Genomic DNA, 57,671 nt, shown 5'->3' with positions numbered 1-57,671 from the left:
TCGTCCCCGCCGCCGTAGCGGATGCCGACATGGCAGTGCGCGTCGACCAGGCCCGGCACGATCCAGCCTGTGCTGCACAGGGTTTCGGCACCGCGCACGGGCTCGAACGTCACGGCGCCGTCGACAACCCAGAGGTCGCGCTCCCGGTCGCCGGGGAGAACCACACCACGCAGATGCACACGAACCTCCAGTCGTCGGCCTGAAACCGAACCTACCTCGCAGGATCGGCGCACGCACACGCTCCGAGGCCCGGCCACCCCGGCAGCACCGGGCGCCGGGTCGGCCGCCGTCGGGCGAACGGTCAGTCGCCCGAAGGATCGCCGTCGAGAAAGACCCGCACAGCGGTGATCCGCGGCCGGTCCGGAGCGAAGTCGACGAAGGCCACACCGCGCGACACACCGACCCGCACGCTCACGCTGACGGTGCGCCCCGCGGCGATCATCTTGTCCCACTCCATGTCTCGCGCACGGTCGGCGAACTCCGCCACCGAGACCGGATGTCCGGCGGGCAGCTCGACCACCGTCCGCTCATCGAGCAGCGCTCGCACGCCCCCTGTGTCGCCCGAGGCGACAGCGGCGAAGAGCCGGCCGACGACGCGTTTGCCGGACCCACCGATGCCACGCAGCGCCCGCATCATGCCCATCGCACCGCCCATGCCGAGCTCGCCCACGAGTTGCGGCCCGAGCTTCGCTCCCGCGAGCAGTCCGGACGGGCCGGTGCGCAGCAGGCGCGCGATCATCACCCCCAGCTCCCAGTGCGCGGCGAGCCGGGCGATCCGCCAGCCGCCGTCGGTGTCGACCAGGTCGTAGCGCAGATGCATCGGCACGGTGACGGTGGCGCCCGTCGACATCGTGGTCTCGATCTGCAGGTCACGCACCACCGTGTAGCCGGCGACGATGTCGCGGTCGACGCGGAAGGCGATGGAGTTCGGCGCGATGAAGACGTTGTAGAAGCGCGAGATCGCGTCCGGGCCGATGTGCTCGCGCGAGCCGTACGGGTCGTGCACCGCGGCTTGCTCGGCGAACAACCCGACCCACGCGGTCTTGTCGTGCGCGGCCACCGCGCGCGGTGACTCCCGCACCGCCGCCAGCAGGTCCTCGGCGGTCCGATCCAACGACATGTAGGTCCTCCATAGTCACGCTCCCCCTCCGCGATCCATGATAGAACGTGTTCTAGTTTTGCGTCGGCGATCGTGCGCGGCGCCTGTTGGACAAGAGGATCTCGATGGACTGGTACACCGGGAACACCACCTACGACACCGTGCTGACCATCGCCTTCGCCTTCGCCGCGTTCGTGATCGTCGGCGGGCTGTTCGCGCAGAGCCCCTACGGCCGCTTCGCGTCGAACAAGGTCGGCTTCAATCTCAACCCCAAGCTGGGCTGGTGGCTGATGGAGCTGCCCGCGACCGTCGTGTTCGCGGTGTTCTACCTCAGCGGCCCCGATCGTTTCGAGCCGGTGCCGCTGGTGCTGGCCGCCATCTGGTTGCTGCACTACGGCAATCGCGGCTGGTTCTTCCCGCTCTCCATCCGGCAGGTGCCGGGTAAGACGAGCAGTTTCAATGTCTCGGTGGTCGCGGCGGGCGTGTTCGTGACAGCCCTGCACGGCTATCTCAACGGCGCGTTCTTCAGCAACGACTACAAGAACCAGTACGGCACCGCCTGGCTCACCGATCCGCGCTTCCTGATCGGACTGGTCGTGTACCTGTGCGGCTTCGGGCTGCTGGTGCGATCCGAGGCGATCGTGCGCAATCTGCGGGACAAGAACAACCCCGGCGCCGCCGAATACCGCATCCCGCACGGCGCGGGCTTCCGCTTCGTCAGCAGCCCGGCATACCTGGGCGAGCTGATCGCCTGGGCCGGGTTCGCCCTGCTCACCTGGTCGCTGGCCGGTGTCGCGATCTTCTTGATCACCGCGGGAAACCTGGTGCCGCGCGCCTTCGCCACCCACCGCTGGTACCGGGAGAAGTTCGCCGACTACCCAGCGAACCGGAAAGCGCTGATCCCCGGCGTGATCTGACACACCGACCACCACCCGCGACCCTGAGGGAGCGGCGGCCACGAAGTGGCCGGTCCGCGGCCCCTCAGGGCCGCGGACACGCGCGCGCCAGCGCGCCGACAACTCAGTTCTTGGGGAACTTCAGCTGGGACAGATCGATGCCGTCCAGGCCGGGCGGCAGCTGATCGAGGCCGGGCGGCATGTTCGACAGATCCATGCCCGGCGGCAGGCCCGGCATCCCGGCGGGCATGCCGGGGAACCCGCCGCGCACCTTCGGCGGCGTGGGCCCACGCCCGCCCTTCTTGCCCTTCTTGCCGCCCTTTTTGTTGTTGCCGCGGCGAGCTCCCGGCATGCCCATCTGCCTGCCCATCATCGCCATCATCTTCTTGGCTTCGAAGAACCGGTCGACGAGCTGGTTGACCTCGGACACCTGCACGCCGGAACCGTTGGCGATGCGCAGGCGGCGCGAGGCGTTGATGATCTTCGGGTTGTCCCGCTCGGCACGGGTCATGCCGCGGATGATCGCCTGCACCCGGTCGAGCTGCTTGTCGTCGACCGCGGCCAGTGCGTCCTTCATCTGGCCCGCACCCGGCAGCATGCCGAGCAGGTTGCCGATCGGGCCCATCTTGCGGATGGCCAGCATCTGGTCGAGGAAGTCCTCGAGGGTGAGCTCGCCGCTGCCGATCTTGCGCGCGGTCTCCTCGGCCTGCTGGGCGTCGTAGACCTGTTCGGCCTGCTCGATGAGGGTGAGCACATCGCCCATGCCGAGGATGCGCGAGGCCATCCGGTCGGGATGGAAGACGTCGAAGTCCTCGAGCTTCTCACCGGTGGAGGCGAACATGATCGGCGCGCCGGTGACGTTGCGCACCGACAGAGCGGCACCACCGCGGGCGTCACCGTCGAGCTTGGTGAGCACGACACCGGTGAACCCGACGCCGTCGCGGAAGGCCTCGGCGGTGCTGACCGCGTCCTGACCGATCATCGCGTCGAGCACGAACAGCGTCTCGTCGGGCTGCACGGCATCGCGGATGCCCGCGGCCTGGCGCATCAGCTCGGCGTCGATACCGAGGCGACCGGCGGTATCGACGATGACCACGTCGTACTGCTTGGCCTTGGCTTCTTCGATACCGGCCGCGGCGACGGCGACCGGGTCGGCCGCGGTGATCCCGAGCGGGTTCTCGCCGCCACCGATGGAGGTGCCGCCGTGCGGGGCGAACACGGGCACACCCGCGCGCTCACCGACGACCTGCAGCTGGGTGACCGCGCCGGGACGCTGGAGGTCACAGGCCACCAGCAACGGCTGGTGCCCCTGACCCTTGAGCCATTTGGCCAGCTTGCCCGCGAGAGTGGTCTTACCCGCACCCTGCAGACCGGCCAGCATGATGACCGTCGGCGGGTTCTTGGCGAGATTGAGGCGACGGGTCTCGCCACCCAGGATCGCGACGAGTTCCTCGTTGACGATCTTGACGACCTGCTGCGCGGGATTGAGCGCGCCGGAGACCTCCGCGCCCTTGGCGCGTTCTTTGACGTTGGCGATGAAGCCGCGCACCACGGGCAGCGCGACGTCGGCCTCGAGAAGTGCGAGGCGGATCTCGCGCGCGGTGGCGTCGATGTCGGCCGGTGACAGACGCCCCTTACCGCGCAGATCCTGCAGTGCACCGGTAAGCCGGTCGGACAGGGATTCGAACACCGATCGCGCTCCTGATCTGAAAGGGTCTCAGGTCGTCTGACCGAAGCCGGACGTCTCTTGCCCTCCCAGGGTAATGGAGGTTATTCGGTATGTTGCACGTGCGGTGGCGCCGTGCGGCGCAACTCGTGGGATTCGATGTCCACCAGATACACCGCTTCTCTGCCGGTGAGGCCGAGTTCCCGCGAGAGCGCCTCGATGCGAAGCCATTCGGAATCGGCACTGTCGGCGTGGTGGGCGGCGGTCGAGGCGATGGTCATCGCGGCCAGCGCCTGCGCACCACTGAGGGTGCGACCCGGCAACCACGAAACCACCCACAGGTCACCACCGACGCACCGCGCGATGTGCGCGGTCGCGTCGCTGGTCATCATCGACGCGGAAACGACTTCGATAGCCACGGATCAGCTCCCCTCGTACGAGTGACAGCCGGACCAGGGGAATGCTATAGGTCCCATATCGACTTATCGGGCCGCGAGGACGCTGTGTAGCAACCTGATAGCAATCAGTGAGTAAACCGTGTCCTTGCGGTATCAGTCGGCGTCGGCTGTTTCGGTCGGCGGCGGGGTGGGCGCGGGCCGCGGAACCACGTCCAGGACGGCCTTTTCGATCCGGTCGCGCAGCGCTGGGCTGTCGGTGTCGCCCAGATCGAGGCAGAAGGCGTCGACCACAGCCGAGCCCATCGTGACCACCTTGGCCCATCGGACATTGGCTCCCGTCGCGGCGAACGCACCGGCCAGCCTGCTCAGCAAACCGATCCGGTCGTCGGCGCGCAGCTCCAGGATCACCTGTCCGGGAGTGCTGCTCGGTGACCAGATCAGGCGCGGCGCGGCGCGCGCGTACCGGCCGGGCCCGGTCCCGACAGCGTCGGTTTCGCGTTTGGCCAGCACCGCGGGTAGGTCGAGCGCGCCGGTGGAGGCCCGGATGAGTTCCTGACGCAGCAGACCCGCGTCCGGCGGATCGCCGAATTTCGGCATCACCACGAAGGTGTTGATCGCCGAGTCCCCCGCGCTGCCCAGTGCGGCCGAGAGCACCCGCAACGAGTGCAGTGCCAGGACACCGGCGGCGTCGGAGAGCAGGCCGGGCTCATCGGGGGCGATCACCGTCACCACGAAGGTGTGCTTGCCGTCACCGGGCGCGAGGGTGACGTGCACGCCGCCTGCCCTGGCCTTGTCCAGGAGCTCCGGGTCGATCGGTTCCGGTTGTGGCAGCGGCTCGCCCGCCATGACGAGCCGGCAGCGGCGCACCAGCTCGCCGATCAGCGAGGCCTTCCAATCGCCCCATACTCCGGGGCCGGTCGCCATCGAGTCGGCCTCGGCGAGCGCGTGCAGCAGTTCGAGCAGGCCGACGTCACCACCGAGCGCGTCGGCGACGTGCTGCACGGTCGCCGGGTCGTCGAGGTCGCGCCGGGTCGCGGTGTCGGGCAGAAGCAGGTGGTGGCGCACGATCGCGCTGAGGGTGCGCACATCCGAAGGCCACATTCCGAGCCTGCGGCCGATATGGGTGGCCAGCTCGGCGCCGACGATGCTGTGGTCGCCCTGCCGCCCCTTGCCGATGTCGTGGAGCAGCGCGCCGAGCGCGAGCAGGTCGGGCCGGGCGACCCTGGTGCTCAGGCTGCTCGCGTAGGCGACCGTCTCCATCAGGTGCCGATCGACGGTCCAGGTGTGCATCGCATCGCGCGGCGGCAGATCGCGGACCGCACCCCATTCGGGAAAGAGCCTGCCCCACAATCCGGTTCGATCGAGCGCCTCGACCGCGTCGATGCTGCCGCGGCCCGCGCCGAGCAGGACGAGCAGATCGTTGAGCGCGTCCTTGGGCCACGGTTCGCGCAGTTCGGGCGCGTCCTCGGACAACCGGTTGAGCGTGGTCGCCGACATCGGCAGCCCGGTCTGCGCCGACGCCGCCGCGACGCGCAGGATCAGCCCGGGATCACGCTGCGGGCGGGCGTCTCTGGCGAGCACGACCTCGCCGGAGTGCTCGACCACCCCCTCATCGAGTGGTCGGCGCACCGGCATGCGGCGCAGTCTGGCCAGGCCGCGCCGCGGTAACGCGTTGGCGGCCGTGCGCAGACCGACGTCGCACGAATAGCTCACCGTACGCGCCGAATCGGTCAATGTCCGGGCGAGATCGAAGCGATCGCCGATGCGCAGCGCGGCGCCGATCTCGTCGGCGTCCTGGGCGCGCAGCTGATCGCGGGCCCGGCCTGCGACGCGGTGCAGTTCGGTGCGCACATCGAGGAGCCTGCGGTGTGCCTGTTTCAGGCCGCCGCCGGGGACCTCGGGGCCCAGTCCCGGCATGGCGTCGGTCAATTGGGCGATCGAGAGCGCGTCGAGCAGCTGGATATCGCGCAGCCCGCCGCGACCGTTCTTGAGATCGGGTTCGGCGCGATGGGCGATCTCGCCGCTGCGCTGCCAGCGCGCGGTGGTCTGGGCGATCAGATCGTCGAAGCGGGACCGGATACCGGTGCGCCATTCCCGGCGCACGCCACCGATGAGCAGATTGCTGAGGTCTTGGTCGCCGACGATGTGGCGCGCCTCCAGCAGGCCGAGCGCGGCGATCATGTCGTCGGCGGCCACCCGCAGCGCCTGCGGCACGGTGCGCACGCTGTGGTCGAGCTTGATGTGGGCGTCCCACAGCGGATACCAGAGTTGATCGGCGACCTCCGAGATCACCTTGGGGTCGACGTCGTCGTGCAGCAGCACGAGGTCGAGATCGGAGTAGGGCAGCATCTCGCGGCGGCCGAGTCCACCCACCGCGACGAGCGAGAGGCCGCTGTCGGCGGTGATGCCGAGTTCGTTGCCCTTACTGGTGAGCCACAGTTCGAACAGGTCGACCAAGGCCTCGCGCAGCGATTCCGGATCGAGCCGCGGATTGCGGGTGCCCGCTCCGTCGAGCAGTTGCGCCCTGGCCTTGACCAGGTCCGCCGCTCCGTTGTTCTGAATACCACCGTTCCGCTGTGCCACAGCCCACACCACCATTTCATGCGGGCGGCCCCGCCCCGACCGGATCAGTCTCACCGGTGGGAGCGGGGCCGCCGCTCGATCGATTTATCGTGCGTGCCCTACCGAATTACAGTGCGTCGCTTCCGCGTTCGCCGGTACGGACGCGGATGATGGTGTCCACCGGGGTCACCCACACCTTGCCGTCACCGATCTTGCCGGTGCGCGAGGCTTCGACGATCACCTCGACGACCTTCTCGACCGACGCATCGTCCACGACGACCTCGACCCGGACCTTGGGCACGAAGTCCACCGAATACTCAGCACCGCGGTAAACCTCGGTGTGGCCCTTCTGCCGGCCGTATCCCTGGACTTCGCTGACGGTCATGCCGAGCACGCCTGCCTGTTCCAGCCCGGACTTCACATCTTCGAGCGTGAACGGTTTGACGATTGCCGTAACCAGTTTCATGTTCGTCATGCCTCCTTGACGAGCGTGCGTGCCGTGCCACCCACAGCAGCGAAATCGTAAGCGGTTTCCGCGTGCTCGGACTCATCCAGGCCCGCAGACTCGGATTCTTCACTGGCGCGCAGGCCGATCGTGAACTTGATCGCGTACGCGATGACGGCCGTGGCGACCAGCGAGTAGGCGAGAACGGCGAAGGCACCGACGGCCTGCAGCTTCAACTGCTCGACCCCACCACCGTAGAACAGTCCATCGACACCCGCGGGAGCTTCGCTGGTAGCGACGAGTCCGACGATCAGCGTGCCGACCAGACCACCGACGAGGTGCACACCGACGACGTCGAGCGAGTCGTCGAAGCCGAAGCGGAACTTCAGGCCGACGGCCAGGGCGCACAGCGCACCGGAGACGACACCGACAGCCAGGGCGCCGACCACGTTGACCGAGGAACAGGCCGGGGTGATCGCGACCAGACCGGCGACGATGCCCGAGGCAGCGCCGAGCGAGGTCGGGTGACCGTCGCGGATCTTCTCCACGAGCAGCCAGGCGATCATGGCGGCGGCGGTGGCGATCGTGGTGGTGAGGAAGGTGGCACCCGCGACACCGTTGGCGCTCAGCGCCGAACCCGCGTTGAAGCCGTACCAGCCGAACCACAGCAGACCGGCGCCGAGCATCACGAACGGCAGGTTGTGCGGGCGGAACGGCGTCTTCGGCCAGCCCTTGCGCTTGCCCAGGATCAGGCAGAGCACCAGACCGGCGGCACCGGCGTTGATGTGGACCGCGGTACCACCGGCGAAGTCGATCGCCTTGAGGTTGTTGGCGATCCAGCCGCCGTTCTCACCGGTGTAGCCGCTGAAGGCGAACACCCAGTGCGCGACGGGGAAGTAGACGACCGTGGCCCAGATTCCGGCAAATACGAGCCACGACCCGAACTTCAAGCGGTCGGCGACCGCGCCCGAGATGAGTGCGACCGTGATGATCGCGAACATGAGCTGGAAGGCGACGAACACCGAGAGCGGGATCGTGCCGAACAGCGGGATGGCGGCGGGGGCCGCGGGGTCGGTAGTCGCTAGATAGTCGCCGCCCAGGACGCCCTTGAGGCCGAAGTACTGGAGCGGGTCACCGACCAGCTTGCCCTTGTCCTCGCCGAACGCCATCGAGAAGCCGTATAGACACCACAGGATGGTGATCAGGCCCATCGCGGAGACGCTCATCATGATCATGTTCAGCACGTTCTTGCCACGGACCATACCGCCGTAGAAGAACGCCAGACCCGGCGTCATCAACAGCACGAGGGCCGCTGACGCCAGCATCCAGGCGGTGTCACCGGCGTCCGGTGCGCCGATCAGTGGAAATGCCACCTTGTGTTCCTCCTCATCTCGGGCCCTGCCGATGACGGCAAAAGGACCTGTACAGAAGGGTCGCCACTCGGTGTTTCATCCGTTGAGCTGTGGTGTTTCACCTGAGTGAACGGATAGCGCTGTTGTGTTGCATCCACGTTTCGCGTGGTTGGCACGAGCCTGTCAGCTCACGGTGAGGTTGGTACGGATGTGCGATTCGCCGCGAGTTCGCGCGGCGATTCCCCACACCACCACTGTCCGGAAACAGTGATGTCAGCCCGGGAAAACAGCGATGCCCGCCCGATCGCTGGATCGGGCGGGCATCGGCGGGACCGTTACGCGGTACCCCCGAGCAGCGCGTCGACGAACGCGCCCGGCTCGAACGGCGCCAGGTCGTCGGCGCCCTCGCCGAGGCCGACGAGCTTCACCGGCACACCCAGTTCGTGCTGCACCTGGAACACGATGCCGCCCTTGGCGGTGCCGTCGAGCTTGGTGAGGACCACGCCGGTGATGTCGACGACGTCGGCGAACACCCGGGCCTGCATCAGGCCGTTCTGGCCGACGGTCGCGTCGAGGACCAGCAGCACCTCGTCGACCTCGCCCTTCTTCTCCACGACCCGCTTGACCTTGCCCAGCTCGTCCATCAGGCCGGTCTTGGTGTGCAGGCGGCCCGCGGTGTCGACGAGGACCGCGTCGACTCCCCGGTCGATGCCCGCGGTGACCGCGTCGAAGGCGACGGCGGCCGGGTCGGCGGCCTCTTTACCGCGCACGGTCTCGGCGCCCACCCGTTCGCCCCAGGTCTGTAGCTGATCGGCGGCGGCGGCGCGGAAGGTGTCGGCGGCGCCGAGCAGCACCCGGCGTCCGTCGGCGACGAGCACGCGGGCCAGTTTGCCGGTGGTGGTGGTCTTACCGGTGCCGTTGACGCCGACCACGAGCAGGATCGCGGGCTTGTCGCCGTGCGGGAGGGCGTGGATGGAACGGTCGAGCTCGGGACGCAGCGCCTCGATGAGCACGTCACGCAGGGCGGCGCGAGCCTGTTCGGGAGTGCGCACGCTGCGCGAAGCCATCTCCTCGCGCAGGCGTTCGACGATCTTGGCGGTGCTCGCGGTGCCGATATCGGCCAGCACCAGGGTGTCTTCGATCTCTTCCCAGGAGTCCTCGTCGAGGTCGCCGCCGCCGAGCAGGCCGAGCAGGCTCTTGCCGACCGCGTTCTGGGAACGGGCTAGGCGACCGCGCAGTCGGACGAGGCGGCCGGTGGTGGGGTCGATCTCGTCGATCGCGGTGGTGGTGGCGTCGACTTCGGCCGGGGCGGTCTCGGCCGGGGCGGGTGCGGTCTCGGTGGCCGGTGCGGCGGGAGCCTCGGTCGAGGATGTATCCGCGGGCTCGACTTCGGTAACAGCCGGGTCGGTCGGCGCGGTCTTCGCGGGGGCCGTGTCCGCGGTCTCGGTGTCAGGCTCGGCAGGTGCGACCGTGTCGAGGGCGGACGCGTCGTCGGGGACGACCACGGGCTCGTCGACGGCGACATCGCCCTCGGGCAGCGGAACATCGGTGATCCCGCGGCGCGGGGCGTCACGCGGGACCGCGGCGTCGTCGCCGACGTGCGGTTGACCATCGGTATCGGTGCGTTCGGGAACGGGTTCGGGCTTCGGCACGGTCGCCGTCGAGCCGCCCTGGCTGAAGCTGAATCCACCGGACGCGGTGTAACCACCGGAGCGGTCCGTCAACTCCTTGTCCGGCTCGGGCGGGGCCAGCGAAATCTGGCGTCGCTTGTACAGGACGAAACCCGCGACGAGCGCCACCAACAGGACGGCGGCGATCGCGGCGATCAGGATCCACGCTTGCGAACTCACCCGGCGAGTCTATTCGGGCGGGGAGTTGCCGCACGTCGGCGGCGTCTGCGCGGCGGGTCGGCGGCCCGATCGCGGGCCTGTAGCCGTATGGCGGAAACACTACAGATTCGTTGTCCTGCGGAACTTCTGGCGGTTGCCCCATAGGATCGGCGGAGTGACCGATCGAAACGTGCTTGGGGGGCCGCTGGAAGAGTGCGGCACCGATCCTCTCACGGGCTTCTACCGGGACGGCTGCTGCAGCACCGGTCCGGAGGATCTCGGCAGCCACACCGTGTGCACCGTCGTGACGGCGGAATTCCTGGAGCATCAGGCCTCCATCGGCAACGACCTCAGCACCCCACGCCCAGAGAACAACTTCCCCGGGCTGCAACCGGGCGACCGCTGGTGTGTGGTGGCGGTCCGCTGGTTGCACGCCCACGAGGACGGCGTAGCCGCACCCGTGGTGCTGGCCGCGACCCATGAGAACGCGCTGGAGGTCATCTCCATGGACATCCTGCGCAAATATGCCGTAGACGTCCCCGACGACGTCAGCGACCTGCTGTAAGGGGCCGCGACCCGTTGCGGAGGCGGTGGGCCTTCTGGCGGCAGGCCGGGGAGCAGTAGCGGGCCGGCCTGCCGGTGGCCGGTTTCCGGACGGGTGCGCCGCAGACGGCGCAGGGTGCGGAAGTTTCGTTACCTTCCGCCTTTTCGTTACGGTTCATTGTCGGATGTTCCGTTACGGGTGACGGGTGAGCGCGCAGGGCGTCGAGGATGAGCGCGACGGCCGGGGCGAGTGGGTCCCGGGCGCGGCGATGTCGTTGGATCGCAACGCATCCGGTGAAGATGTCCAGCACATCGGTGACGACCACGTCGCGCCGGACCGCGCCCTGACGTTGAGCCGAGGCCAGCAGCGCGCCCAGTGCGCGATGGAAGCGGTTGCCCGCTCCGCGCAGCAGGGCACGCGGCCAGCCGTCGTCGGATTGCACCAGGTCACAGAGGTCCTTGTTGCCGGGTGTGGTCACGATGACGTGGGTGCACACGGCGAAGAAGGCCGCGCCCGGATCCGGATCGGTGAGGTGGTCGGCGGCCAGCGCCGCCAGCCGGTCGACGCGCTGTTGCATAACCGCTTCCAGCAGATCGGTTTTCGTGGGGAAATGCCGGTGGACGGTGCCCGCGCCGACACCGGCGCGGCGGGCCACCTCGGCCAGCGAGACGGTGGCGCCGCGTTCGGCGAGCGCACGCTGCGCGGCAGCCAGGATCAGCGCGCGATTGCGGCGCGCGTCGGACCGGATCGCCGGTTCCACGCCGTCCTCATCCGTCATTTCGTTACGCCTTTCCTGCTCCGGACCTGGCCAACCGGGTGCGACCACCCGTACCGTCCGGAATACGGGTCGACCGACCCGATTGTAGGCACACGATCGATCACGAAACGGAGCTCCTCCGCAATGACGTCAGCACTTCCCGTTCTGATCACCGGCGCGACGGGCAAGCAGGGTGGCGCCACCGCCCACAGATTGCTCGCCGAAGGCCACCCGGTTCGCGCGCTGGTGCGCGACCCCGACTCCCCCGCCGCCCGCGCACTGGCCGATGCCGGCGCCGAACTGACGGTCGGCGACTTCGACGACGCGGCGTCCCTGCGGGTGGCGGCGACCGGAACCCGAGCCGTATTTCTCGTTCCCCCAGCCGATTACCGCGTCGAGGGTTGGGGCGAGGACACCGAGGCCCGCCGCGGTATCGCCATGATCGACGCGGCCCGCGCCGCCGGTGCCGAACAGATCGTGTTCACCGGCGTCGCGACGATGGGCGATGCGAAATCATGGGGCCAGCAGGGCAAACGGCAGATCGAAGAGGCTCTCGCCGCGTCCGGTCTGCGCTACACGGTGTTGCGCCCTGTGCGGTTCATGGAGAACTACCTTCTGCACGGCTCCCCTGTCGACGGTATCCGCGACGGCGGCGAACACCCGCACCTGTTCCCCGCCGATCGCCCGCTCCAGATGATCGCGATCGATGACATCGCCGCGTTCGCCGCCCTGGCCTTCGCCGACCCCGCGGGCTGGCACGCCCGTACTCTCGAACTCGCGGGCGATGCCGTCACTCCGGTCGACGCGGCCGCCACTATCGGCTCCGCCATCGGCCGCCCCGTCCACTACCGCGAGGTCACCGAGGAGGAAGCCGACGCGATCGGCCCCCAGCTCGGCAACACCTGGCGGCTGATCCGCGACACCGGCGGCTGGCACGCCGACATCCCCGCCTTGCGCGCCTTGTACCCAGAGCTGACCTCCCTGCGGGATTGGCTCGCCCGCGGCGGCACAGCGCGGATCATCGACCGGATCGACTCCGCGGTCCCGGCGACCCGGTTCGGCTGAGAATCCGTCCGGCCGCGCGAGCGCCGACCTCAGGCAGAGGCCGGGACCGGGTCGGGGTCGGTGACCTCGGCTCGGTTCAGCCGCTGGGAGATGACCTGGGTGATGCCGTCGCCGCGCATGCTCACGCCGTAGAGGGCGTCGGCGATCTCCATGGTCGGCTTCTGGTGGGTGATGACGATCAGCTGGCTCTTCTCCCGCAGCTGCTCGAACAGGCCGATGAGGCGGCGCAGGTTGGTGTCGTCCAGGGCCGCCTCGACCTCGTCCATCACATAGAACGGGGAGGGGCGAGCGCGGAAGATGGCGACCAGCAACGCGACCGCGGTGAGCGACTTCTCGCCACCGGAGAGCAGCGAGAGGCGCTTCACCTTCTTGCCGGGCGGGCGCGCCTCGACCTCGATGCCGGTGGTGAGCATGTCCGACGGGTCGGTGAGCACCAGCCTGCCCTCGCCGCCGGGGAACAGTTTTCCGAAGACGCCGACGAATTCGCGTTCCACATCGGCGTAGGCCTCGGTGAACACCTGGAGGATGCGGGCGTCGACTTCGGCGACCACGTCGAGCAGGTCCTTGCGCGCGTTCTTGACGTCCTCCAGCTGGGTGGCCAGGAAGGTGTAGCGCTCTTCCAGGGCCGCGAACTCTTCCAGCGCAAGGGGATTGACCTTGCCGAGGGTGGTGAGGTCCTTCTCGGCGCGTTTGGCGCGGCGCTCCTGGGTCGGCCGGTCGTAGGGCATCGGCTGCGGCACGCTGACCTGCTCGCCGCGCTCCTTGGCCTCCTCGTACTCGTGCAGCTCCAGCGCCGAGGGCGGCAACGGCACGTCCGGCCCGTATTCGGCGACGAGGTCGGCGAGCGCGATGCCGAACTGTTCGGAGATCGTCGTCTCCAGCTGTTCGATGCGCAGTGCCGCTTGGGCTTTGGCGACTTCGTCGCGGTGCACGGCGTCGGTGAGCTGGGTCAGCTGGGTGTTCAGCGCGCGTGCGCGTTCCTTCACCTGTTCCAGCGCGGCCGCGCATTCGCCACGGCGACGGACCAATTCGTCACGCCGTGCCGCGGCGGCGGCCACGACCTGCTCGAGCTCGTTCTTGATCTCTGTACCCGATTCGGCGACGGCTGCGGCGACAGCGGCAGCCTGGCGCCGAGCGGCCTGCGCGCGTTCGGCGCGAGCTCTGGCCTCCCGCTCCCCACGGGCCGCCCTGCGCAGCGCATCCGCTTTGCCGCGAACAGATTCCGCGCGCTCCTCCGAGGTGCGCACCGACAGTCGGGCCTCGACCTCCATGGTCCGGGCCTCGGCGAGCGCGGCGGCGGCTTCCTCACGGGCATAGCCCGCGGTCTCGGTGCTCGCGGCGCCGTAACTGTCGTCGCTGCCGTCGTGTTCGATCTCGGCGTGCCGCAGCCGGTCCTCGAGTTCGGCGAGCGAGGCGAGCGACTTCTCCCGCGCCGCTTCGGCTTCCGCGCGCTGGGTGGAAAGCCGCTCCCCCTCGGTCTGCGCCGCACGGGCGTTCTGCCCGACCCGGGCGAGCCGGTCGTAGATCGCCAGCAGCGCCTGATCGGATTCGTGCAGCGCCATCAGCGCGTGGTCGGCGGCGTCCTTGCGGTCGGTCTGTTCGGCCAGCGCGCCGGCCAGCGCGGCCTCCAGCTCCTCGGCCCGCCGTTGCGCGGCCGCCAATTCCGCAGTGGCGGTGTCGATATCGGCCTGGACCTCGAGCTGGCTCGGCATCCGTTCCGAACCGCCGACGATCCAGCCCGCACCGGCCAGATCGCCGTCACGGGTGACCACCCGCAGTTCCGGGCGCAGGGCGACGAGCTCGGTGGCGGTCGCCAGATCGTCGACGACCACCACGTCGGCAGTGAGCGCGGCCAGCGCGGGGCGCACCTGCTCGTCGCCTTCGAGCACGTCGGCGAGCCACTGCGCACCGGCGGGCAACGCGGAACGCTCGGCCGATATCGCCGCGTCGGTGGCGAAGACGAACGCCACCCGGCCACCGTCACCGCTGCGCAGTTCCCGCACCGCCGAGTCGGCGGTGGTCGCGGTATCGGCGGTGATGGCATCGGCGAGCGGACCGAGCAGCGCGGCCACCGCGGCCTCGAACCCGGACTGCACGCGCAACAGGCCCGACAGCCGTCCGCCCAGCCCGCTCACCCCGTGTTCGAGCAGCCAGGCCGCGCCGTCCTTGCGGGCCAGGTTCATCCCGAGCGCTTCGATGCGGGCACCGAGCCGGGCGACCAGCTTGCTCGCCTCCCGGTCGAGTTCCCGCAGTTCCCGCACGCGCTCGTCGGCCAGTTCCTGGGCGGCGACGGCGTGTTCGTGCTGGGCGTCCAGACCCTTCTCGCCCGCGTCGAGTTCACCGAGTTCGTCCTGCACCGAGTCGTATTCGACCTGCGCGGTCTCACCGCGGTGCCGGGCGTCGGCGATGGCCACGGACAGCCGCGCGATCTCGGCGTCCACGGACTGGGCGCGGGTGCGCAACGTGTCGACCTGGCCCGACAGCCGGGCCAGCCCTTCGCGCCGGTCGGCGATCGCGCGCACGGCGGCCAGGTGCGCCTGCTCGGCGGCCTTGGCGGCGTGTTCCCGCTCGGCGAGGGCTTCGCGGGCGGCTTCGAGGGTCTCGGTGGCCATCTCGACCGCGTACCGCAGTTCGGCCTCTTCGGCTTCGATCCGGTCGGCCTCGGCTTCGAGCTGGTCCGGGTCGCGTCCGGTGCCGACCGGCGCCTCGGTGTGCAGATGCCGGGCCCGGTCGCTGGCGATGCGGATGGTGGCGTTGACCCGTTCGGTCAGCGCCGAGAGCTGGAACCAGGTCTGCGCGGCGGCCTCGGCGCTGGGGCTCAGCCGCGACAGCTGGAACTCCTGCTGTGCCAGTGCGGCGTTGGCGGCGTCGAGTTCGGTCTGCACGTTGATCTGCTGTTCGCGGGCGTAGGCCTCTTTGCTGAGCTGGGATTCCAGCTCGCCGCGGCGGGTGACCAGGTCGTCGGCGGCCAATCGCAGCCGGGCGTCGCGCAGGTCGGCCTGCACGGTCTGCGCGCGGCGGGCGACCTCGGCCTGGCGGCTGAGCGGCTTGAGCTGGCGGCGCAGTTCGGTGGTGAGATCGGTGAGCCGGGCGAGGTTGGCCTGCATCGCGTCGAGCTTGCGGACCGCCTTCTCCTTGCGCCTGCGGTGCTTGAGCACGCCCGCGGCCTCTTCGACGAACGCGCGCCGATCCTCCGGTCGCGATTCCAGGATCGCCGACAGCCTGCCCTGACCCACGATGACGTGCATCTCGCGCCCGATACCCGAGTCCGACAGCAGTTCCTGCACATCCATCAGCCGGCACGTGCTGCCGTTGATCTCGTACTCGCCCGCGCCGTCGCGGAACATCCGCCGGGTGATCGACACCTCGGCGTAGTCGATGGGCAGCGCGCCGTCGGAGTTGTCGATGGTCAGTGTCACCTCGGCACGCCCGAGCGGAGCCCGCCCGACGGTCCCGGCGAAGATGACGTCCTGCATCTTCCCGCCCCGCAACGCTTTGGCACCCTGCTCGCCCATCACCCACGACAGCGCGTCCACGACATTGGATTTGCCGGACCCGTTCGGCCCGACGACGCAGGTGATGCCCGGTTCGAAGCGCAAAGTGGTCGCAGACGCGAAGGACTTGAAACCCTTCAACGTCAAGCTCTTCAGATGCAAGAGAACTCGTCCGCCTCTCCGCGACTCAGGCCAGACCTAGGTGCGTGCAGGCATCGCACGCGGCCAGCGGTGATGGGGGTGACTCGGGCAGCCGGTTCCCGACGAGTTACCCATGTGCTCGCGAAAGCCTAGCGGACGTAGCGGCAGGTTTGCGGTCAGTGCGGGTTGATGTGCTTCATCTGCTTCTGCAGCTGACGGATATGGGTTGCGGTACCAGGGCTCGCTTCCCAGCCGGTGATCACGCGGAAGACCAGGACCGCGCCCCACGGGCCGATCACCCACATCGGCCAGAAGTAGGTGAGCTCGCCCGCGGTGAGCGAGATCAGACCCCAGATGACCAGCACGATCACGCTGACGCCGAGCCAGCTGCCCGCCTCGATGCGCTGCCAGATCGGGAAGCGCGTGCCGGGCGCGCGTTCGACCGGTGCGTCCGCTTGCTGCTGTTTCGTCAGCGCGGGCAGGTCGGACAGGACGACGGCGAGTTCGTCGCGCGTGGTGGTCGCGTAGACCTTGGCCACGCGCAGATCGTATTCGCCCAGGTCGAGCCTGCCGTCGGCCAGATGCGTGCCCAGCTGGGCGACGATCGCGTTGCGTTCGGCGTCGGACGCGCGCGTACCCGGGGTGATATCCATGCCGACGTCCTCTCGGTCACATCCACGGTGGAGTGCTGGTTCCAGCGTCCACCCTCCACAGTGCGATGTCAACCGCTCACACTCGCTCAGAGAATGGCGAAGGCCACCACGAGACCCAGCGCGAAGTGCGCGGCGGCGACGACGAGAACCTCGGGGGTGTAGGTCTCGGCGTGCAGCGTGCGGCCGATGTCGATGCCGGTGACCTTCTCGATCACCCGGACCGAGATCACCTGCGCGATGATGCCGACCAGGCCGTACACGATGGCCGCGATCAGCCCTTCCGACAGCTTGCCGCTGCCGCCGGTGGCCAGCACCGCGAACACGACGATGAACGCCATGCTGATCATCCCGGCCGCCGAGACGATGATCGCGTTCGGCTTACCCGCCACCACCAGGTCGCGCAGCTTGCCGGGCGTGGTCAGGTCGATGGCGAAGAAGCCGATCAGCATGAGGACGAGGCCGATCAGGCAGTACAGGATGATGGCGCCGACGCCTTCACCGAGCGCACTCCAATAACCCGATTCCAGGGCGAGGGCGGTCATCGTGGTCCTTTCGAACAATGTTGTGAGGTCAGGTGTCAGTCGACGATGCGGTGCGGCACGAACGCGGCGCCGTCATCGGTGATCAGGCCGGCGGTCTCCCGAATGCCGAGCCCCGCCGCGGTGTCACCCACGACCCAGGCGCCGAGCACCGGACGCATCCCGTCGAATTCCGGTAGCGGGTCGAGCAATTGGTAGACGAAACCCTCGGCGCCGTAGACGCCGCCGGTCGCGGTCTCCATACCGGGGCCGACGATGGTCATGTTCGCGCCCTCGCGGCCGAGCTTGGGTTTGCGGATGTATTCGGTGAGCTCGTGCGGGTCGTCGAGGTAGGCGGGCAACAGGTTGGGGTGGCCGGGATACATCTCCCACAGGATCGCCAGGATCGCCTTGTTGCTCAGCAACGTGGTCCACAGCGGTTCGATCCACTCGGTCGCGGGCAGGCTGCCGACCACGCGCTTGCCGAAGTCGTCGTCGAGGATCCACTCCCACGGATACAGCTTGAAGATCGCCTCGATCGGCGCCTCGGCCAGATCGACGAACCGGTTCAGCTCGGTATCGAAACCGACTTCCTCGATCGGCAGCGCGACCGTGTCGAAACCGGCTTCGGCCGCCGTCTCCTGCATGTAGGCGGTGGTGACGTTGTCCTCGCCGGTCGCGTCGGCGCCCGACCAGGTGAAGTGCAGTTCGGTACCGGGCAGCACGCCGCGCAGTTCGGTCCAGCGCTCCACCAGCTTCTCGTGCAGCGAATTCCATTGGTCGCCGCCGGGGTACACCTGCTGCAACCAGTGCCACTGGATGATCGCGGCCTCGAGCAGCGAGGTGGGGGTGTCGGCGTTGTACTCCAGCAGTTTGGCCGGGCGGCGCGCGTCGTAGCGCAGGTCGAAGCGGCCGTACACGTAAGGGTCGCTGCGACGCCATGATTCGGCGATCGGGCCCCACGTCCATTCCGGCAGACCGAAATCGGCGAAGCGCTCGGTGAGGACCACGTGTTCGACGGCGTGCAGGCACATCGATTGCAGCAGTTCCACATCGGCTTCCAGCGCGAGGATCTCGTCCATCGAGAACTCGTAGTGCACCGACTCGTCCCAGTACGGGCGCGGCTGACCGCTGGCATCGCGCCCCGGCGCGCCGTAGACGAGTCCCTGCTTCTCGATGATCTGCTGCCAGTCCCGGCGTAGTGTGCTCTTGTTGCGCCGCATCTACGACCCACTCCCGCCGGTCGACTTGCTGCCGAGTCCGCCGCGCTGCACCGTGGTGCCGCTCTTGGTCGTGATCTGGGCATTGCGCGGCTTCACCGAGGTGCCGCCCGTGGGTGGCTTACCGATCGTCGGTGTGCCGCCGTAGTGGTAGCGATACTGCGGCCAGCCCAGAATCAGCAGTCCGCCGCCGTGGCCGCCGCTGGAGCTGTCACTGCGGAAATTGGTCTTGCCGTCGCCGCACTTGTCGTCGGGGACAACGACTTCCTGCCCGTTCTCGTCGATCTGCACGCACGAGGCCGTCACCTGGTCGGGTGCGGTGATCGCCCGGTAGGCGAGGTAACCGCCGCCGACGAGCGCGGCGACGCCCACGATGGCGACACCGCCGATCATCACGCGTTTACGGTTGCGCCGCTTCTCCTCGGCCGCCGCGGCTGCTGCCCGCTCGGCCTCTTCGGCTTGCCTGCGGGCCTTGTCCCTGGCGCGGGCCTCGCCGACCGTCGGCGGACGCGGCTGGGTGACGCCGGGTTCCTGCCGCGACATCCGGCCTGGTTGCGGCTGGCCGACGGGATGCCCGCCAGTGCCGAAAGCAGGCGGCGTCGCCCCTGCGCCGCGCTCGGACGGGGTCGAACCCGCATCCGGTGCGGACCATCCCGCGCCGGGATCGGGTGGCGTCCACGGGGACCTGCCCGGCTCGCCGTTCGAGGGTTGTTCCGGTCGATCGGGCGGTCCGGGGTTCTGTGTGCTCACCGCTGCCGCCCCCTAGCCCCCGAAGTCACCACTAGCGCTCCTCGAATCCGGTCAGGTCGCCCCGCGCGGGCTCCCAGCTTTCCACAACCAGGTCCACCCGCCCAGGAGCACGCCCGGACAGACCATGTGTCGCGTGCCCGATGGCGCGAGAGCTATCGGGCGCTTCGCCGGACCGTAGCAGTTCCAGCAATTTCTCGCCCGCCGTTCGTGGCCCTTCGGCGACAACGTGGACGCGACCGTCGCGATGGTTGCGCGCGTAGCCGACCAGGCCGAGTTCCAGTGCGCGCGACCGCGTCCACCACCGGAATCCCACGCCCTGCACGTACCCGTGCACCCACGCGCTCAGCCGAACCGGCTCCTCGCTCATGCGTCGATGTTGAACGTCAACGTCACCTTGGTGCCCGCTTTGAGCGTGCGACCCACGGTGCACACCTTGTCGACGGCACGCTGCACGGTGACCAGTAGTCGTTCGCGGGCGGCCTCGTCGAGTTCGGACAGATCCAGTTCGAGGACCTCGTCGAGCTGCGGGTAGAGCTCGTTCTCCCGGTCGGCGTCACCGGAGACGCGGATGGTGGCGTCGAACTCGTCGCCGAGACGACGCGACAACGGCAGGTCGGAGCTGAGCCCGGTGCACCCGGCGAGGGCGATCTTGAGCAGTTCACCGGGAGTGAAGGCACCGGGAACACCCTGGGAGGCGATCAAGACCTCCGCGCCGCGGTTGCTGCGCCCGGTGTAGGCGCGGGTTCCGGTGCGCTCGACCCACAGTTCGGTCGGGGCATTGTTCACGGGTGCGGTCTGCTCAGCCATGCCTTGATCCTGCCATTCGCTCGAGGACGATCCACGCCTGGGAACGTCCACGCCACTCCCGGCATTCCGGGCACGTGACCGGGCGCACGCTCATTCCTGGAAGCGGTATCCCATCCCCGCCTCGGTGAGCAGATGGCGCGGGTTGGCCGGATCGTCCTCGAGCTTGCGCCGCAACTGCGCGAGGTAGACGCGCAGGTAGTGGGTCTCGGTCGCATAGGCAGGCCCCCACACCTCACGCAGTAATTCCTTGCGCCCCACCAACTTTCCGCGATTGCGCACCAGCATCTCGAGCATGCCCCACTCGGTGGGCGTCAGGTGCACCGGCGCACCCTGCTTGGTGACCTTCTTGGCGACGAGGTCGACGGTGAACGAGTCGGTGACCACCACCGGTTCGGCGGCGTCGGTCGCGCTGGCCCCACGCCGAACCGCCGCCCGCAGCCGAGCCAGCAGTTCGTCCATCCCGAACGGTTTGGTGACATAGTCGTCGGCGCCCGCGTCGAGCGCCTCGACCTTGTCGGCGGAATCCGTGCGCGCCGACAGAACGATCACCGGCGCGGATGTCCACCCGCGCAGTCCGGCCAGCACCTCGATCCCGTCCAGATCCGGCAGGCCCAGATCGAGAATGACGACGTCGGGATGCTTCTCGGCGGCGGCGCGCAAGGCGGCGGCCCCGTTGCCCGCGGTGATCACCTCGTAGCCGCGTACGGACAGGTTGATGCGCAGAGCTCGCACGATCTGCGGCTCGTCATCGACCACCAGCACCTTGACTGTGCTGCCTCCCCGCGTCTTCGAGCCGGACTCACGCGCGTCGTCACGCAGCGTCGGCGGCCGACCGTCCTGCGCGTCGACTGGTTCGCCCGTCCCCGATGAGTTACCCATGTGCTCACTTTCCTCGGGAGTCGGCTTCTGGCACCGCTGCGGGTGTGCCGGACGGTAGGTCGACGAGCATCGTCAGACCACCGCCTGGGGTCGGCTCGGCGTGCACGGTGCCGCTCATCGCTTCGACGAAGCCGCGGACGACTGACAGGCCGAGGCCGACGCCGGTGGTGTTGTCGCGGTCGCCGAGGCGTTGGAAGGGTTCGAACAGTTGCTCCTCGGTGCCCGACGGGACGCCGGGGCCGATGTCGACGACCGCGATCGACACTCGCTCGCCGTCGTGTTCGGCGGTGACCCGCACGGGCGATTCGCGACCGGAATGCCGCAGGGCGTTGTCGATCAGGTTGGCCAGCACGCGTTCGAGCAGGCCGCTGTCGGCGAGCACGGACACCTCACCGACCTCGACCTTCACCCGGTCCATCGCCGCCCGGCGCAGGCCGCGGGTGCCCATGCCGACGCTGACCAGCGCGCGATGCACCGCCTCGTCCATGTACACCTGTCGCAGCTGCGGCGTCACGACGCCGACCGCCAGTCGCGAGGAGTCGAGCAGATTACCCACCAGCGCGGTCAGCTGGTCGACAGACTCCTCGATCGCTTCCAGCAATTCGCCGGTGTCCTCGGCCGAGAATTCGATGTCGTCGCTGCGCAGGCTGGACACGGCCGCTTTCGCACCGGCCAGCGGGGTGCGCAGATCGTGGCTGACCGCCGACAGCAGCGCGCGGCGCAGCCGGTCGGCTTCCAGGAGCGCCGCCGCGGCACTGGCTTCCTCGGCCAACCGAGCCTGACGCACCAGCCCGACCGCCTGGTTGGCGACGGCGTTGAGCACCGGCCGGTCGGTGGAGTCGATCGACCGCCCGGCCAGCAGCAAATGGCTCTGCGCGTCTCCAGCTTCGATGACGGTCTCGGCATCGGCCGGACGCGTCGGTGGGTCTGTACCGACCGCGGCGACGATCTGATCCCCGCACCGCACGCTCACCGCGCGCTGGCCATAGGTTTCGCGAACCTGCTCGAGCAGGTTGGGCAGGTCGGCGCCGTGCAGCACGGATCCCGCGAACATCGTCAGCAGCTCCGCTTCCCGCGATGCCTTGCGCGCCTGCAGTGTTCGCTTGGCCGCGACGTCGACCAGCGCCGCCACAGCCACCGCGACGATGAGCAGCACGACCACGGTGACGAAGTTGTCCGGCTCGGCGATGGTGAAGCTGAAGCGCGGGTCGGTGAAGTACCAGTTCAGCAGCAACCCCGACAGCAACGCCGACAAACCGGCGGGGACGACACCGCCGAACAGCGCGACCGCGACCACCCCGACGAAGAACATCGCGCTGAGCCCGCCCAGCTGCAACCACCCGTCGAGGAACACCCCGCAGATCACGCTCACCAGGACCGGCACGACCACGGCCGCGAGCCACGCGCTCACCGGCCGCCGCGGACGCAGCCAATGCCTGCGCACCCCGCGGCCGGCCTCCTCGTGGGTCACCATGTGCACATCGATCTTGCCCGAGCGCTGCACCACGGTGGAGCCGATGCCCTCGTCGAGCATTCGCGCCCAGCGCGAGCGTCGCGAGGTGCCGAGCACCAGCTGGGTGGCGTTGACCTCACGCGCGAAATCGAGCAGCGCGGAAGGCACGTCGTCACCGGTCACTGTGTGCAGCGAGGCGCCGAGACCGGCGGCGAGATCGCGCAGCTTGGTCATCCGCTCGGTCGACACCCCGACCAGCCCGTCGCCGCGCACCACGTGCAAGACGACCAGGTCGGCACTGGACTTGGACGCTATCCGCCCGGCCCGGCGCACCACCGTCTCCGATTCGGGACCACCGGTGACCGCGACGACGACGCGCTCGCGCGCCTCCCACAACTCGGTGATCTTGTGGTCGGCCCGGTATCTGGCCAGCGCCGCGTCGACCTGGTCGGCCAGCCACAGCAGCGCCAGTTCGCGCAGCGCCGTGAGATTGCCGGGGCGGAAATAGTTGCGCAGCGCCGCGTCGACCTTGTCGGCGGCGTAGACATTGCCGTGGGAAAGCCTGCGCCGCAACGCCTCCGGTGTCAGGTCGACCAGTTCCACCTGATCGGCGCCGCGCACCACCGCGTCGGGCACCGTCTCGCGCTGCTCGATGCCCGTGATCTGCTGGACCACATCGTTGAGGCTCTCGAGGTGCTGCACGTTCACCGTGGAGATCACGTCGATACCCGCAGCCAGGAGTTGCTCCACGTCCTGCCAGCGCTTCTCGTGCACGCTGCCCGGTGCGTTCGTGTGCGCCAGCTCGTCGACCAGCACCACCGCGGGCTTGCGCGCGAGCACCGCGTCGACATCGAGTTCGGGTAGCTCGGTCCCTCGATAGGAAACCGTTTTGGGCGGAATGCGCTCGATGCCGTCCAGCAGTTCGGCGGTCTTCTTGCGCCCGTGCGTCTCCACGACGGCCGCCACCACATCGCGGCCGCGTTCGGACCTCCGATGCGCTTCGCCGAGCATGGCGTAGGTCTTGCCCACGCCCGGCGCCGCACCGAGGTAGATGCGCAGTTGTCCGCGTTTCACCGGTCCATCATCGCGTGCCTGCGCGCCGGAACCGGCGGTCGCACCGGCAACACACCGACGCTCACCATCGGTGCGTGCGCGCTGCTGTGCCGACCGAGCACCCGGATCAACAGCAGCGATCCGACGAAACCTCCGATCACCGCAAGGGTCACAACAGACACCGCGATCTCACTTTCCGCGAACTGGGTCCGGCGGCGCCTTTCGCCTGCCGGTACATCACTGTCTACCGCGCCGGAATTCGCCTGATCTCGATCTTTACGGAGTGTTGACGGCTATCGGCCCCGCTTTGACGGCATCCGCACGGCCGCGTGCGTCAACATTCCGCAAAGGCGGCGCCGCAGGGCGCTAAGGAGTCGTAAGGAAACCGCGCCGAGCCCGAAATCGGCGTTTCACTCACCTCGGCGCTTCACCTCGGGGCGTCGAGGAGGTTGGAAATGTCTGTCGTGGTGTTCACGGTGCTCACCGTGGCGATCTTCGCGCTGCTGGGCCTGATCCAGCGGGGGGTGGAGAAGCTGTGATCGCGAACCTTGTCGGTCTGGTCCTGGCCGTTCTCGTCGCCGTCTTCATGGTCGCGGCGTTGCTCTTCCCCGAGAGGTTCTAGGTGAACACGACAACCGCGGGCATCGCCTTCGTGGCGGCCCTGGTGATCACGCTGGCCCTGGTGCATGTACCGCTCGGCGACTACATGTTCCGGGTGTACAACGCCGGCAAGCACTCTCGCGTCGAACGGCTGATCTACCGTGCCATCGGCGCGAAGCCCGAGGTCGAGCAGACCTGGCCGATCTACGCGCGCAGTGTGCTGGCGTTCTCCGCCGTGGGCATCCTGTTCCTGTTCTTCTTCCAGCTGGTCCAGGGCGCGCTGCCGCTGCACCTGAACGACCCGGGCACCGAGATGACCCCGGCGCTGGCGTGGAACACCGCGGTCAGCTTCGTCACCAACACCAACTGGCAGAACTACTCCGGCGAGTCCACCCAGGGACACCTGGTGCAGATGGCCGGTCTGGCCGTGCAGAATTTCGTCTCCGCGGCCGTCGGCATGGCGGTGGCGGTGGCCCTGGTGCGCGGTTTCGCCCGCCGCCACACCGGTGAGCTGGGCAATTTCTGGGTCGACCTGGTGCGCGGCACCCTGCGCATCCTGCTGCCGATCGCGTTCGTCTTCGCGATCGTGCTGGTCGCCGGTGGCGTCATCCAGAACTTCCACCTGCACGATCAGGTCGCCCAGACCGTCGGCGGCGCGCAGCAGACCCTGACCGGTGGTCCGGTCGCGAGCCAGGAGGTCATCAAGGAGCTGGGCACCAACGGTGGCGGCTTCTACAACGCCAACTCCGCGCACCCGTTCGAGAACGCGAGCACGTGGACGAACTTCCTGGAGATCTTCCTGCTCCTGGTGATCGCGTTCTCGTTGCCGCGCACGTTCGGGCGGATGGTCGGCAGCACCAAGCAGGGCTACGCGATCGTGGCGGTGATGGGAACGATCGCCCTGACCAGCATCACGCTGACCAACTTCTTCCAGCTGCGGGCCCATGGCACGGTGCCGACCGCGATCGGGGCGTCGATGGAAGGCGTGGAAACCCGGTTCGGCGTGGCCGATTCGGCCACCTTCGCCGGCGCGACCACCCTCACCTCGACCGGCGCGGTGAACTCGTTCCACGATTCCTACACCAGCCTCGGCGGCATGATGACGATGTTCAACATGCAGCTGGGCGAGGTGGCGCCCGGCGGTGTCGGCTCCGGTCTGTACGGCATGCTGATCCTGGCGGTGATCACGGTGTTCGTGGCCGGTCTGATGGTCGGTCGCACGCCCGAGTACCTCGGCAAGAAGATCACTCCGCGCGAAATCAAGCTGGCCGCTTCCTATTTCCTGGTGAGCCCGCTGATCGTGCTGATCGGCACGTCCGTCGCGATGGCACTGCCGGGGCAGCGGGCGAGCATGCTCAACAGCGGCCCGCACGGACTCTCGGAAGTGCTGTACGCCTTCACCTCCGCGGCCAACAACAATGGTTCGGCCTTCGCCGGCCTCACCGGCAACACCGAGTGGTTCAACACCGCGCTCGGTCTGGCGATGGTGTTCGGGCGGTTCCTGCCGATCATCTTCGTGCTGGCGTTGGCCGGATCGCTGGCACGCCAGGGCACCACTCCCGCGTCGATCGGCACGCTGCCGACGCACCGGCCGCAGTTCGTCGGCATGGTCGTCGGCGTCACGGTGATCCTGGTCGCGCTCACCTTCCTGCCCGCTCTCGCGCTCGGGCCGCTCGCCGAAGGAATCCACTGACATGACAACTCCCACACTCCAACCCACGGTCACGCCGCGGACCAAGGGCGTGCGCAAGGGCGTCCTCGACCCGAAGCTGCTGCTCACCTCATTGCCCGACGCGGTCCGCAAGCTCGACCCACGCACCCTGTGGAAGAACCCGGTCATGCTGATCGTGGAGATCGGCGCGGTGTGGTCGACGATCCTGGCGATCGGCGACCCGACCTTCTTCGCCTGGGCCATCGTCGTCTGGCTGTGGCTCACCGTCGTGTTCGCCAATCTGGCCGAGGCCGTCGCCGAAGGGCGCGGCAAAGCGCAGGCAGACACGCTGCGAAAAGCCAAGACCGACACCGTCGCTCGTCGTCTGGCGGACTGGACACCCGGCGGCCGGATCATCGAAGAGCGCGTCGCCGCCACGGAACTGCGGCGCGGTGACTTCGTGGTCGTGGAGGCCGGTCAGGTCGTCCCCGGCGACGGTGACGTCGTCGAAGGCATCGCGTCCGTCGACGAATCGGCCATCACGGGTGAATCCGCACCGGTCATCCGCGAATCCGGCGGCGATCGCTGCGCGGTCACCGGCGGCACCACGGTGCTCTCGGACCGGATCGTCGTCGAGATCACCCAGGAGCCGGGCGCCAGCTTCATCGACAAGATGATCGCGCTCGTCGAAGGCGCGAGCAGACAGAAGACGCCCAACGAGATCGCGCTCAACATCCTGCTGGCCGCGCTCACGATCATCTTCGTATTCGCGGTGGCGACCCTGCAACCCTTGGCGATCTTCGCCAAGTCGAACAACCCCGGCGTGCCGGACACGTCGGCGCTGGACGCGCACGGGATCACCGGCATCGTGATGGTCTCGCTGCTGGTCTGCCTCATCCCGACCACCATCGGCGCGCTGCTCTCGGCCATCGGCATCGCGGGCATGGACCGCCTCGTGCAACGCAATGTGCTGGCCATGTCCGGTCGCGCGGTCGAAGCGGCGGGCGATGTGAACACCCTGCTGCTCGACAAGACCGGCACCATCACCCTCGGCAACCGGCAAGCCGCCGAATTCATCCCGGTGCCCGGCGTTCTCGACGACGAACTGGCCGACGCGGCACAACTGTCGAGCCTCGCCGACGAAACACCGGAGGGCCGCTCGATCGTCGTGTTCGCCAAGGAGGTGTTCAACAAGCGCGAACGCAGCGCGGGAGAACTGCCGGGCGCGACGTGGATCGAGTTCACCGCACAGACCCGCATGTCCGGTGTCGACCTCGCCGACGGGCACCAGCTGCGCAAGGGCGCGGCCGGCGCTGTCACCGACTGGGTTCGCACCCAGGGTGGTTCGATTCCGAGCGAGGCAGCCGCGATCGTCGACGGCGTCTCCGCCTCCGGTGGCACCCCGCTGATGGTCGGTGAGCTCCGCGACGGCACACCACGACTGCTCGGGGTGATCCATCTCAAAGACGTGGTCAAACACGGCATGCGGGAACGCTTCGACGAGATGCGCCGCATGGGCATCCGCACCGTGATGATCACCGGCGACAACCCGTTGACCGCCAAGGCGATCGCCGACGAGGCGGGTGTGGACGACTTCCTCGCCGAAGCCACGCCGGAGGACAAGCTCGCCCTGATCAAGTCCGAACAGGACGGCGGCCGCCTGGTCGCGATGACCGGCGACGGCACCAACGACGCCCCCGCGCTCGCCCAGGCCGACGTGGGCGTGGCCATGAACACCGGCACCTCGGCCGCCAAAGAGGCGGGCAACATGGTCGATCTGGACTCGGATCCGACCAAGTTGATCGAGATCGTGGAGATCGGCAAGCAGTTGCTGATCACCCGTGGCGCGCTCACCACGTTCTCCATCGCCAACGACATCGCCAAGTACTTCGCGATCATCCCCGCGCTGTTCGTGGCCCTGTTCCCCGGTCTGGACGCACTCAACATCATGCGCCTGGCCAGCCCCCAGTCGGCGATCCTGTCCGCGGTCATCTTCAACGCGATCATCATCGTGGCGCTCATCCCGCTTGCGCTGCGCGGTGTCAACTACCGGGCGAGCAATGCCTCGGCGCTGTTGAGCCGCAACCTGACGATCTACGGCCTCGGCGGCATCATCGCGCCGTTCGCCGGGATCAAGCTCATCGATCTGCTCGTCCAACTTCTCCCCGGGATGGCCTGAAATGCGCATGTCGACCTGGATCCGGCAGCACCTGGCCGCGCTGCGCGCCCTGCTCGTGCTGACCGTGATCACCGGAATCGTCTATCCCGTCGCTGTTTTCGCGATCGCCCAGCTGCCGGGGCTCAACGAGAACGCCGAAGGCTCGCTCCTCGAGCGGGACGGAGAACTGGTGGGCTCCAGCCTGATCGGGCAGTCCTTCACCGATGCCGACGGCAAGGCGATGACGCAGTATTTCCAGAGCCGTCCCTCGGCCGCGGGCGAGGGCTACGACCCACTGTCCACTGCCGCGAGCAATCTCGGCCCGGAGGACATCGTCGACACCGCCGACCGCACCAGCCTGCTCACCACCGTGTGCACCCGGTCGAAGGAGGTCGGCGACCGTGAGGGGGTCGACGGCGCCCGCCGGTTCTGCACGAAAAGTGGTGTGGGCGCCGCGCTCTCGGTGATCGGGCCGCGTGACGCGGACGGTGATGTGTCGCAGCCGGTGCAGGTGGTCAGTGTCAACGAACTCTGCCCCGCGCGACCGTTCCTGACCACCTTCCGCGGTGTCCCCGTGGAGTGCGCGAAGGAGGGCGAGGACTACGCCGTCGGCCGGATCATCCCGATCCTCGGCGACGCACCGGCCGAGGCCACGGTCCCCGCCGACGCGGTCACCGCGAGCGGCAGCGGACTCGACCCGCACATCTCCCCCGAGTACGCGGCCATCCAGGTCGAGCGGGTCGCGAAGGCGCGCGGCATCACCGCCGCCCAGGTGCGCGAACTACTCGCCGCGCACACCGACGGGCGCACGCTCGGATTCCTCGGTGAGCCACGGGTGAACGTCGTCGAACTCAACCTCGATCTCGACGCCCGCTACCCGTTCACGGGCTGAAGCACAGCAATCGGGGCCGCAACCATCGCAGGTTGCGGCCCCGATTCCGCGCTCTACTCCTCGTCGGTGATCAGAGCCCAGCCCTCGGGCAAGCCCGTCACGGTCACCGCCGAGCCGCACACCTCGAGATCCACCGTCACCCCGTCGCCGAGCCGGAACTCCGACATCCGCACACACCCCCAGGCCGGGGGAATCTGCGGCCGCAGCGTCAATGTCCTGGCCGGCACATCGGGATCGAGCCCGAGGAACGACCGAACCAGCAGCAACGGTGCCGCACTGGCCCAGGCCTGGGGCGAACACGACGTCGGATACGGCACGGGCGCAGCGAATCTCGCACGCGGGAAGCCACAGAACAGTTCGGGCAACCGGCCGTCGAACGCCGCGGCGGCATCGAGCAGACCACCCGACAGCTTCGTCGCCAGTTCCACCGCGCCCGGCACATGCTGGTATCGCATCAACCCGGCGACAGCGATCGCCGTGTCGTGCGGCCAGATCGACCCACAGTGGTAACTCATCGGGTTGTAGGCGCCCATATCGGAAGCCAACGTCCGCAGCCCGAAGCCCGAATCCATCTCCGCCCGGGACAGATTGCGGATGAGGATCTCGGCGTGCTCGTCGGTCGCGATGCCCGACCACAGACAGTGTGCCGCATTGCTGGTCAGCGCGTCGACCTGCCGTTTACGTCCGTCCAAGGCCACCGCGTACCACCCGTAATGGGGTAGCCAGAACTGTTCGGCGAACTTGGTTCGCAACTCGTCGGCCCGCTCCCGCATTCGCACGGCCAGCTCGGGGTCGTCGAACTGGTCGGCGAGCTCCGCACGGGCCAGGAACGCCGCGTACACATATCCCTGGACCTCGGCCAGCGCGATCGGGGCCTCGGCGATATGTCCCGCGGCGTCGTTGATTCCGTCGAAACTGTCCTTCCAGCCCTGATTGATCAGGCCGCGATCGGTGGCGCGCACGTATTCGACGAAACCGTCGTCGTCGCGGTCACCGAAATCGGTGATCCAGCTGATCGCGGCGTCGGCCGCGGGCAGCAGGGTGGCGATCGACGCCGGATCCGCGCCCCATCGCAGACATTCGGCGAGCAGCATCACGAAAAGCGGTGTGGCGTCGACGGTTCCGTAATAGATCTGTCCGCCCAGCACCTGCCCGACCGAGGGACCGCGCCGCATCTCGTGCATGATCCGGCCCGGCTCCTCTTCGACGAGAGGATCGATCGTCTGCCCTTGCAATTCGGCCAACTGCTGCAAAGTGCCCAGTGCCAGATCGGTTTCCAGTGGCAGCGACATCCACGCCGTGAGCAGGGAGTCCCGGCCGAACAGCGTCATGAACCACGGCGCACCCGCGGCCACGAAGGGCCGGTTGGTGCCCGAATCGGTGTGGATCTGCAAGGCGCCGAGATCGCTTTCGGTGCGCCGCAGGATCTGGTTGAGCAGGCCCGAATCCGCGGAGATATCGGTGGCGGTGGCTCGCCAGGCCTGGATCTTGCGCACGGGCTCGCTGGCCCGATATCGCTCGCCCGGTGTCCCCGCGATCTGCGGGCGTTGCGCGGCGCCCGCCGGCTGGGCGGTGATCTCGGTCTGCCAGCGTCCGCCCGCGGGGACCACGACCCGCCAGATCATGGTGCCGGGCAACACCATCGGCTCGACGGTCGAGGTGAGCGCGAGCCCACGCGACAGATCGGCGCGGTCGTGCAGCAGCAATTCACCGTCGGTGGTGGTCATCTCCGCCCGGCGCCCGTGGGTCCGGCCTTCCTTCACCGCGAACAGGTCGACGAAATCGGCGTCGACGTGCAGTTCGAGCACCACCGCTGTCGCCTCACGGCTCATGTTCTCCAGCGTGATCAGCTCGTGCATGCCCTCGGCGACGAGCCGATCGCGCACCACGAGCAGGGTGCTGTCGGCCCGACCCTGTTGCGGCGGCCTGCGTAGCACGAACCGTGCCGCGAAAGCCTCCGGGCTCAACACCGACAGCGCCTCGGGCCGTTTGCCGTCGATCATCAGCTCCCAGCGCGAGATCACCCTGGCGTCACGGAAGAACAGGCCCTGCGGCTTACCCGGCTCGATATCGCCGAGCCGGTCGGACAGGCAGAATGTGCCGCCTTCGACAAGGGTGATGTTGCCGCCGCCGCCACCGAGCCCCGCGGGTTCCCCCGCGTTGAGGGGGCTCGGCGCCGAGGCGCTGTCGGTGCTCATGCGCGCCCGTTGGCCGCCACCCCGACGGGCATCGGCATCGCATACGCGGTGTCGTACCCGATCGTGGTGCGGGCGAGCAGTTCCCGGTACACCTGCTCGTAGCCGCGGCCGAGGGTGTCGGCGCTGAAGTTGTCGACCACGTGCTTGCGGCAGACCGCAGGATCGTAGGTCTGAACTTCGGCGATGGCCTCGGGCAACTCGGCCGGATCGTCACAGATCCGCCCGGTCACCCCGTCGACCACCACTTCGCTCACCGCACCGCCACGCAACGCGACCACCGGCGTACCGCAGATCATCGCCTCGATCATCACCATGCCGAACGGCTCCTCCCATCGAATGGGGAACAGCAGACACTTAGCTCCGGAGAGCAGCTTACGCTTGGCGGCCGCGTCGGCGAGACCGAACATCTGATCCTGATCGGTCATCCGCGGCTGCACGAACTTCTCGAAATAGGCCTTCTCCGGCGGCTCACTGCACTTGCCCGCCAGGATCAGCGGCATGCCGGCGGCGTGGGCGGCGTCCAGCGCCAGATGCGGGCCCTTGTCGTCGCTGAACCGGCCGAGGAACAGCGCGTAGTCCTGCTTCTCGGTCTGGAACGGCCACTGATCAGGACGCAGCGCGTTGTGGACCCGGCCCGCCCACGGCAGATCGGGCGCCAGCGCGCGCTGACGGTCGCTGATCGCGACGAGCGAGCACTCCTCGCCCAGTTCCTTGTAATAGCGGTAGCAGTCGTCCTGCACCGGGCCGTGCACGGTGACCACTGTCGGCAGCCCGAGATTGGCGTAGGCGGGCGCGTTCAGCGGGCCTGCGAACGTGTGGTCGTGGACCAGGTCGATGCCTTCGGTATCGGCCAGCCGCTCGATGGCGCGGCGTACCCGCAGCGCGTGCACGATTTCCGGGAACGGGTCGCCCAGCCGTTCGGGCTGGATCCGGTCCCACAGCGGAACGAAATCCGCCTGGGTACCGTCGACACCCGCACCGAACAGGGTGACGTGATGGCCGCGCTCACACAGGGAGTCGACCAGATCGGCGACTACGGCCTCGACGCCGCCGTAGGCCTTGGGTGGAACGTCGAAATACGGTGGAACAACCATCGCGATCCGCAGGGGACCACCGTGGTGATCGATCGAATAGAGATCGGACGCGGACAAACCGGTCGGCGACATTGCCGACGTGTCTGTACTCATGACCTTCCTTCCAGGGACGCAACCTCGCAACACTTGCGCGAACAAGAGATGGCCGCCTCGGCGGAGGTGGAGACGAGAGCTTCACCGCCGTCCATGGGGCATGGTTGGCCTGGCCAGACGCGATGCGCACCGTTTCGGGTGCCCGTCTGAACAGAGGGGCCGTCAAGGAACGTACCCCGCTACCGCAGAGTAAACCAGCGTGTTGCTGGAAATGTTCTATATCGATTCCCTACCACGGCAGGAGATTACGCGGTCAGAGGCGGTCTACGGCGTACAGATTGCCTGTCCAACCGAATCGAGGCACGGAATATTGCCGAACTCCCGAATAGTGGCCCTGCCCTGACCGTGCATCAGGTAGTCGATGAACTGAGCCGCTAGCGAATCACCGGCCACCTGCCCGTGTGTATCGGCGTACTCCACCACCGTGAGCGGGTATGTCCGCATCTTCATGGTGTCCTCCGACGCGCTGACCCCGTCCAGCGCGACGAGTTTCACCTCGCCGCTGACCGCCGAAGTCTCCATGTACCCCACCGCGCCGGGGGTCCGCGCGACGAACGATGCCACCCCCTCGGTGGTCTTGACCTCGCATTGTTCGCCCTCCGATGGCCTTCCGGCGCACGGGATGAACGGGAACACCTTTCGGTTACCTTCGAGCAACCGATTCTCGAGCGCCGTTCGGGTACCGGAACCCGCCTCCCGGTCGATCAGCACCACCGGCTGATCGGGCCCACCGATCTGGTTCCAGTTCTTGATGTTTCCCCGGTACAGATCACGGACCTGCTGCGTCGTGAGATTCGGCAGCTCGACACCCGGGTGGGTCACGATCGAGAAGGAACTGAGAGCCAATTGATACTCGATCAGTTTGTCGAAGCCGTTGCCCTTGGGACCATCGCTGATCGCGAGCATCTCCTGCGTCGGGCCGGTCTGGACCAGCTCGACGAGCCCGTTGGAGGTTCCCGCGAAGTCGAAGGTGAATTTCGCTCCGGTGCAGGTCTTTGCGTAGTTCTGCGCGGCCGTGCGAATCATCGGCGCCATCGCGGTGGAACCGACCAGGGTGAGCTCACCCTCCGCGCAGTCACGCGGTGGCGGGTCCGGTTGCAGGGCGAGTACCGCTTGCACCGCGATCAGCGCGACCAGGAATCCCGTCAGCGCCATCAGTTTCTTCGACGGGCCGGAGTGACTCGTGGTCTCGACGACCTTGCCCCGCTTGACCCGGCCGGTCAGCACCGGTTCCGCCGGCTCCCCGTCACCGTGTACCCGCTTCAGCACCGCCAGAATCTTGTAGTGCTGGCGTCGTTCGAGCTGCACCTTCGGCAGATCGATGATGCCGGCGAAGTTCTCGCCCTCGCCTCTGGCCCGCTTGCCGATGCCCGATCCGGGGCCGAGATTGTCGGAGAGCGGCCCGTCCAGCTCGGTCACCGCCAGACCGATGACCTCACGGCCGGGGAACGTGACATGAAGTCCGACACGTGGATCGGTTCCACTCATCGTGTAGTCGTCGGGGTCGATGGCGAGCGTGCCGCTGTTCTCGATGCGGACCAGCACGACCGACAGCTTGGACAGGTCCAACTGTGGCCCACCGGCTTCCGGGGTGCTCAGATTGGCCAAGGCGCCGACCAGCGACGCGGTGTCCGTCTCGCCGGTCACCGGCGTGTCCATCTGGAAGCGGTACCCCAGCCGACGCCGCCCGACCAGGACGAATTCGCGAACGAACGCCGCCGAGGCCACTACGAGGCCGATCGCGGACAGGATGAGCTCCACCGGAATATCCATCAATCCCCCCACTAAACAAGTTCGATCAGCGAGTTGATGTGTACCAGGCGAAATTCGGCCGATCGGAGATCGAAATCAGTTGTTGGGCAAGACTTCACCCATTCGATTCCGAACACCAGGCGAGCAGCTCCTCGACCGGCCAGGTATCGATCACCTTCTCAGCCGTCACCCCGTGCGCCAGCGCGCGCTCGCATCCGTACCCCTGCCAGGCCAGCTGGCCCGGCGCGTGCGCGTCGGTGTCGATGGAGAACAAGCAGTCCATCTCGACGGCCAGCTCGATCAAACGCCCGGGTGGATCACGGCGTTCGGGGCGGCTGTTGATCTCGACGGCGGTGCCGTAGCGACGGCAGGCTTCGAAGACGAGTTCGGCGTCGAACGACGACTCCGGACGGGTGCCGCGAGACCCTTCCACCAGGCGACCGGTGCAGTGGCCCAGGATATCGACATGGGGGTTCGCGACGGCGTAGACCATGCGCTTGGTCATGGTGTCGCTGTCGTCGCGCAGGTGCCAGTGCACGCTGGCGACAACGACATCCAGGCGTTCGAGCAGATCTGCCCGCTGGTCGAGGGTGCCGTCGTCGAGGATGTCGACCTCGATTCCGGTGAGGATGCGAAACGGCGCCATCTGCTCGTTGAGTTCGGCGATCACGTCGAGTTGGCGCAGCAGCCGGTCGGCGGACAGGCCGTTGGCGACCTTGAGACGCGGCGAATGGTCTGTCAGCGCACAGTATTCGTGGCCGAGCGCGGCCGCGACGCCCATCATCTCGGCGATCGGGCTTCCCCCGTCGGACCAGTCCGAGTGGGTGTGCAGATCACCGCGCAGCGCCTTGCGCAGTTCCTCGCCCGCGGGCGCGATCGGCTTCGCCTGTGCGCGGAGCTCGGCAAGATAGCCGGGAACCTCACCGGCACATGCCTGCTCGATGATGGCCGCCGTCTTGGGCCCGATTCCGGCGAGCTCACGCCAACTGTGTTCGCGTGCGCGCGTGGCCACCTCGTCCTCGGCGAGCCCGGCGACGACATCGGCGGCCCGGCGGTAAGCCTTCACCCGGTGTGTTTCGGCACGACCGCGTTCGAGCCAGAACCCGACCTCGCGCAGTGCCGCCACCGGACCCGGACTCGCCGCCGATGTCATCGCGGCTACTTGATCCGGCCGTACTTGAGGAACGCGACGCCGTCGGCGTACACCCGGCTGGTGATCACCCGGAACTTCTCCGGCGCGGGCAGTTTCGCCCCGCCGCCGAACAGCGGCCTGCCGGTGCCGAGGACCACCGGGTGCAGCTTCAGGAACACCTGGTCGATCTCGGGCAGCAGCGCCTGCGCCAGTTCACCGCCACCGCAGAGCCAGATCCCCAGTCCGTCTTCGCGTTTGAGCTCACGCACCGCGGCGACCGGATCCTCGGCGATCAATTCCACCCCGGGCGCGGGCGATTCGGGCAGCGTCGTGGACACCACGTACTGGCGCAGGTGCTCGTACGGGCTGGCGGTGCCGGTGCGTACCCCGAAGTCGTGGGTCTTGCGGCCCATGATCACGGTGTCGAAGTAGATGTTGCCCGCCGCGATCCCGCGCGCCTCGCGCACCTTGGTGGGCAGGGTTTCCGGGTACTGCGAGATGATCGCGGGCCCGTGATCACCGCCTACCGGGAAGAAGTCCAGCGTTCCGTCCTCGGCGGCGATGAAACCGTCGATTGTCGATGCCACGAAATAGGTCAGCTTGCGCATAACGTCCTCCCTGCACGGACCCGGTCTGTCACGACCTGTCAGAGGAAACGTTAGCGTGCCCGGATCAGCGGCGGCGCGGCTTCCGTTGACACTTCGGACAGGAAAACGACGACCGATTCATGAACTGTTCCCGTACCAGCAGCGTCGCACACCGATCGCACGGTTCGTCCTCACGCCCGTAAGCGGCCAGTGACCGGGAGAAATAGCCGGATTCGCCGTTCACATTCACGTACAGGGCGTCGAAGGAGGTGCCACCGACGGCCAGCGCTTCGGTCATGACCGCGCTGACCCCGTCGAGCAGGGTACGCACGACCGGGCGGGTGAGTTCGGCGGCGACGCGGGTGCCGTGCAGTCCGGCCCGCCACAGTGCTTCGTCGGCGTAGATATTGCCGATGCCCGAGATGACCGTCTGGTCGAGCAGCACTCGTTTGATCTCGGTGTTCTTGGCGCGGATGGCCGCGACCACGGCCTCGCGATCGAACAGTGGGTCGAGCGGATCGCGGGCGATATGGGCGACGGAATCGGGCACCACGGTCCCGTTCACCTCGACGAGGTCGGCCAGCGCCCAGCCGCCGAAGGTGCGCTGATCGACGAAGCGCAATTCGGCGCCGTCACCGAGCACTGCCCGGATATGCGCGTGCTTCTCGACGGGAGCGTCGGCGGGCTGCACCAGCATCTGACCGCTCATGCCCAGATGCACGACCAGTGCGGTGTCAGGCTCGTCGAAGGTGAGCCAGAGATACTTCCCGCGGCGCTGCGCGGAGTCGATCCGCAACCCGGTGAGCCGGGCCGCCAGATCAGCACCACCCGCGGCGTGCCTGCGCACGGCCCGCGGGTGGGTGACGGTGACGGTATCGATCGCCCGGCCGACGGCGTGATCGGCGAGACCGCGCCGGACAACCTCGACCTCGGGCAGTTCGGGCACGGGTCAGGCGTTGTCTGTGGATTCGGCGGTCAACGCCTTGTAGGCCGTACCGGCAGCCTTCTGCTCGGCTTCCTTCTTGGACCGGCCGATGCCCGAACCGTACGGATGACCGGCGATCACCGTGGTGGCGGTGAACTCCTTGTTGTGGTCCGGTCCGGTGGAGGTGATCTCGTAGGCGGGCACACCGAGACCACGTTCGGCGGTGAGCTCCTGCAGGCTGGTCTTCCAGTCGAGGCCGGCGCCCATGCGGGGGCCGCGCTCGAGCAGATCGGCGAACAGCCGCAGCACCACACCGCGCGCGGTTTCGATGCCGTGCTCGAGGTGCACCGCACCGAGCAACGACTCCATGCCGTCGGCGAGGATGCTCGGCTTGTCGCGGCCACCGGTGAGCTCTTCGCCCTTACCGAGCAACAGATACTGGCCGAGTCCGCCGTCGCCGAGACCACGCGCCACCTCGGCGAGCGCGTGCATGTTCACCACGCTGGCGCGCAGTTTCGCGAGTTCACCCTCGGACTTCTCCGGATGCTCGGTATACAGGCGCTCGGTGATGCTGAGGCCGAGTACCGAGTCGCCGAGGAATTCCAGGCGCTCGTTGGTCGGCAAACCGCCGTTCTCGTACGCGTACGACCGGTGCGTCAGCGCTAGGCGCAGAAGCTCCGGTCGTACGTCGACACCGAGGGCGGTGAGCAGGCTGGCGTGATCCGCCGCGCCTACATTGTCTTTACTGGCTGTCACGTTGCTAGGAATGATCTACAACGATCAGACTGCAGAGGTGACCTGGCGGCCCTTGTAGGTGCCGCAGGACGGGCACGCGATGTGCGGGAGGGTCTTCTCACCACACGCGCGGTTCGGGCAGGTGACCAGGGTCGGCGCGGTGGCCTTCCACTGGCTGCGCCGCGACCGGGTGTTGGAACGCGACATCCGACGCTTGGGAACAGCCACGGCTACTTCTCCTCTTGGTTTTCGCTGACTACACCGGCATCAGATGCCGCGGCAGCGGTTTGGTCTTGGTGGTGGAACCCTCAGGCGGGGTCGCCGGTACCGGGCTCGTCAGTGGCAAAATTCGCCAACTTCGCCCAGCGAGGGTCCAGTATCTCATGCCCATGATCAGGACCCGCAATCGCCATCCGCACACCGCACTCGGGGCACAGGCCCGCGCAGTCCGGCGAACACAGCGGCTGCAGCGGAAGCTCCAGCCCGATGGCGTCGAGGATCACCGGCTCGAGGTCGACGAGGTCGTCTTCCATGCGGTAGACCTCGGCATCCTCGGTCGTCTGCTCGGTGGTGCTGTCCGGATACGCGAACAACTCCGTCAGACGAATCTCCACCTGGTCCTCGAACGGTTCGAGGCAGCGCGAGCACTCCCCGGCCGTCGGCCCGGACGCCGTGCCGGTGACCAGCACACCCTCCGAGACCGCCTGCAATTGCAGATCGAGTTCCACCTCGGCATCGGCCGGGATGGCGATCAGGTCGAGACCCAGCCGCTCGTGGTCGGTGACCGTGCGACGCAGCTCCCGCATGGTTCCCGGCCGACGGCCGAGATTGCGGACATCCAGCACAAAGCCCGCCTCCGACACAGGACCACTGGTCTTGCGTGGACGCGCGGACGAACCGGAACCGGCGGACATCACGGACTCACTTACCGTCGAGGGGATAATGGGCAACCACTCCACAGTACGGCAGGACCCCGCCGGAACTCAAAACGCGCGCTGGGCGCCAGGACAGGTCAGCGCCGGTGCTCGGCAGCGTATTCCGGGTATTCGGCGGCCGGTGCGCCGCGCATCTGCTGGCGGCCGCGGGTGATCGAGCGCCGGGTGGTGTTGAGCGTCTCCTCCATGGATGCGAGCCTGTTGCCGAAATCGGCCATCTGCTCGTCGACGTAGTCGTCGCATTCGGTGCGCACCCGATCGGACTCGGCCTGGGCCTCGTCGATCAGACGGGCGGATTCGGCGTGCGCGACCCGAACGACCTCGGTCTGCGCGACGAGGCGGGCCTGCTCGGCCTTCCCGTCGGCGACCGAACGCTCGTAGGAGGCCTTACCCGCTTCGATGGCCCGGTCGGCGTCGATCTGGGCGCGAGCGGTGAGCTCGTCGTACTCGGCGTTGCCGTCGGCGACGACCTGATCGGCCTCGGCCTGAGCCGACGTCACCAGGCGGTCGGCGTGGGCGGTGGCCTCGGCGACCATCCGGTCGGCGTGGTCCTTGGCGTCGGCGAGGATGCGATCGGCCTCGGCGCGCGCCTTGTCGATGGTGGTGCGTGCCTGCTCGTTGGCCGTGGTGACCGTCGTTTCGGCACCGCTGCGGGCGTCGCCGACGATCTTGTCGCGGTGATCGAGCACGTCCTGGGCGTCGTCGAGTTCACCGGGCAGCGCGTCGCGGACGTCGTCGAGCAGCTCGAGGACATCGCCGCGCGGCACGATGCAACTGCGGGTCGGCGGGATGCCACGCGCCTCTTCGACGATGGCGACCAGTTCGTCGAGTGCTTCGAATACGCGATACATGCTCACTACCCTCCTGCGGACTCACGGCGAAACCACTACCGCCGACGCCCAGTGTGCCTGTCCGGGGCGGCTGCGCCGAATGTCGTCGCGGTGTGTCGCGACAGTGTCCAAGATCGCACAGATATCAAGTGGAGTGCAGCCCTCCACTTCGGCTACCATCGGTAAGCACGACAACGCCGTCCGCCGGGAAGCACCGCAACTTTTTCGCTGTTGTACTCCTCGACGTCTGTTCATTTGGGATCGGAGTCGAACATGACCCTCCTGGAAACTCCTAGGAGTCCGGTGTCGCACGTCGCGGGCATGTTCACTCCCTGGACCGGTCCGTTCCCCGTGGTGACGCCGAGTGAAGTCGCACCCGCGCTAAGCCCGCAGTTCGAGGGCGCGCTCACGTACCTGCGCGGCGATCGCGCGCTTCCCCAGCTCTTCCGCTTCGCCCTCGTCGGCGGCTCGAGCAATATCGCCTATGTGCTGCTGTTCTTCGCGATGCACGGCATCGGCCCGCTGATCGCCAATGTGGCCGGATCGGTGGTCAGCACGGTCATCGCCAACGAATTCCACCGTCAGCTCACGTTCCACGCCACCGACCGGGTCACCTGGTTCACGGCGCAGTGGGAAGGTGGCGGGATCGCGTTGATCGGACTCGCGATCACCACCGCGTGTTTGGCCGGACTGGATTTCTGGGCACCCGGACTGGGTGACATCACGCAGGCACTGACGGTCCTGGCCATCACCGCCGCGGTCGGCGGCATGCGATTCCTCGCCCTGCGTGGACTGTTCCGCCTGCCCGCGACTTCCTAGCCCTTGCGCTCGGCCAGGCGGTCCAGCAGACGCTTGTGGACAGCGGGCGGGAGCATGTCGCTCACGTCGCCGCCGTAGGCCGCCACTTCCTTGACCAGCGAGCTGGACAGGAAGCTCAGCGACGGGTTGGTGGCGATGAAGAAGGTGTCCACGCCGGCCAGTTTGTGGTTCATCTGGGCCATCTGCAGCTCGTAGCCGAAGTCTCCCGCGTCACGCAGGCCCTTGACGATCGCACTGATCCCCTCCTGCTTGGCGAAGTCCACCGTGAGGCCCTGCCAGGAGGCGACGCGCACATTCGGCAGGTGGGCGACGGATTCGCGCAGCAGTTCCATGCGCTCCTCGACGGTGAACATGCCCTGCTTCTTGGGGTTCACGTTGACGGTGACGATCACCTCGTCGAACTGGGCGGCCGCGCGAGCGAACACGTCGAGGTGACCGTTGGTGACCGGGTCGAAGGAGCCGGGGCACAGTGCTGCAGCCATACCTCAGAGACTATCTGAGACGGCCCGTGCCGGGCGGCTCGTCATTCAGTGTCGGTGGTGCGTGTCACACTCGTAGATGATGAGCCGCCACACGACATTCCGATATTGCCTCGACCCCACAGTCGAGCAATCCGACATGCTCGCAAGGCATGCCGGTGCGGCCCGATTCGCGTTCAACCAGAGCCTCGACTTCGTGAAAACCGCTCTCACCCAACGCAAAACCCGCCCAGCACATCCGGTCCCATGGACTCGGTTCGACCTGATCAAAACGTTCAACACCTGGAAGAAGACCGAAGCCGCAGGACGGGTCTTCACTGTCGATGCGGCTGGGGTCACCGAAGTACAGGTAACCGGGTTGGCATGGCGTGCCCAGGTGTCTCAGCAAGTTTTCGAGGAAGCCGCCGTCGACTGCGGTCGCGCGCTGGCCGCGTTCTCTGATTCCAGAACCGGCAAACACGCGGGTAAACGGGTCGGGTTTCCCCGGTTCAAGAAGAAGGGTAAAACCGTCCCGGCATTCCGGATCCGTAACAAACCCGCCAAGTCGGGGCGAGCGTCGATCCGAGTCGGTGACCAGGGGTGCGCTCGGTCAGTGGCGTTGCCTGGGATCGGCGCGATCCGGGTGCGCGAGGACACCCGTCGGTTGCGGCGGATGCTTACCAAAGACCGGGCGAGGATCCTCTACGTCACCGTCACCTATCGGGTGCGACGCTGGTGGATCAGCCTGACCGTCGAAGCATCTGATCTCCACACGGCCCATCGTCACCGGTCCCGGGAACACGCTGATCACGGTGGCTGGGTCGGGATCGACCGCGGTTTGACCGCGTTCGCTGTCGCCGCCAACTCCACCGGTGCCGAGGTCGCTCGCATCACCAACGCCCCCAAACCACTGACTACCGGGCTGGATCGTCAACGACAGATGGCGAAGTCGGTGACTCGGAAGCAGAGCGGGTCCCGCAACCATCGGCAGGCGGTTGCCCGGCTGGCCCGCCACCATCACAAGGTCGCCAATATTCGCCGTCATTTCGCTCATCAGGTTGCTAACCAGTTGGTCAAGACCCACGACCGGCTCGTTGTCGAAGACTTGAACGTGGCGGGAATGCTCGGCAACCGTCGTTTGGCCCGCGCGATCAACGACGTCGGATGGGCCGACTTCGCGCGACTGTTGGTCTACAAGCAGGCATGGCACGGTGGCACGGTCACCGTCGCGGATCGTTGGTTTCCATCGAGTAAACGGTGCTCGGCCTGTGGCGCACCCAATCCGACGCTGTCGTTGGCGGATCGCGTGTTCGTTTGCGAATGTGGGTTTCGCGCTGACCGGGACCACAACGCGGCGGTCAACCTCGCACTGTGGCCGACGATTGAACAAGACTTTTCACGATCCCCGGACCCCCGAGCAGGAGGCCGGGTTACCAAAGTCCGCCGACGGGAAGGCTCTGACCGACACCCTGTGGGTGTCGGTGAAACCGTCCCGGGAGACGCGGGAACAGAGGTTCACGCCACGCTTGTGGCGTGAACCGACGACGCCCGAGAAGGGCGGTGTCCGGGACGATCTAGGTTTCCGGACACGCTGTAGCACCGAATTCGGCCAGCTCGACTCTGGTCTCCCCGTATTTGCGTGTCTTCAGCGCCACATAGCCTGCGGGCCAGGTGATCTCGGGTGACCGGCTCGACCGTTCCACCACCACCAGCGCTTCCGGCGCGAGCCAGCCGTTGTTCGCGAGCGCGGTGAGGTCGGCGATCACGTCGTCGGTGCTCACGTCGTAGGGCGGATCCGAGAACACCACGTCGTAGGCCCTCGGTGCGGCCTGCTTCAGCACCGAGGACACGCTGCCGAGCCGCAGTTCGGCACCGGGCAGACCGAGCTCGGCGATATTGGCGCGCACCACCTCGCCCGCCTTGCGATCGGACTCGACGAGCAGCGCCCGCTGCGCCCCGCGCGACAGCGCTTCCAATCCCAGCGCCCCCGAGCCCGCGTACAGGTCCAGGACCAGCGTCCCGTCCAGATCGAGGCGGGCGTCGATCGCGCTGAACAGCGCTTCGCGCACCCGATCGGAGGTGGGCCGGGTACCGGCGGGCGGCACCTTCAAGCGCCGTCCGCCCGCCACACCCGCGACGATGCGTGTCATTCCGACTCGCGTGCGACCAGTTCCACCAGCAGGTCGCCGCCCTCGACCTGGGCCACCTTGGTGGTCGCGATCCGGCCCACCACGCCACCGCGCGGCGCGGTGATGGCCGCTTCCATCTTCATCGCCTCGATGGTGCCGACCGTGTCGCCGGCGTGGATCTCGTCGCCCTCGGACACCGCCAGGGTGACCACACCGGCGAACGGTGCCGCGATGTGGCCCGCGTTGTTCTTGTCCGCCTTCTCCGCCGCGGGCACCTCGGACGCGACGGACCGGTCACGCACCGCGACCGGGCGCAACTGCCCGTTCATGATGCACATCACCGTGCGCATGCCCTTCTCGTCGGGCTCGGAGATCGCCTCGAGGCCGATGAGCAGGGTGACGCCCTTCTCCAGTTGCACGCGGTGCTCTTCGCCGCGGCGCAGGCCGTAGAAGAACTGGTTCTCCGACAGCCCGGTGGTGTCGCCGTACTTCTCACGGTGGGCGTTGAACTCGGCGGTCGGGCCGGGGAACAGCAGCCGGTTCAGCGTGGCGCGACGCTCGGCGGACGAGCCGTCGAGGGCCTTCTGATCCGCCGGGCTCAGCGGGGTCTCGGGCTTGGGCTCGTTACGCCCGGCCAGCGCCTTGCTGCGGAACGGCTCCGGCCAGCCACCGGCCGGGGTCCCGAGCTCGCCGCGCAGGAAGCCGATCACCGAATCGGGGATGTCGTAGCGGCCCGGATCGGCGGCGAAGTCCTCGATGTCGACACCGGTGCCGACCAGGGCGAGCGCGAGGTCACCGACGACCTTGGACGACGGGGTCACCTTGATCAGGCGACCCAGCAGCCGGTCGGCGGCCGCGTACTTGGCCTCGACCTCTTCGAACCGGTCACCGAGGCCGAGCGCGATCGCCTGCTGACGCAGGTTCGACAGCTGACCACCCGGGATCTCATGGGTGTACACACGACCGGTCGGCGCGGGCAGACCCGACTCGAACGGCGCGTAGACCTTGCGCAACGCCTCCCAGTACGGCTCGAGATCGCACACGTTCTGCAGGTTCAGACCGGTGTCGCGATCGGTGTGCGCGGTGGCGGCCACGATCGCCGACAGCGCGGGCTGTGAGGTGGTGCCCGCCATGGCCGCGGACGCGCCGTCGACCGCGTCGGCCCCCGCCTGCCAGGCCGCCAGGTAGGTGGCCAGCTGGCCGCCGGGGGTGTCGTGGGTGTGCACGTGCACCGGCAGATCGAAGTTACTGCGCAGTGCGGTCACGAGTTTCGCGGCGGCGGGGGCGCGCAGCAGGCCGGCCATGTCCTTGATCGCGAGGACGTGCGCGCCCGCGTCGACGATCTGTTCGGCCAGCTTCAGGTAGTAGTCGAGGGTGTAGAGCGATTCGTTCGGGTCGAGCAGGTCGCCGGTGTAGCTGAGCGCCACTTCGGCTACGGCGGTACCGGTTTCGCGAACCGCGTCGATCGCCGGGCGCATCTGGTCGACGTTGTTGAGCGCGTCGAAAATGCGGAAGATGTCGATACCGGTGGTGGCGGCCTCGGACACGAAAGCGCGCGTGACCTGTTCCGGGTAGGGCGTGTAACCGACGGTGTTGCGACCGCGCAGCAGCATCTGCAAGCAGATGTTCGGCACGGCTTCGCGCAGCGCGGCCAGGCGCTCCCAGGGGTCCTCGTGCAGGAACCGCAGTGCCACATCGTAAGTCGCGCCGCCCCAGGCTTCGATCGAGAGCAGCTCGGGGGTCAGCCGCGCGACATGACCCGCCACACCGAGCAGACCGTTGGTGCGGACACGGGTGGCCAGCAGCGACTGGTGTGCGTCACGGAAGGTCGTGTCGGTGACGCCGAGCGCCTTCTGCTCGCGCAGGGCCTTCGCGAAGCCGTCCGGTCCGAGAGTGAGCAGACGCTGGCGCGAACCGTCCGGCGGCGGCACCGTGAGGTCGACAGCGGGCAGCTTGTCATAGGGGTACACCGTGGTCGGGCGGTCACCGTTGGGCTTGTTGACGGTGACGTCGGCCAGATAGGTCAGGATCTTGGTGCCACGGTCGGCCGACCCACGCGAGGTGAGCAGTTCGGGACGCTCGTCGATGAACGAGGTGGTCACCCGGCCCGCCTGGAAATCGGGGTCGTCGAGCACCGACAGCAGGAACGGGATGTTGGTCGTCACGCCGCGAATGCGGAATTCGGCCAGTGCGCGTTGAGCGCGCGCGGCGGCGGCGGGCAGGTCACGACCACGGCAGGTGAGCTTCACCAGCATCGAGTCGAAGTAGGCGCCGATCTCGGCGCCGAGGTTCGCGCCGCCGTCGAGGCGGATGCCCGCGCCGCCGGGGGTGCGGTAGGCGGTGATGCGGCCGGTGTCGGGGCGGAAGCCGTTGGCCGGGTCCTCGGTGGTGATGCGGCACTGCAGGGCGGCGCCGCGAATCTGCACCGTCTCCTGGCTCAGCCCCAGGTCGGCGAGGGATTCGCCCGCCGCGATGCGCAGCTGCGACTGCACCAGGTCGACGTCGGTGATCTCCTCGGTGACCGTGTGCTCCACCTGGATGCGCGGGTTCATCTCGATGAACACGTGGTTGCCGCGCTCGTCCAGGAGGAACTCCACGGTGCCCGCGTTGATGTAGCCGATCTGACGGGCGAAGGCCACCGCGTCGGCGCAGATACGCTCGCGCAGTTCCGGTGACAGGTTCGGGGCGGGCGCGAGCTCGATCACCTTCTGGTGGCGACGCTGCAGCGAACAGTCCCGCTCGAACAGGTGCATGACATTGCCGTGCTGGTCGGCCAGGATCTGCACCTCGATGTGGCGCGGGTTCACCACCGCCTGCTCGAGGAACACCGTCGGATCGCCGAACGCCGACTCCGCTTCGCGCGACGCGGCTTCGATCGACTCACGCAGCTGCTCGGGTGCGGCCACCCGGCGCATGCCACGACCACCGCCACCGGCGACGGCCTTGACGAAGATCGGGTATTCGAGTTCGGCCGAGGCGGTGAGCAATTCGTCGATATCGGCCGAGGGCTCGCTGGACTTCAGGGTCGGCAGTCCGGCCGCCTTCGCCGCCGCGATGGCCGTGGCCTTGTTGCCCGCCATCTCCAGGATCTCGGCGGTGGGGCCGATGAAGGTGATGCCCGCGGCGGCACAGGCCGCGGCGAGGTCGGGGTTCTCCGACAGGAAGCCGTAGCCGGGGTAGATCGCGTCGGCGCCGGCGGCCACCGCTGCGTCGATGATGGCCTCGATCGACAGATACGCGCGAACGGGATGACCCTCTTCGCCGATCTGATAGGACTCGGCCGCCTTCAGGCGATGCACGGAATTGCGATCCTCGTACGGGAACACCGCGACCGTTCCGATGCCGAGTTCGTAGGCCGCGCGGAAGGCACGGATAGCGATCTCACCACGATTTGCGACCAAGACTTTCGAGAACATTGGCCTACGGTACCCGGCCACGAGCCGGGGCCGGACACGCAAGGTGGCTTCGCAGCAATCTTCACACCGCACACCCGCCTACCTGCGAAGTTGCGTTCATCGGGCCGTCACATCTCACCGTGCGCAGCGGTGCGCGGTGCGCACGGACGGCGTGGGCGCAACCGCAGGTCACGGCCGTGTTCGGGATGGGGCGGTGACCCGTGGCCCCGCCGAGGGCCTATGCTGAGCGGGCAGCTGGTTCGCGTGCGCGGTGGAAGAGTCGGAGCCCCGACCTCCCGCGTAAGCGTCGAAACCCGGGTGCGGATCATGTTCCGCACCGGGTGAGAGGGAACCCGGTGAGAATCCGGGACTGTCCCGCAGCGGTGAGCAGGAACGACCGCCGTCATCAGCACTGGGCTGCACGCCTGGGAAGCGACGGCCAGTAGGTCGGTCGATCACACGACCGGTGCCCGCGAGTCCGAAGACCTGCCGACTGTGCCGGATACGCCGTATCCGGCGGCCACCGCCTCGTGGATCGGGCGCGCGGACCACCGATGCCGACCTGTCGTATCTTCTCGCGACTCTGTCGGCTGTGTGGCGTGTGCCCGCGAAAAGGCGGCGGCTCTCCCTGCACGACACTGGAGAATCTCCGTGACTGTTTCGCATACCCCGTTCACCGCAACGGTTCTCGGTCTACCGCGAGTGGGCCCGAACCGGGAACTCAAGCGCGCCACCGAGTCCTACTGGGCGGGCCGCGCCGATGCCGCGCATCTGCACGCGGTCGGCCGTCAGCTCCGTCGCGCCCAGCTCACCGAACTCGCCGCGGCCGGATTGGATTCGGTGCCGGTGGGCACCTTCTCCTACTACGACCAAATGCTCGACACCGCGGAGCTGCTGGGCGCACTGCCGGCGCGGGTCGCCGCAATCGCCGATCCGCTCGACCGCTATTTCGCGGCCGCGCGCGGCACCGACGCGGTCGCTCCGCTGGAGATGACCAAGTGGTTCGACACCAACTACCACTACCTGGTGCCCGAAATCGACGCGGCCACCACCTTTTCCCTGCACCCGGGCAAGCTGCTGACCGAACTCGACGAGGCGATCGAGCTCGGGGTCCCCGCACGGCCGGTCGTGATCGGTCCGATCACCTTCCTGAAGCTCGCCAAGGCCGTCGACGGCGCCGCGCTGGAGCGGCTGCCCGAGCTCGTGCCGCTGTACCTCGACCTGCTGGCCCAGCTGGCGGACGCGGGCGCGCGGTGGGTACAGATCGATGAGCCGGTGCTGGTCACCGACCTGACGGAGGCGGAGCTCGCTCTGGTCGGCCAGACCTACGGTGCGTTGTCGGCCGCGCAGAACCGCCCCGCGATCCTGGTCGCCACCTACTTCGGGCACCCCGATGCCGCACTGGCGGCGCTGGCCGACACCGAAATCGAGGGTATCGCTCTCGATTTCACGGCGGGCGCCGTCGTCTCGGCGGTCGCGGCACTGCCCGCGCTGTCCCGCAAGCTCGTGGTGGCGGGTGTGGTCGACGGCCGCAATATCTGGCGCGCCGACCTCGACGCCACCCTCGGCACCCTGGACGACCTGCTCGGCAGCGCCGACGCGGTGGCGGTGTCGAGTTCGTGCTCGCTGCTGCACGTGCCGTATTCGCTGACCCCGGAGACCGGGCTGGACGAACGGCTGCGCTCGTGGCTGGCCTTCGGCACCGAGAAGGTCGGCGAGGTGCGCGTCCTGGCCACCGCCCTCACCGCGGGTGCCGACGCCGTCGCCGACGAGCTGGCCACGGCCCGCGCCGCCGCCGACTCACGCCGGACCGATCCGCGTCTGCACAACGACCAGGTCCGCGGCCGGCTGGCCGCGCTCGACGAGAACGACCTGACCCGCTCCCCCGCCGACGAGCGTCGCGCCCTGCAGCGCGATCACCTCGACCTGCCGGTGCTGCCGACCACCACCATCGGCTCCTACCCGCAGACCTCGACCATCCGGCTGGCCCGTGCCGCGCTGCGCAAGGGCGAGATCGACCACGCCGAGTACGTGCGGCGGATGCGGGCCGAGATCGCCGACGTGATCACCCTGCAGGAGAAGCTCGGTCTCGACGTGCTGGTGCACGGTGAACCCGAACGCAACGACATGGTGCAGTACTTCGCCGAACTGCTCGACGGTTTCGCCGTCACCGAGGCGGGCTGGGTGCAGTCCTACGGCACCCGCTGCGTGCGTCCGCCGATCCTGTTCGGCGATGTCACCCGGCCCGAGGCGATGACGCTGTCGTGGATCGGGTACGCCCAGTCGCTGACCACCAAGCCGGTCAAGGGCATGCTCACCGGCCCGGTGACCATTCTGGCGTGGTCGTTCGTCCGCGACGACCAGCCGCTGGATGACTCGGCCCGCCAGGTCGCGCTCGCCATCCGGGACGAGACCGTCGACCTGGAAGCCCAGGGCGCGCGGATCATCCAGGTCGACGAGCCCGCCCTGCGCGAGCTGCTGCCGCTGCGCGCGGCCGAACAGCCTGCCTACCTGCGGTGGTCGGTGGACTCGTTCCGTCTCGCCACCGCGGGCGTCGCCGACACCACCCAGGTGCACACGCACCTGTGCTACTCGGAGTTCGGCGAGGTCATCTCGGCGATCGCGGGCCTGGACGCCGATGTCACCTCGATCGAGGCGGCGCGCTCGCACATGGAGGTCCTCGACGATCTGAACGCGGCCGGTTTCGCGCTCGGTGTCGGGCCTGGCGTCTACGACATCCACTCGCCGCGGGTGCCGTCGGTCGAGGAGATCACGATCTCCCTGTCCGCAGCGCTGAAAGCCGTTCCGGCCGAACGGCTCTGGGTGAATCCGGACTGCGGCCTGAAGACCCGCGGACCGGTGGAGGTCGAGGCGTCGCTGCGCAATCTGGTGACGGCCGCCGCGGCACTGCGCTGACCGACGGGAGCTGACCACCGCGACGGTGAGCGGCACACAGACCACTGCTCCGGACGGAGATTTCCGTCCGGGGCAGTGGCTCGGTTCAGCTCGCCCTGGCGACCGGAACCGCACGCTGGGCCACGCCGTGATACTCCGACAGCGGCCGGATCAGCGCGTTGGCGGCCGACTGCTCGGCGATGTGCGCGGTCCAGCCGGTGATCCGGCTCATCACGAAGATCGGCGTGAACATCTCGATGTCGAAGCCCATCAGGTAGTAGGCAGGCCCTGCCGGAAAGTCGAGATTCGGCGCTATGCCGGTCTTCTCGGCCATCGCGGCGGCGAGTTCGTCGTACATGCGGACCCAGTGCTGTCCCCCGGTCACCGCCGCGACCTCGTCGAGGGCCGCCTTCATCGTCGGCACCCTGGAGTCGCCGTTGCGGTACACACGATGCCCGAAGCCCATCACCTTGCGCTTGGCCTCGAGGGTTTCGGCGATCCACGCCTTCGCGTGCGCGGGGTCGGCGATCTCCAGCATCGTGTGCATCACCGCCTCGTTGGCGCCGCCGTGCAGCCGCCCCTTCAGGGCGCCGATCGCCGCCGTGATGGCGCTGTAGGAGTCCGAGCCGGTGGAGGTCACCACGCGAGCGGCGAAGGTCGAGGCGTTGAAACCGTGCTCGGCGTAGAGGATCAGCGAGATCTCGAACGCGCGCACGATCCGCGGATCCGGTACCGCGCCGAAGCACATGTACAGGAAATTCTCCGCGAAACCGAGCTGGGAGTGCGGTGCGATCGGGTCGAGCCCCCGGCGCCTGCGCATCGCCGTCGCGATCACCGTCGGCAGCAGCGCGGTCAATCGCAGTGCGGAGCCCAGCCTTTCGCGCTCACTCGTGCTCTCGGAGGCCGCGTCCTCGGTGCCGAGGTAGCTCACGACCGTGCGGACGGCGTCCATCGGGTGGCAGGTCTGCGGCATCTTCTCCAGCAGGGCGAGCACCGACCGATCGATCCGGCGCTGGGCCCGTTCTCGCTGGCAGAGCAGTTGCAGCTGACCGTCGTCGGGGAGTTCGCCGTACCACAGCAGGTAGGCGACCTCCTCGAAACTGCAGCGCGCGGCCAGGTCCTGTACCGGGTAGCCACGGTAGGTCAGCGAGTTGGTCTCGGCGACGACCTTGGAGATGCTCGTCGTGTCGACCACCACCCCGGCCAAACCCTTGGCGATGGCGGGTTGCGTTGTCTGTCCGCTGGTCATGGCGTCACTCACTCACCGTGAAGTCGAAGATGCCGGAGTCGAATGCGTTGTAGTGCCGGTAGCCGAGCAGTTCGTAGAGCCGAGACCGGTGCTGCATCCGGTCCAGTAGTGCTGATTGCGTTCCAGCCGTGGCTATCTCGCGCAGACCGTCTTCGATCGCGCCCATCGCCAGGCGCAGCGTGGTGACCGGGTAGATCACCGCGTTGTAGCCGAGGTCGGTCAGTGTCCGCGCGCTCAGCAACGGCGTCTTGCCGAATTCGGTCATGTTCGCGAGCAGCGGGACATCTACGGCGGCACGGAACTTCGCGAACTCGGCCTCCTCGGCCAGCGCCTCGGTGAAGATCAGGTCCGCGCCCGCGTCGACGTAGGCTCTCGCCCGCTCGATCGCCGCGTCGAGACCCTCGATCGCGCGCGCGTCGGTGCGGGCGCAGATCACGAAGTCAGGATCACGGCGCACCGCCACGGCGGCCCGGATGCGGCGCACCATCTCGGCGGTGTCGACGACTGCCTTGCCGTCGAGATGGCCGCATCGTTTCGGGTTGACCTGGTCCTCCAGATGGCAACCTGCCAGGCCCGCGTCCTCCAGCAGGGCCACGGTGCGGGCGGCGTTCATCGGTTCACCGAAGCCGGTGTCGGCGTCTGTGAGGACGGGCAGATCGGTGGCGCGGGCGATCTGGCGGCCACGCTCGACGACCTCGGTGAGCGTGGTCAGGCCGATATCGGGCAGTGCCAGCTCGGCCGAGATCACCGCGCCCGATACGTAGACGCCGTCGAATCCGATCTCCTGGATCAGCTTGGCCACCAGCGGGTTCACCGCTCCCGGCAGTCGTTGCAGGCGCCCGGAGGCCAGCCCGGCGCGGAAACTCGCGCGCTTCTGCGCGGCAGTGGTGTGCGCGGCGAGCAATCCGGCAACAGTCATCAGAACAGTCCTTCCCGTGCGGTGGGCAGCCGGTCGAACAGCGCGGGGTCGACGGTGAAGCTCAGTTGATCGAGCTCCTCCGCGCCGAGTTCCGGTGTGCGCTGGGCGGCATCGAGGAAACGGTCCTGTTCGGCGGGCGTCACGACACCGTCGGCGAGGACGCGGAACTTCTCGACGTACTGCTCGCGCGCGAACGGCCGCGCGCCCAGTGGATGCGCGTCGGCGACCGCGAGTTCGTCGACGATCACCTCGCCGTTGTCGAGAGTCACCACGGCACGGGCGCCGAAGGCCTTCTCGGCCGGGTCGGTCGCGTGATAGCGGCGCGTCCACTCGGGATCCTCGACCGTGGAGATCTTGCGCCACAGCGCCACCGTGTCGGGTCGCTGGGCGCGCTCGGGCGCGTAGGAGCGCTCGTGATGCCAGGTCCCGTCCTGGAGGGCGACCGCGAAGATATAGGGGAGCGAGTGGTCGAGGGTCTCGCGGCTGGCGTGCGGATCGAACTTCTGCGGGTCGCCGGATCCGGTGCCGATCACGTAGTGCGTGTGGTGGCTGGTGTGCAGCACGATCGAGGCGATGCGGGCGGTGTCGGTGATCCGCTCGCGCAGTCGGCGGGCGAGGTCGATCGGGGCCTGGCTCTGGTATTCGGCGGAGTGTTCCTTGGTGTAGCTGTCGAGGATGGCGCGCTTGGCCGTGCCCGGAGTCGGCAGCGGCACCTGGTATTCGGCATCGGTGCCGCCGAGCAACCAGGCGATCACGCCGTCGGCACCCTCCCAGATGGGCGCCGGCGCACCTTCACCACGCATCGCCCGGTCGACCGCCTCGACGGCCATCTTCCCGGCGAACGCCGGGGCATAGGCCTTCCAGCTGGAGATCTCGCCCTTACGGGACTGCCGGGTGGCGGTCGTGGTGTGCACTGCTTGGCCGACGGCCTGATAGATGGTCTCGGTATCGAGGCCGAGCAGCGTGCCGATGCCCGCGGCGGCCGACGGGCCGAGGTGAGCGACGTGGTCGATCTTGTGTTCGTGCAGGCAGATCGCGCGCACCAGGTCGATCTGGATCTCGTAGCCGGTGGCGAGCCCGCGGATCAGCTCGGCGCCGGACCGGCCCGTGTGCTGGGCGACGGCCAGAATCGGCGCGATGTTGTCGCCCGGATGCGAGTACTCCGCCGCGAGGAACGTGTCATGGAAGTCGAGCTCGCGCACTGCGACCCCGTTCGCCCACGCCGCCCACTCGGGTGAAACGCGCTGCGCGCCGGGCAGTCCGAAGACGGTGGCGCCGTGGCGTGAGGAGGCGGCGGACAGTGGATGGGCCGACGCCTGCGCGCGGGCGGTGCGAACCGGACCGCGCAGGACCGACGCCGCGGCCACCGCGGCGTTGTCGATGATGCGGTTGACGATCATGTCGGTGACCTCGCCGGTCACCGCCACCGGATCGGTGGCCACCTCGGCGATCAGCGTGGCCAGATGCTGTGACCGCGGAAAGTCCTCGGCGGCCCCGACGCTGCGAACGATATGGGTTTTCATTGCCATGGTTCGCAGGCTACGCACTGGATCTATCGCTGGATATGGGCTGAAAAAGCGTATTTTTGCGTGCGATGGGCGACAGATCAGCAACTATTGCGAAGATCGGCGATCACCGCCGGAACGGTGATACCGAAGCGCTATGGTTGATTCTCCCGGCAACCACGCAGAGAACGCGCGGGCGCCCTCGGCGGCAATTCGGTCACCGCAGCCCGAGGTCGCACCTGCCGCCGACCGCGACTTCGCATGTTACGCACGGGTAGACACAGGTAAAATCCCTTGCGGGACTGGACTTCTCCCGAGGCATTCGCCACTTTGAGCAAACATTGCGAACAGCTCGCGTTAGGATCTGCGACGTGCGGAAGATGTACGCGGGGGCCAGGCTACGAAGGCTGCGCGAAGAACGGCGGATGACCCAGGCAGCGCTCGCGAAGTCGCTGGACCTCTCACCCAGCTATCTCAATCAGCTCGAGCGTGATCAGCGCCCGCTGACCATTCCTGTTCTGCTGAAACTCAACTCGACCTTCGACCTGGACGTGCAGTTCTTCGCCGCCGACTCCGACGCGCGGCTGGTCTCGGACCTGCACGAGGTACTGGTGGAAGCCGCGGGCGGCGGCGACACCGCCCCGATCACCGAGGTCGAGGAACTGGCGACCCGGCTGCCCGAGGTGGCGCGCATCGTCATCGCGATGCACCGGCGGTTGCGCGCGGCGACCGACCAGCTCGACCTGCTGTCCTCACGCGTCGACACACCGGCCGGCGCGCCGGGCACCCCCATGCCGTACGAGGACGTACGCGATTTCTTCTACGACCACCGCAACCACATCTCGACCCTCGACCATGCCGCCGAGCAGCTGTTCGAGGAATCCGGTCTGAGCATCGGCTCGCTGGATCGTCAGCTGGCCAGGATCGCCGAGGAACGCGCGGGCGTCACGGTGCTGGTCCGCGGCGACGGCGCCGACCCGGCCATCCCGAAACGCCACTACGACCCCGACACCCGAACCCTCACCCTGGCCAGGCGACTGCGCCCCGGGCAGCGTGCCTTCCAGATCGCGACCACCCTCGGCCTGCTGCTCTACGGCCGCGAGATCGACAACGTGCTCGCCGAATCTCGGGCGCTCACCGGCGAATCCCGCACCCTGGCCAGGGTCGGGCTGGCCAACTACTTCGCCGGCGCGCTGATCCTGCCCTATGGCCGGTTCCTGCGCTCGGCCGAGGAACTGCGCTACGACGTCGACCTGCTCGCATTGCGGTTCGAAGTCGGCTTCGAGACGGTCTGCCATCGGCTCAGCACACTGCAGCGGCAGGGTCAGCGCGGCGTGCCGTTCTTCCTGGTGCGTACCGATCGGGCCGGCAATATCTCGAAACGCCAGTCCGCCACCGCGTTCCACTTCTCCCGCGTGGGCGGCAGTTGCCCGCTGTGGGTCACCCACGAGGCGTTCGCGCACCCCGGACGCATCCTCACCCAGATCTCGGAGATGCCCGACGGCCGCCGGTACCTGTGGATCGCGCGCACCACCCCCGCCGCCGCGCAGGGATTCGGGGCGGCGTCGAAGAACTTCGTCATCGGACTCGGCTGCGACATCGAATACGCCGACCGGCTGGTGTATTCACAGGGGCTGCAGTTGGACGATCCACAGGTCGCGGTGCCGATCGGGGCCGGGTGCAAGGTGTGCGAGCGACCGTCGTGCCCGCAACGCGCGTTCCCGCAGATCGGGCGGCCGCTGTCGGTGACCGAACACACCAGCACCGATCTGCCGTACCCGCGCCTACCTCGCTGATACCGCGCGGGCGTCAGGACTTGGCGAGGTATTCGATGCGTTCGCCGTCGACGGCGGCGTGCATCATGCCCGCCAAGCCCGGATGATTCACCAGACCCGGATCCTCGGCGACGACCTGGCGGGCGAGTTCCTGTGCGGCGGTGATCACCTCGAGGTCGTCGAGCAGCGAGAGCAACCGCAACGACCGGGCGGTACCGGACTGCGCCGAGCCGAGGACGTCACCTTCGCGGCGCTGCCGCAGGTCGAGCACCGAGAGTTCGAAGCCGTCGGTCGTCGCCGCCACCGCCTCCAGCCGCGCCATCGCGGTCCCGCCCGGCGCGGCATCGGTGACCAGCAGGCACAGGCCCGGATGCTTGCCTCGGCCGATGCGACCGCGCAGCTGGTGCAGCTGACTCACCCCGAACCGGTCGGCGTCGACGATCACCATGACGGTCGCGTTCGGCACGTCGACACCGACCTCGACGACCGTGGTGCAGACCAGCACGTCGATGGCGCCGTCGTTGAATTGGCGCATCACGTGGTCTTTTTCGTCGGACGGTAGCCTGCCGTGCAGCAGCCCGACGCGCACACCGGAGAGCGGACCGGCGCTCAGCGTCTCGTACATCTCCACGGCGGCCGCGGTGGTCGGCCCTTCCTTCTCCGCCTTCTTCCCCTTGGCCGGTGGCGCGTCGGGATCCTCGCCGATGCGCGAACAGACGACATAGGCCTGTCTGCCCTGGCCGACCTCCTCGACGATGCGCTCCCAGGCACGATCCACCCAGCCCGGGTGCAGTTTGCGCGGAACAACTTTCGACACGATCGGTGAACGGCCCTTGGGCAGCTGGGTGAGCGTGGAGGTTTCGAGATCGCCGAGTGTCGTCATCGCGATGGTGCGCGGGATCGGGGTCGCGGTCATCACCAGCAGGTGCGGGCTGATGCCGTCTTTCGCCTTGGCACGCAACGCGTCTCGCTGTTCGACTCCGAAGCGGTGTTGTTCGTCGACCACCACGAGGCCGAGGTCGTAGAACTCGACGGCATCCTGGATCAGCGCGTGGGTACCGATGACGATGCCCGCCTCACCGGTCATCGCGTCCAGTAGGGCCGCCTTCTTCGCGGCCGTCGACATCGATCCGGTGAGCAGCACGACCTTCGTCGAGTTCTCCGCGGCGCCGAGTTCGCCGGCGTTGCCGAATTCGCCGAGCATCGACCGCAGCGACCGATAATGCTGGGCGGCGAGGACTTCGGTCGGCGCGAGCAGGGCGCACTGACGCCCCGAGTCCACGACTTGGAGCATGGCGTTCAGCGCCACGATCGTTTTGCCCGAACCCACCTCACCCTGCAGCAGGCGGTGCATCGGGCGGGTGCGGGAGAGGTCTTCGGAGATCTCCGCGAGCACCTGCTGCTGGCCTTCGGTGAGCTCGAACGGCAAGCGCTCGTCGAAGGTGGCGGCGATACCGTCGGCCGAGGGCGGGCAGGCGGGGGCGGTGCGGCCCTCCACCTCGTGGCGGCGTTCGGCCAGCACGAGCTGCAAGGCGAGCGCCTCATCGAAACGAAGCCTGTCCCTGGCCTTCTCGATATCGAGCTTGTGCTCAGGGAGGTGGATCAGGCGCAGCGCTTCCGAGAGCGGAAGCAGTCGGCGCTCCTCGCGCAGGTCGGCGGGCAGCGGGTCGTCGATGGGGTCGAGCTGGTCGAGTACCTGGCGAATGCAGGCGAGCAGGTCCCAGCTCTGGACCTTCGCGGTCGCCGGATACACGGGGACGAATTCGCGCTCGAAGAACGAGGCATCCACTCCGCCCGCGCCTTTCGCGCTCTGCGCCAGCCCGCGCAGCGCGCCGCTGCCGCGCACGGAGGTGAGTTCCTCCACGCCGGCTTCGGCCTTGTCGGGCAGGATCAGGTAGTCGGGGTGCGAGAGGTTCCAGCGGTCGGGACGCCACCAGTGCACGGTGCCCGACATCATCGCTCGCACACCTTCTTTCACCAGATACCGCACCTTGTCGCCGTTGAAGAAGGTGGCTTCCAGTGGACGCTGGGCGCCGGTGTCGAGCTGCACCTTCAACAGGGAGCCGCGCCGGTTCTTCATCGGGCGCAGTTCGGTTTTCGTGATGCGACCGATGACGGTGATGTGCGCACCCTCCTCCGGCTCCTCCTCGGTGAGGGGCTGACCCTGCGTGGCGTAGCGCACCGGATAGTGGCGCAGCAGATCCTCGACGGTGGTCATGTCGAACGCCTCGGTCAGCCGGTCGGCCGCCTTGACGCCCAGCACATGGTCGAGCCGGTCACTCAACGTCGCCATCTACTCGACCCCTATCTGCACCAGATCCGCTTGCTGTCCACCGGAATACACGACCACCTCGACGCCGGGGAAACCGGCCGTCACATGCTCGGCGAGCACCTGCGCCAGCTCGGGCCCCGTATCGGCGCCCATCAGCAGCGTCACCAATTCCCCACCGAGACCGAGCATCCGGTCGAGCAGGATGCGTCCCGCGCCGACCACATCGGGGTCGATCACCACCACATCCTGGCCGACGAGCCCGAGTCCGTCACCGGGAGAACACATTCCGACCATCGTCAGGGCCCGCACCCGGGCAGCCCGCAGGGCACCCCACCGCATGGTCGCCGCAGCCTCCGACATCGCGAACGCGTCATCCACCGCGATCCGTCCGCGATCGTGCACCGCCAGCGCCGCGAGGCCCTGCACCATCGACGCGCTCGGCAGCAACAACACATCACGCGACCCGTCACGGGCGGCCACACCGACGGCGACGAGTTCCTGCGCGGGCAGGGCGCCGTTGGGCAACACGAGCACTTCACGATGTGGCATCCGCCGAATCGCGGTCAGCAGAGTGCTCGTATCGACCTGCCGATCCCCGCGCAACACCACCGCGCCGGCGTCTTCGAACAGGCGCGTGGCGGCAGCGCCGGCGACCACCGCCAGGACGCCGCGGTCCGCGAGGACATCGCCGGCGGTGTGGTCGCCGACGGCGCGGCCATCTCCGGTGGCGGATACGACGTCTCGGCCCACGGGACGGGACAGTCGATTGCCAGTACCACTCGCAACCGCCTCACACAGCGCGGAGGCGTCGCGCGCGCTGTCGCTGCCCCGCGCGTGCTGAGTGGCGAGCCAGTCGGTGCCGTGCTCGTGGTGGCCGCTGTGGGGTGCGGTCACCGCGAAACTCTCGATCCGAATGCTCGTCACCGTGCCCACCGCGAGCCCGGCCTCGATCGCCGCCCCCGCGTCGCGGCAGTGCACATGGGCCGACCAGGTGCTGTCACCGTCGCCGACCACCACCACCGAATCACCGAGAACGGCGAGTCGATCGCGCAGCCCACCCGCGGCGGTCTCGTCGGTGCCGGAGATCACGTA

48 protein-coding genes and 1 riboswitch (2 of these 49 cut by a window edge) are annotated in these 57,671 nt (G+C 68.0%); of the genes, 11 read left to right on the top strand and 37 right to left on the bottom strand.

Annotation, left to right across the window (positions count from 1 at the left end; genetic code table 11):
* Window positions 1–179 carry the start of an amidohydrolase family protein gene (locus ACWF99_RS24495; protein WP_452537492.1) on the bottom strand. 916 nt of this gene lie to the left of the window's left edge, so only the first 179 of its 1,095 coding nucleotides appear in the window; it begins with the start codon at window positions 177–179; its stop codon lies off the left edge, out of view.
* 122 nt (window positions 180–301) lie between these two features.
* A complete protein-coding gene (locus ACWF99_RS24490; RefSeq protein WP_452537491.1) occupies window positions 302–1,120 on the bottom strand; it encodes a nuclear transport factor 2 family protein in 819 nt (272 codons plus the stop codon).
* A 104-nt stretch (window positions 1,121–1,224) separates the two neighbouring features.
* Between ACWF99_RS24490 and ACWF99_RS24485 the strand changes: the two genes are divergently transcribed.
* Window positions 1,225–2,016, top strand: coding sequence for a phosphatidylethanolamine N-methyltransferase family domain-containing protein (locus ACWF99_RS24485; protein WP_378626363.1), 792 nt, complete (start codon window positions 1,225–1,227; stop codon window positions 2,014–2,016).
* A 103-nt stretch (window positions 2,017–2,119) separates the two neighbouring features.
* Here the strand turns inward: ACWF99_RS24485 and ffh are convergent, their stop codons facing one another.
* The 6 genes from ffh to ftsY all read right to left on the bottom strand — a co-directional run bounded on the left by ffh (window position 2,120) and on the right by ftsY (window position 10,268).
* Window positions 2,120–3,685 (bottom strand): signal recognition particle protein, encoded by a 1,566-nt coding sequence (gene ffh / locus ACWF99_RS24480; RefSeq protein ID WP_378626362.1) that lies wholly within the window; start codon window positions 3,683–3,685, stop codon window positions 2,120–2,122.
* An 80-nt stretch (window positions 3,686–3,765) separates the two neighbouring features.
* Entirely contained in the window at window positions 3,766–4,080 is a 315-nt protein-coding gene (locus ACWF99_RS24475; protein WP_245914691.1) for a hypothetical protein, read from the bottom strand.
* 132 nt (window positions 4,081–4,212) lie between these two features.
* Window positions 4,213–6,657 carry a [protein-PII] uridylyltransferase gene (locus tag ACWF99_RS24470; protein ID WP_452537490.1) on the bottom strand — a complete coding sequence of 815 codons (2,445 nt, stop codon included), beginning with the start codon at window positions 6,655–6,657 and terminating at the stop codon, window positions 4,213–4,215.
* Window positions 6,658–6,748: 91 nt separating this feature from the next.
* The gene (locus ACWF99_RS24465) at window positions 6,749–7,087 is read right to left on the bottom strand and encodes a P-II family nitrogen regulator (protein WP_067449485.1); all 339 of its coding nucleotides are present in this window, start codon (window positions 7,085–7,087) and stop codon (window positions 6,749–6,751) included.
* Window positions 7,088–7,092: 5 nt separating this feature from the next.
* Entirely contained in the window at window positions 7,093–8,439 is a 1,347-nt protein-coding gene (locus ACWF99_RS24460) for an ammonium transporter (RefSeq protein ID WP_378626359.1), read from the bottom strand.
* Window positions 8,440–8,753: 314 nt separating this feature from the next.
* Window positions 8,754–10,268, bottom strand: a complete 1,515-nt coding sequence (gene ftsY / locus ACWF99_RS24455) for a signal recognition particle-docking protein FtsY (protein WP_452537489.1) — start codon at window positions 10,266–10,268, stop codon at window positions 8,754–8,756.
* A 154-nt stretch (window positions 10,269–10,422) separates the two neighbouring features.
* Here ftsY and ACWF99_RS24450 point away from each other — a divergent pair, with 154 nt between their 5' ends.
* Window positions 10,423–10,812 (top strand): DUF2237 family protein, encoded by a 390-nt coding sequence (locus tag ACWF99_RS24450; RefSeq protein WP_019048221.1) that lies wholly within the window; start codon window positions 10,423–10,425, stop codon window positions 10,810–10,812.
* On the opposite strand, the gene ACWF99_RS24445 is transcribed toward ACWF99_RS24450, so the two are convergent.
* Entirely contained in the window at window positions 10,796–11,569 is a 774-nt protein-coding gene (locus tag ACWF99_RS24445) for a TetR/AcrR family transcriptional regulator (protein WP_452537488.1), read from the bottom strand. The genes ACWF99_RS24450 and ACWF99_RS24445 overlap by 17 nt on opposite strands.
* Before the next feature lie 123 nt (window positions 11,570–11,692).
* Between ACWF99_RS24445 and ACWF99_RS24440 the strand changes: the two genes are divergently transcribed.
* Entirely contained in the window at window positions 11,693–12,613 is a 921-nt protein-coding gene (locus ACWF99_RS24440; RefSeq protein WP_452537487.1) for an NmrA family NAD(P)-binding protein, read from the top strand.
* 29 nt (window positions 12,614–12,642) lie between these two features.
* On the opposite strand, the gene smc is transcribed toward ACWF99_RS24440, so the two are convergent.
* The 10 genes from smc to ACWF99_RS24390 all read right to left on the bottom strand — a co-directional run bounded on the left by smc (window position 12,643) and on the right by ACWF99_RS24390 (window position 23,763).
* Window positions 12,643–16,269: a chromosome segregation protein SMC gene (gene smc / locus ACWF99_RS24435; RefSeq protein WP_378626352.1), complete on the bottom strand. Its 3,627-nt coding sequence runs from the start codon at window positions 16,267–16,269 to the stop codon at window positions 12,643–12,645.
* Between the two features lie 155 nt (window positions 16,270–16,424).
* The gene (locus ACWF99_RS24430; protein ID WP_378626350.1) at window positions 16,425–16,901 is read right to left on the bottom strand and encodes a DUF1707 SHOCT-like domain-containing protein; all 477 of its coding nucleotides are present in this window, start codon (window positions 16,899–16,901) and stop codon (window positions 16,425–16,427) included.
* Window positions 16,902–16,987: 86 nt separating this feature from the next.
* Window positions 16,988–17,443, bottom strand: coding sequence for a DUF350 domain-containing protein (locus ACWF99_RS24425; RefSeq protein ID WP_378626349.1), 456 nt, complete (start codon window positions 17,441–17,443; stop codon window positions 16,988–16,990).
* Between the two features lie 35 nt (window positions 17,444–17,478).
* Window positions 17,479–18,642, bottom strand: coding sequence for a glutathionylspermidine synthase family protein (locus ACWF99_RS24420; RefSeq protein ID WP_452537486.1), 1,164 nt, complete (start codon window positions 18,640–18,642; stop codon window positions 17,479–17,481).
* Window positions 18,643–19,182: a hypothetical protein gene (locus tag ACWF99_RS24415; protein ID WP_378626347.1), complete on the bottom strand. Its 540-nt coding sequence runs from the start codon at window positions 19,180–19,182 to the stop codon at window positions 18,643–18,645.
* A 238-nt stretch (window positions 19,183–19,420) separates the two neighbouring features.
* Window positions 19,421–19,756: an acylphosphatase gene (locus ACWF99_RS24410; protein ID WP_378626346.1), complete on the bottom strand. Its 336-nt coding sequence runs from the start codon at window positions 19,754–19,756 to the stop codon at window positions 19,421–19,423.
* Window positions 19,753–20,196, bottom strand: a complete 444-nt coding sequence (locus ACWF99_RS24405) for an OsmC family protein (protein WP_378626344.1) — start codon at window positions 20,194–20,196, stop codon at window positions 19,753–19,755. The genes ACWF99_RS24410 and ACWF99_RS24405 overlap by 4 nt, the downstream gene beginning before the upstream one ends.
* Before the next feature lie 90 nt (window positions 20,197–20,286).
* On the bottom strand, window positions 20,287–20,958 hold the full coding sequence (locus tag ACWF99_RS24400) for a response regulator (RefSeq protein ID WP_378628245.1): 672 nt from the start codon (window positions 20,956–20,958) through the stop codon (window positions 20,287–20,289).
* Window positions 20,959–21,079: 121 nt separating this feature from the next.
* Window positions 21,080–23,602: an ATP-binding protein gene (locus ACWF99_RS24395; protein WP_452537485.1), complete on the bottom strand. Its 2,523-nt coding sequence runs from the start codon at window positions 23,600–23,602 to the stop codon at window positions 21,080–21,082.
* Window positions 23,599–23,763: a hypothetical protein gene (locus tag ACWF99_RS24390; RefSeq protein ID WP_378626342.1), complete on the bottom strand. Its 165-nt coding sequence runs from the start codon at window positions 23,761–23,763 to the stop codon at window positions 23,599–23,601. The genes ACWF99_RS24395 and ACWF99_RS24390 overlap by 4 nt, the downstream gene beginning before the upstream one ends.
* 273 nt (window positions 23,764–24,036) lie before the next feature.
* Here ACWF99_RS24390 and ACWF99_RS24385 point away from each other — a divergent pair, with 273 nt between their 5' ends.
* The 4 genes from ACWF99_RS24385 (at window position 24,037) to ACWF99_RS24370 (ending at window position 28,882) form a co-directional block, all read left to right on the top strand.
* Window positions 24,037–24,120: a potassium-transporting ATPase gene (locus tag ACWF99_RS24385; RefSeq protein WP_067449012.1), complete on the top strand. Its 84-nt coding sequence runs from the start codon at window positions 24,037–24,039 to the stop codon at window positions 24,118–24,120.
* Between the two features lie 83 nt (window positions 24,121–24,203).
* Window positions 24,204–25,874: a potassium-transporting ATPase subunit KdpA gene (gene kdpA / locus ACWF99_RS24380; protein ID WP_452537484.1), complete on the top strand. Its 1,671-nt coding sequence runs from the start codon at window positions 24,204–24,206 to the stop codon at window positions 25,872–25,874.
* Between the two features lies 1 nt (window position 25,875).
* Window positions 25,876–28,011 carry a potassium-transporting ATPase subunit KdpB gene (gene kdpB / locus ACWF99_RS24375; protein ID WP_452537483.1) on the top strand — a complete coding sequence of 712 codons (2,136 nt, stop codon included), beginning with the start codon at window positions 25,876–25,878 and terminating at the stop codon, window positions 28,009–28,011.
* Window position 28,012: 1 nt separating this feature from the next.
* Entirely contained in the window at window positions 28,013–28,882 is an 870-nt protein-coding gene (locus ACWF99_RS24370) for a potassium-transporting ATPase subunit C (protein ID WP_452537482.1), read from the top strand.
* 53 nt (window positions 28,883–28,935) lie between these two features.
* Here ACWF99_RS24370 and ACWF99_RS24365 read toward each other — a convergent pair whose 3' ends face one another.
* The 10 genes from ACWF99_RS24365 to ACWF99_RS24320 all read right to left on the bottom strand — a co-directional run bounded on the left by ACWF99_RS24365 (window position 28,936) and on the right by ACWF99_RS24320 (window position 39,184).
* Window positions 28,936–31,080: an amylo-alpha-1,6-glucosidase gene (locus ACWF99_RS24365; RefSeq protein ID WP_378626337.1), complete on the bottom strand. Its 2,145-nt coding sequence runs from the start codon at window positions 31,078–31,080 to the stop codon at window positions 28,936–28,938.
* Complete coding sequence (locus ACWF99_RS24360) at window positions 31,077–32,246, bottom strand: glycosyltransferase family 4 protein (RefSeq protein WP_378628243.1); 1,170 nt, start codon at window positions 32,244–32,246, stop codon at window positions 31,077–31,079. Before ACWF99_RS24360 ends, ACWF99_RS24365 begins: the two co-directional genes overlap by 4 nt.
* 285 nt (window positions 32,247–32,531) lie before the next feature.
* Window positions 32,532–34,040, bottom strand: coding sequence for a PstS family phosphate ABC transporter substrate-binding protein (locus ACWF99_RS24355; protein ID WP_452537481.1), 1,509 nt, complete (start codon window positions 34,038–34,040; stop codon window positions 32,532–32,534).
* A 94-nt stretch (window positions 34,041–34,134) separates the two neighbouring features.
* On the bottom strand, window positions 34,135–35,172 hold the full coding sequence (locus ACWF99_RS24350; RefSeq protein ID WP_452537480.1) for a PHP domain-containing protein: 1,038 nt from the start codon (window positions 35,170–35,172) through the stop codon (window positions 34,135–34,137).
* A gap of 5 nt (window positions 35,173–35,177) precedes the next feature.
* Window positions 35,178–35,759 carry a dihydrofolate reductase family protein gene (locus tag ACWF99_RS24345; RefSeq protein WP_378626333.1) on the bottom strand — a complete coding sequence of 194 codons (582 nt, stop codon included), beginning with the start codon at window positions 35,757–35,759 and terminating at the stop codon, window positions 35,178–35,180.
* Between the two features lie 64 nt (window positions 35,760–35,823).
* The gene (gene mutM, locus ACWF99_RS24340) at window positions 35,824–36,684 is read right to left on the bottom strand and encodes a bifunctional DNA-formamidopyrimidine glycosylase/DNA-(apurinic or apyrimidinic site) lyase (protein ID WP_378626331.1); all 861 of its coding nucleotides are present in this window, start codon (window positions 36,682–36,684) and stop codon (window positions 35,824–35,826) included.
* Window positions 36,685–36,687: 3 nt separating this feature from the next.
* Window positions 36,688–37,419, bottom strand: coding sequence for a ribonuclease III (gene rnc, locus ACWF99_RS24335; protein ID WP_378626330.1), 732 nt, complete (start codon window positions 37,417–37,419; stop codon window positions 36,688–36,690).
* A 24-nt stretch (window positions 37,420–37,443) separates the two neighbouring features.
* A complete protein-coding gene (gene rpmF, locus ACWF99_RS24330; protein WP_040708879.1) occupies window positions 37,444–37,626 on the bottom strand; it encodes a 50S ribosomal protein L32 in 183 nt (60 codons plus the stop codon).
* Window positions 37,627–37,706: 80 nt separating this feature from the next.
* Entirely contained in the window at window positions 37,707–38,312 is a 606-nt protein-coding gene (locus tag ACWF99_RS24325) for a YceD family protein (RefSeq protein WP_364401610.1), read from the bottom strand.
* 98 nt (window positions 38,313–38,410) lie between these two features.
* The gene (locus tag ACWF99_RS24320; protein ID WP_378626328.1) at window positions 38,411–39,184 is read right to left on the bottom strand and encodes a DivIVA domain-containing protein; all 774 of its coding nucleotides are present in this window, start codon (window positions 39,182–39,184) and stop codon (window positions 38,411–38,413) included.
* A 252-nt stretch (window positions 39,185–39,436) separates the two neighbouring features.
* On the opposite strand from ACWF99_RS24320, the gene ACWF99_RS24315 reads away from it, so the two are divergent.
* The gene (locus ACWF99_RS24315; RefSeq protein ID WP_452537479.1) at window positions 39,437–39,982 is read left to right on the top strand and encodes a GtrA family protein; all 546 of its coding nucleotides are present in this window, start codon (window positions 39,437–39,439) and stop codon (window positions 39,980–39,982) included.
* Here the strand turns inward: ACWF99_RS24315 and coaD are convergent.
* Entirely contained in the window at window positions 39,979–40,464 is a 486-nt protein-coding gene (gene coaD / locus ACWF99_RS24310) for a pantetheine-phosphate adenylyltransferase (protein ID WP_056811926.1), read from the bottom strand. The two genes, ACWF99_RS24315 and coaD, sit on opposite strands and share 4 nt — an antisense overlap.
* A 79-nt stretch (window positions 40,465–40,543) precedes the next feature.
* Here coaD and ACWF99_RS24305 point away from each other — a divergent pair, with 79 nt between their 5' ends.
* On the top strand, window positions 40,544–41,977 hold the full coding sequence (locus tag ACWF99_RS24305) for an RNA-guided endonuclease TnpB family protein (protein WP_452537478.1): 1,434 nt from the start codon (window positions 40,544–40,546) through the stop codon (window positions 41,975–41,977).
* Window positions 41,978–42,014: 37 nt separating this feature from the next.
* Here the strand turns inward: ACWF99_RS24305 and rsmD are convergent, their stop codons facing one another.
* Together rsmD and ACWF99_RS24295 are read right to left on the bottom strand one after the other, a co-directional pair.
* Complete coding sequence (gene rsmD, locus ACWF99_RS24300) at window positions 42,015–42,590, bottom strand: 16S rRNA (guanine(966)-N(2))-methyltransferase RsmD (protein WP_452537477.1); 576 nt, start codon at window positions 42,588–42,590, stop codon at window positions 42,015–42,017.
* Window positions 42,587–45,985, bottom strand: coding sequence for a pyruvate carboxylase (locus ACWF99_RS24295; protein WP_452537476.1), 3,399 nt, complete (start codon window positions 45,983–45,985; stop codon window positions 42,587–42,589). The genes rsmD and ACWF99_RS24295 overlap by 4 nt, the downstream gene beginning before the upstream one ends.
* Window positions 45,986–46,286: 301 nt before the next feature.
* Window positions 46,287–46,472, top strand: a riboswitch (cobalamin riboswitch).
* Between the two features lie 137 nt (window positions 46,473–46,609).
* Between ACWF99_RS24295 and metE the strand changes: the two genes are divergently transcribed.
* A complete protein-coding gene (gene metE / locus ACWF99_RS24290) occupies window positions 46,610–48,880 on the top strand; it encodes a 5-methyltetrahydropteroyltriglutamate--homocysteine S-methyltransferase (RefSeq protein ID WP_452537603.1) in 2,271 nt (756 codons plus the stop codon).
* Window positions 48,881–48,965: 85 nt separating this feature from the next.
* Here metE and ACWF99_RS24285 read toward each other — a convergent pair whose 3' ends face one another.
* Genes ACWF99_RS24285 through ACWF99_RS24275 form a run of 3 tightly spaced genes read right to left on the bottom strand, consistent with a single transcriptional unit; the run spans window position 48,966 to window position 52,550 of the window.
* Complete coding sequence (locus ACWF99_RS24285) at window positions 48,966–50,108, bottom strand: bifunctional 2-methylcitrate synthase/citrate synthase (RefSeq protein WP_452537475.1); 1,143 nt, start codon at window positions 50,106–50,108, stop codon at window positions 48,966–48,968.
* A gap of 4 nt (window positions 50,109–50,112) precedes the next feature.
* Complete coding sequence (prpB, locus tag ACWF99_RS24280) at window positions 50,113–51,027, bottom strand: methylisocitrate lyase (RefSeq protein ID WP_452537474.1); 915 nt, start codon at window positions 51,025–51,027, stop codon at window positions 50,113–50,115.
* Window positions 51,027–52,550 (bottom strand): MmgE/PrpD family protein, encoded by a 1,524-nt coding sequence (locus tag ACWF99_RS24275; RefSeq protein WP_452537602.1) that lies wholly within the window; start codon window positions 52,548–52,550, stop codon window positions 51,027–51,029. The genes prpB and ACWF99_RS24275 overlap by 1 nt, the downstream gene beginning before the upstream one ends.
* Window positions 52,551–52,903: 353 nt before the next feature.
* Between ACWF99_RS24275 and ACWF99_RS24270 the strand changes: the two genes are divergently transcribed.
* Window positions 52,904–54,328, top strand: a complete 1,425-nt coding sequence (locus ACWF99_RS24270; RefSeq protein WP_378626319.1) for a short-chain fatty acyl-CoA regulator family protein — start codon at window positions 52,904–52,906, stop codon at window positions 54,326–54,328.
* Between the two features lie 13 nt (window positions 54,329–54,341).
* Here ACWF99_RS24270 and recG read toward each other — a convergent pair whose 3' ends face one another.
* Window positions 54,342–56,600 (bottom strand): ATP-dependent DNA helicase RecG, encoded by a 2,259-nt coding sequence (recG, locus tag ACWF99_RS24265; RefSeq protein ID WP_452537473.1) that lies wholly within the window; start codon window positions 56,598–56,600, stop codon window positions 54,342–54,344.
* Window positions 56,601–57,671: the 3' portion of a DAK2 domain-containing protein gene (locus tag ACWF99_RS24260; protein WP_452537472.1), read on the bottom strand. 846 nt of this gene lie beyond the right edge of the window; only the last 1,071 of its 1,917 coding nucleotides appear in the window; the start codon falls outside the window, past its right edge — the gene reads right to left on this strand; it ends in the stop codon at window positions 56,601–56,603.

The sequence above is a fragment of the Nocardia sp. NPDC055002 genome, from assembly GCF_053608825.1.
Note: the sequence above shows the minus strand (reverse complement) of the source record. Positions and strands in the feature narration are given on the sequence as shown.

Coding starts and splice junctions, on each gene's coding strand:
- ACWF99_RS24490 (WP_452537491.1), bottom strand. CDS start 1,120: ATGTCGTTGGATCGGACCGCCGAGGACCTGCTGGCGGCGGTGCGGGAG.
- ACWF99_RS24485 (WP_378626363.1), top strand. CDS start 1,225: ATGGACTGGTACACCGGGAACACCACCTACGACACCGTGCTGACCATC.
- ACWF99_RS24470 (WP_452537490.1), bottom strand. CDS start 6,657: ATGGTGGTGTGGGCTGTGGCACAGCGGAACGGTGGTATTCAGAACAAC.
- ACWF99_RS24465 (WP_067449485.1), bottom strand. CDS start 7,087: ATGAAACTGGTTACGGCAATCGTCAAACCGTTCACGCTCGAAGATGTG.
- ACWF99_RS24445 (WP_452537488.1), bottom strand. CDS start 11,569: ATGACGGATGAGGACGGCGTGGAACCGGCGATCCGGTCCGACGCGCGC.
- ACWF99_RS24440 (WP_452537487.1), top strand. CDS start 11,693: ATGACGTCAGCACTTCCCGTTCTGATCACCGGCGCGACGGGCAAGCAG.
- ACWF99_RS24430 (WP_378626350.1), bottom strand. CDS start 16,901: ATGGATATCACCCCGGGTACGCGCGCGTCCGACGCCGAACGCAACGCG.
- ACWF99_RS24425 (WP_378626349.1), bottom strand. CDS start 17,443: ATGACCGCCCTCGCCCTGGAATCGGGTTATTGGAGTGCGCTCGGTGAA.
- ACWF99_RS24420 (WP_452537486.1), bottom strand. CDS start 18,642: ATGCGGCGCAACAAGAGCACACTACGCCGGGACTGGCAGCAGATCATC.
- ACWF99_RS24415 (WP_378626347.1), bottom strand. CDS start 19,182: ATGTCGCGGCAGGAACCCGGCGTCACCCAGCCGCGTCCGCCGACGGTC.
- ACWF99_RS24410 (WP_378626346.1), bottom strand. CDS start 19,756: ATGAGCGAGGAGCCGGTTCGGCTGAGCGCGTGGGTGCACGGGTACGTG.
- ACWF99_RS24405 (WP_378626344.1), bottom strand. CDS start 20,196: ATGGCTGAGCAGACCGCACCCGTGAACAATGCCCCGACCGAACTGTGG.
- ACWF99_RS24385 (WP_067449012.1), top strand. CDS start 24,037: ATGTCTGTCGTGGTGTTCACGGTGCTCACCGTGGCGATCTTCGCGCTG.
- kdpB (WP_452537483.1), top strand. CDS start 25,876: ATGACAACTCCCACACTCCAACCCACGGTCACGCCGCGGACCAAGGGC.
- ACWF99_RS24370 (WP_452537482.1), top strand. CDS start 28,013: ATGCGCATGTCGACCTGGATCCGGCAGCACCTGGCCGCGCTGCGCGCC.
- ACWF99_RS24365 (WP_378626337.1), bottom strand. CDS start 31,080: ATGAGCACCGACAGCGCCTCGGCGCCGAGCCCCCTCAACGCGGGGGAA.
- ACWF99_RS24360 (WP_378628243.1), bottom strand. CDS start 32,246: ATGTCGCCGACCGGTTTGTCCGCGTCCGATCTCTATTCGATCGATCAC.
- ACWF99_RS24355 (WP_452537481.1), bottom strand. CDS start 34,040: ATGGATATTCCGGTGGAGCTCATCCTGTCCGCGATCGGCCTCGTAGTG.
- ACWF99_RS24350 (WP_452537480.1), bottom strand. CDS start 35,172: ATGACATCGGCGGCGAGTCCGGGTCCGGTGGCGGCACTGCGCGAGGTC.
- ACWF99_RS24345 (WP_378626333.1), bottom strand. CDS start 35,759: ATGCGCAAGCTGACCTATTTCGTGGCATCGACAATCGACGGTTTCATC.
- ACWF99_RS24325 (WP_364401610.1), bottom strand. CDS start 38,312: ATGTCCGCCGGTTCCGGTTCGTCCGCGCGTCCACGCAAGACCAGTGGT.
- ACWF99_RS24320 (WP_378626328.1), bottom strand. CDS start 39,184: ATGTATCGCGTATTCGAAGCACTCGACGAACTGGTCGCCATCGTCGAA.
- ACWF99_RS24315 (WP_452537479.1), top strand. CDS start 39,437: ATGACCCTCCTGGAAACTCCTAGGAGTCCGGTGTCGCACGTCGCGGGC.
- coaD (WP_056811926.1), bottom strand. CDS start 40,464: ATGGCTGCAGCACTGTGCCCCGGCTCCTTCGACCCGGTCACCAACGGT.
- ACWF99_RS24305 (WP_452537478.1), top strand. CDS start 40,544: ATGAGCCGCCACACGACATTCCGATATTGCCTCGACCCCACAGTCGAG.
- rsmD (WP_452537477.1), bottom strand. CDS start 42,590: ATGACACGCATCGTCGCGGGTGTGGCGGGCGGACGGCGCTTGAAGGTG.
- ACWF99_RS24295 (WP_452537476.1), bottom strand. CDS start 45,985: ATGTTCTCGAAAGTCTTGGTCGCAAATCGTGGTGAGATCGCTATCCGT.
- ACWF99_RS24285 (WP_452537475.1), bottom strand. CDS start 50,108: ATGACCAGCGGACAGACAACGCAACCCGCCATCGCCAAGGGTTTGGCC.
- prpB (WP_452537474.1), bottom strand. CDS start 51,027: ATGACTGTTGCCGGATTGCTCGCCGCGCACACCACTGCCGCGCAGAAG.
- ACWF99_RS24275 (WP_452537602.1), bottom strand. CDS start 52,550: ATGAAAACCCATATCGTTCGCAGCGTCGGGGCCGCCGAGGACTTTCCG.
- recG (WP_452537473.1), bottom strand. CDS start 56,600: ATGGCGACGTTGAGTGACCGGCTCGACCATGTGCTGGGCGTCAAGGCG.